The organism is Psychrobacillus sp., assembly GCF_032154225.1.
Taxonomy (GTDB): domain Bacteria; phylum Bacillota; class Bacilli; order Bacillales_A; family Planococcaceae; genus Psychrobacillus.
Genome location: NZ_JALDYF010000021.1, coordinates 1 through 46,080, shown reverse-complemented (window position 1 = coordinate 46,080; position 46,080 = coordinate 1). Strand labels below are relative to the sequence as shown.

Sequence of the window (46,080 nt, the reverse complement as noted above, 5' to 3'; positions counted from 1 at the left end):
GAGGCATAGTGACTATTTTTTAAGACACACTTTATGTAGAAAACGAACGAAAATACAAAATTGAATAAAATGGTTAATCAACAGGCGTGAAATAGGATTACAAATTTTTAGAGTAGGAGAATGATGAAGTTGAATGCAATAATTCTTGGTGGTTTTCTATTTTTCAGTGTTAGTATAGGTGGTGGAGTTGCTTGGTTAGTATCTAAAATATTTCATAAAACAAATGAAGGTTTGGCATTATTATGTGGTGGATTTTTAGTAGGCCTACTAGCACTTGATATTATTCCATCTGCTTTAGCTATGTACAAATTTCCTGGAATTATTCTTGGTGTACTCATTGGATGCCTCTTCCTCCTATTATTGGACAATTTTCTCCATGTCTCCACTCCGTATAAACCATCTGTGTACTTGCTTACCATTGCCCTGTTCATACATACAATTCCTTTAAGTTTGACTATCGGCAATATGCTTGGTAATTCTACTTTTGGTGTTTCCATTACGACCTCAACGATTCTTCATCATTTACCAGAAGGATTCGCGCTTACTTCAGCGTTTCTCTCGAAAGGAGAGAAGTTATGGGGGTTACTTCTGTGTTTTATTGGTTTATCCGTCTGCTTTAGTATATTTGTTTGGATTGGACACCATACGATTCTTTCTACTAGGGCACAAGGTGTTTTATTAGGCATATCCATTGGGCTGATTGCCATTACAAGTATAAATGAATTCATCCTGCATCATATCCGTGCTGTATCCATACGGTCATTTCTTACATTTATCTTCCTCGGTTACCTCTTAAGTGTAGTATTTCATCACTGATATCCCTGTGTTCAATGAAAAGTCATAACATATTCAATCAAATGGAAATACTTGAATAGTCTCCCAAACTAATATAGACTAGTATTTACAAAAGAGCTTGGGAGTGAAGTATAAATGGAAATCTCGATTACAAGGGCTTTACGGGAACTTAAGACATTGGATGCCCGTATTGTAAAAAAAGTTAATGAAACCACTTTCGCAGCTTCAAAAAAGCCAAAAGAAAATATACCCGGCTTCAAAACAGTTGATGAGTTCGAGAAGAAAGCAAAAGAAAGTCTTCAGTCCATCAAAGATTTAATCGAACGTAGAAAACAAATCAAAAAAGCAATTGTAGAGTCTAACGCCAAAACAACTGTAGAAGTTTCTGGGATAAAAATGACGGTTGCCGACGCTATTGAGCGTAAAAACTTTATCGAGATTGAAAAAACACTCCTTCGCAAAATGAACAGTGATTATGGTCAATCTCAAGTCAGAGTTGAGCAAAATAATGAACTCGCTCAAGATAGACTAGATACTCAACTAAATAATATGATTTCAAAAGATGGTAAAACGGACTTAACTGCTGTAGAAGGATACAAAAAACTGTTTTGGGAATCGGAAGAGACGAAACTAATAGATCCTATACAGGTAAAAGAAATTGCAACAAGAATGGCAGAAGATATTGAGTCTTTCGAAGACGATGTGGATGTAGCTTTAAGTGAAATAAATGCAAATACAATGATAACGATTGATTAACCAATAAAATAACAGCTTGCTGTTCTAGTGAAAAAGAAGAAAGTTTCCCCGAGCAGGGTATGGGTTAAAACCCTGCACTCAAATGGCAATTAACGAAAATGAAAAAGCTAAAAGGTTAAACCTTAGCTCTAAAAGGTTAGCATTCAACATTCTTAAATTGTAACGTATAACGGTCAACAATTAATATTCTATAAAATCTCGGATGAAAGGTGCTATAGGATTTGAAACTTCCTTTCTTCCCCTCCGAGCTGCTACGACAGCACAAAAAGAGTGATCCAAATGGGTCACTCTTTTTTGTTCAAACTAATAATCATGCTTATACTATTATCGAGGATATGAAGATAAACGTAAAAATAAATACAATGATTCCAATGATTAATGAAGGAATAATAAGTGTTGCGAACCCTCTCCAACTTGAAAATTGATGCACTTCTCCAAATATCTTACTTTGAATAACAATCATCCAAATACCGAAGAATATCATAAATAGGCTACTGAGTAACGACCAAACAATAGCGCCTAGAGTAAACGTCGTAGTCATGTTGTAAGTCATGACAGCTGTTAATATCCAATATGGAGTCAACCAAATACTAGGAATCATAATAATTCCTATCGCTTGGGCAACCTCTTTATAAACACCTACGCCACCAAACCATTTCCCTACCCAAGTATAAATAACTGTTCCAATACCTAAACCAATTAAAGCAAATATAGGAGCTAATACAACAGCAGCTAGCAATATCCACCAAAATGATATGTCGAGATTAAAACTATATATGGAACTTATTGCAGAAGGTATCCCTGCAAAACCCCCTATTATAGAAAGTATTAGTGAATATTTTAACTCCTTATGATCCAACACATAACGCACCGTTTCCTTAGGTGATAACCATATTGAAAAAAACGGATTTACTTTCTTAACTTCTTTATATTCCATTTCACTTGTCATATGACCCCTCCTGTTACTAGTTTATTTTTACATTTGCAATAATATGTATCTATAATTGCTCTCCAATAAGTATAATTAAAAATGACACCAAAATATATACGGAGTCTAACAAGTCATAGTAGTAAGTTTTCTCCTGTCGGAAAAACAACCATTCCTCTATTCCACGATTTACACTTAGTAAGAATAACATACCGAACATCGGCATTAACCTTTCACTAAAGGAAAAATTTTCTATACCATGATCGATAAACAAATTCATAGTACTTAGGAAGAATAAGCAAAAAATGATAATTTCAATTACCATTGAATACTTCTTCTTATCTTTAGCTAGTGTTCCATTCCACTTTCTTTTGATTTTAAGCCGTTTTTTCAAATAAAAATGAATGATAGATAAATTAATTGCTAATGCGATTATTAATCCTACTATTGTTAGTGTATTCAACTCACCCCTCCTACATAATCGTTATCTATAATACGATTTCATTAACAAAAAGTTTCAATTTTCTCTATTTTTGATATACCGGTAGCAACAGTAATCAAAAAAGACAAATAAAAGCAATGCTATCTTTTTTAGAAAAAAATAATACCTCTAATGAAGATTCATTTATAGGTGGTCACCGGTTCATTGGGTTTACCAATTTAATTTGGTTATAAATAATTCATTAAGTTTCAGATAGTTTTTTAAAGCAGTAGTTTAATCGCACCGGTCAGATGGTTATACAATCGAGAAATAGGATTAGCTGCTTAGCCAGAAATAATCTCGAATTACAAGAGTGTTCTTTAAAATGGTTGTGTAGAAAAATCGAAAAAGCCGTTCCCATTTGTGAGTCGGCCCTTTCAATTTATATACCTATTCATTTTATAGAGTAGTGAGGCATTCATTCGGAAACTTTTTTGATAATGCGAAAGTGCAATTAGGGAAAAAATATAGCGATAACTATGATAATGAATATACAAACTATCAACCATTCCCTGTCCTTTTCGATACGATGTGGTCCAGTCATCTTTTTTATTATTTTCTAAAATATATTGGATACCTGATTTAATTTTTGGAGTGACTTCATCCTCAGTAGCAATCAACGCATCCAATGCCCATGCTGTTTTAGTTAACCTACTGGATCCTAACGGAACATTCGTTCCATTTCATCTGAAAGGGTCACCATTCACAAAATTTGTCCTTCCTATTACATAAATTCAATTCAACTATACATATTCTGTTTGTTTTTAAAAAATGCAAAGAACTAACCATTTTGCATAAGAACTTCTATCACTGTGCACATTAAACTCTAGGAGGTGAAGATAACATGGCAAAGAAAAATAAACCGAACTTTAAGAAGAAAGAACCTAATTCAAAAAACAATCGTGAAGAATTTGCAGAAGATCTAGATTTAAATCAAACTAAACGTAAAAACACACAACAAAATAACGAACAGAATCGATAATACAACAATAGTATAATTTAAATACTTAGTTAATCAGGCATTAAAAAAAGCAAGTATAGAATTATTATCTATACTTGCTGCATTATTATTGTTTCTAAATCTAGCTCAGTACTAACTTCTCCGGCGCAGCGTTTCGTAAAAATGGGCTCGGTTCTCCTGCACTGTAAAGATGCAGTTCATGCATTGCCCGTGTGCACGCTGTGTAAAACAATCTACGTAAGCTTTCATCGGCGTATACTTGAGCCGATGCATCATATATAATAACAGCGTCAAATTCAATTCCTTTTGCCAAATATGCAGGTATTACAACGACACCTTGCTCATATTCACCAGAACCGCTCTTCACTAGTTTAATTTCTTCGACATCACTTAGGGCGTCGTATGCAATGACGCTTTCCTCTGCGGATTTGCATATAATCGCAATCGTATTAAACTTCTGTTTACGTAAATCTGACACTTTCGAAGCGATGTCGCGATGCAATTCTTTTCGATTGGTCAATTGCGTCAGAATAGGCTTTTTTCCTTCGCGTTCAAATGCGTTAATCTGTTCTCCATTAGGTATAAGTCCACGTGTAAATTCGACAATTGGTTTTGTAGATCTATAACTACGAGTCAGGTTTATCGCATTCGTTTCATTCGGTCCATATAAGCTCGTAAGCATATCGAAATCTACCGTTTCGCTAGCATGGGCGAATATAGCTTGATTAAAGTCTCCAAGCACTGTCATTTTTGCTGCTGGAAATAAACGCTTCAAAAATTCGAATTGAAACGGTGAATAATCTTGTGCTTCATCTATAAGCACATGTTTGATCGAGCTGTTCGTCTGGAAGCCTTGAATCAACTCTTTCAAAAGCAAGAATGGCGTAGCGTCTTCGTAAAATAGTTTTCCTTCATCTAACATTTTCAAAGTCGAGAAGCAAATATCTTCCCATTCTTCGGAAATTCCCCCATCCATCCACGTTGAATCAGTGAAAAGTTGCTTGTATATTCCTTTAATATTAATGAAACGAAGCTCCCGAATTTGTTTACGTAACTTTTTTAACTTTTGGTGAACAATCAATTGAGCGAGTTCTTCTCGTTCTAATTCATACTCATCAGAGGATGCCCCTTTAAAGCCTTTCTTTTTCCGCAAATGATTATAAGCTTTTTGATAATCATCTTCACTAAGTAACTCGATTTCTTCCTGTATCCACTCCTCTGTCTGTTCGTGCTTCTCCACTTCATCCACTAGCTCGTTTAGCCAATTCGTTAACTTCTCCAGCCTGTTATGAAAACGGAGTGATGTGTCGCTGTTATAAAACCTTTCCGTAATTTGCTTCGCTGTGACAATTTGTTTTCCTCTGAATTTAATACCTTTAAATAGCATACCGGATAATTCCAGCGATTGTCTGTATGTTTTAATTGCCTCAAAAAAACGAACCGATGCTTTGAATCGAATGCTCTCAGACCTAGTTTGGTATGAAGGTTCATCCATTTCGGTCAACACATATTCCAATTGTTCATATGGACCCTCAACCTGAAACTCGTCACTTAGGCGATGAACTAAGTATTCTTGGAAAGTGACCTGCTGCATATTCTCCTCACCAAGTTCAGGCAACACATTGGACACGTAACTGTTAAACATTGAATTAGGTGAGAATAAAATGATTTGATCCGCTTTCAATCTGTCTCGGTATTTATAAAGTAGGTAAGCAATCCTCTGTAGAGCAGCCGACGTCTTGCCGCTACCAGCTGCTCCTTGAACGATGAGTAGTCGGCCATGATCATGTCGAATAATTTGGTTTTGTTCCATTTGAATGGTAGATACGATGCTTTGTAAGTGTTTATCTGTACTTTTTCCAAGCACTTGTTGTAAAATTTCGTCCCCTATCGTGAGACTAGTTTCAAACATCGATTCAACAACGCCGCCACGGATAATATATTGCCATTTTTCCTCCAGCACACCACCGATAACTCCTCCAGGTGTCGTGTATTCAGCAGGACCCGATGAATAATTGTAATAAACGCTTGAGATTGGTGCTCGCCAGTCATAAATTAAAAAGTTTTCTCCACTAGAATCCATTAGTGTGGATATACCTATATAAATTCTTTCCGTATCGGAAGTTCCTTCTTCCATAAAATCGATTCGACCGAAATAAGGAATTTCCTGCATTCGTTGAAGTGCGGACAATTTATTGAAAGCTTGCTTATGTGTGCTTTGGCTTACAGAAAGATTTTGAGCCTGTTGCCTTAAGCTCATAATCGTCTCAAGATAATCGTCAAACGTATCTGTATTTACCTTGACGTCATCCCAAAAGTGTTTCCGGAAATGAACTACCTCTTGACGACGCCAATCTGTTTCGCGTTTTAGCTTGCCAATTTGGTCTGTAATAGTATCCATTACACTTTCCAATCGTTCTTGCTCCTGCAGAAGTTCTGTATTCATCTCAAGCACTCCTTCATAAAAATAAAGTTGACAAAAATTTATTTATAATGTAAAATAAATATAAGGGTAATTATATGCACACAAAATTAAAAAGTGTTTCTATATTAATTTACCATAATTTTTCACTTTAATCAATTGATTTTACATAATATAAGAAGCCAAATTCTAATGACTTTTAGAATTTGGCTTCTTTTTTATTTAATACTCCGTTTCATAAATAGGTTGATTACTCTAGTTGAACATGGTTTAGATTTCAATTTATAGAATATAGGTGACGACCTGCGGATAAATCAAAGATCATTACCTGCAAAGATTCCAACTAAGGGTTTAATGCCAAGCCACTTCATTAATTAAACATAGCTTACACTATGTATCAAGATCGGAAGTAAAAGTCGAATGCATAGACACTCACAGGTTCCTACTTTTAGATCCCGTTTTGATGACCAAATGTTCCCCAGTTTCCCAAGATAAATAGGAGTTGTAGAAACCCAAAAATAAGTCACCTAGCACTGATTAAATATCAATGCTAGGTGGCTTATTTATCTCTTTGGTTGTTTCTATTTTTTGCGCAAGTCCATCTTTCTTTGACTTTTTGAACACTATTCTATTTACATTCGAGACTAAATAAATTGAACAATTTCATCTAAAGGTAAACGTGATGAACCGAATGCTGGTGCAGCTGCTTTTCCAATTGCAATTAGAGCAATAGGGAAAATATGTTCAGGTAGTTCGAATCTTTCCGTAAATTTCTCTTTATCGAATCCGCCCATTGTTACTGTATCGAATCCTCTTTCTTTTGCAATTAACAACAATTGCATTGTAATAAGACCAGCGTCAAAAGTTGCAATATTTTTTCTAGCCTCTAATGGAGCATAAGGATATGTTTGATGTGTATTTTTAATAGTTCGATCTTTTATATCCTCACCCATGTGGCCTTCTTCTACATTTTGAGTATATATTTGTTCCACTTTTTTATACATTTCGGCATTTCCTAATACCGCAATAACTGCAGAGGAAGTTTCAATTTGCTCTTGGTTGTTCGCAATTGCTCGAAGCTCTACTTTTGTTTTTTCATCTTGAATGACAAGGAATCTCCATGCTTGAAGATTACTAGAAGAAGGTGCTGATGTTGCTTCTTTGATAATTTCCTCTATCTCTTGTTGCGAAATTTTAAAACTTGGATCGTACACTCTCACAGATTTTCTTGCGTTCATAATCGTATATAGATTTGAATCTTTTTCTTTTGTCATTTTGTTTCCTCCTATAACTTACTTATGGTAAGTTTATTTACAAAAAGTATCTTACCATTAGTAAGTTTATTCGTCAAACAAATGACTCATCTATGGTACAATAAAGAAATAGAATCGATAAATGGAGGTTTTATCATTGCTTAAATCGACTGATACCAATACATGTAGTAATTATTGTAGTAACTACCATGAAGCAATTGAGTTTATCGGCAAGCGTTGGATGGGAATGATTATTTACACTTTATTACCTGGTCCAAAACGCTATAACGAGCTTATTGCTAATATCCCTGGGATTTCTGATCGATTACTTACTGAAAGACTGAATGATTTAGTTAATGCTAAATTAGTCAATAAAAGACTTATCGATTCCTCAACAAAAAAAGTAGAATATGAGCTAACTGCGAGCGGCATTGCTTTCAAAGAAGTAATTACTTCCTTGCAAAAATGGATTGATATTTGTGAATTTGAAAAGCAATCTTAAGCAATAAAAAATATGTGGTAATTTTCAATTTTTACTTATGCATACAAAAAACACCTCCTTTGATTAATACCTTTATCGTATCGGGAGGTGTTGCAAGTTTATATGTGTTATTTTCATTCCTATTATTTATCTGTTTGTTTTTGCTTTTTTTCCAAATACTCCGCTCGTATTTTTTCAATTTGCTGCTTTTTATCAAATTTGGCAGGCTTGTGTTTTTCTTGATACTTCGCCACAGCTACCTTACTTTTGGTATCCAATTGATATTTTCCCATTGTGTTCACCTACTTTTCTTGTCTTTAAAGAGAATCTATTCAACAAATATAATATACCTTATTTTACTGAAGTAAACCTTTTTACTTTATTAGTGTACTATCAAATCTTTCATATATCAGTAAAAACTTAGTAAAATAATTCAGACTTCCCTAAATTGCTGATTACTTCTCGCCTAATTTCATCTCCGTAGTTCGAACATATTCCTCTAACTGATCAGCAGGATTAAACACTGTATTTCCATGGCATACTTCTAATCGTTTTGGATTTAACTCGCTTACAATAGCACTACTTTTTAATGCTTCTGTCATATTAGGTGTAAACATGGGAGGTTGGAGCTTCCCATTTTTCGATTTAAATAGATCCCCCGCTAACAGCACTTGATCTTTTTCATGATAGTGGACGACATGACCTGGGGAATGCCGAGGTGTAAAAAATGGTCTTAATTCACCTACAGATTTCAAATTTCCATGCTCTTTTTCAATTAGGGGTTGAGTTAGTTGTTTTGGCAAGTTGTTTTCCAATTTCTTTCGTTTTGGGTAAAGCACCTCCCCTTCCAAATATGGAATTTCTATTCGATGTGCGTACACAGGTACATCATATTCAGCCAATATTGCCTTTACTGCTCCAACATGATCAGAATGTCCATGCGTAAGAAGAATTCGTTTTAGTGGACCAGCGTTTAGCTCCTTCATGAATTACATAATTCCTTTCGCCATCATTGGCATTCCAGCATCTATTAAAGTGATTCCGTCTTCTTCCACAACAACCCATACATGAATAGGAATAATCATCCACGTTTTCAAGCTCCAAATATGGTCAGAAATCTGTTTTGCTTTCATCTTTATTCCCCCTTATTTAGTTTTTCTTTAAAGCCTAATAAAAGGATTTCGATTGAGAGATCAAATGTAGGAGTTAATCTCTCCATTAAAACGCCAAGCGGCTCATGCATATATGAATACGTACTTAATATCCCATTCAAATTGAAATAATAAATACGGGAATAAGCCAATAATTGTTCATTACTTGGAATAGAAAGACATTCCTGAAAGATTAACTTCATCATGTCAAAAATTTCAATTCGAAGTTTATTGATCTCTAATTCTTGCTCTACTTCATCCACCCTAGAAGATTTAGCATTGAAAAAAATATCGTAAATATTTTGATGCTTTAAGCAAAAGTGGATATATGCACGACTAATTTTTTTTAGTCTGTTTTCTGCTGATAATGTATGCTGAATTGAAATTTGAAGCAATTGATGATGTAGTTCTTGCAAGGACGGCATAGAAAGCTGATGAAGTAAGGATTCCTTATCTTTAAAGTAAAGATAAATCGTTGTATGTGAACAACCCGCATCCTTTGCAATTTCTCGTATTGTGACGGAATCATATCCTTTATTTGCAAATAAGTTTACCGCAGATGTTAAAATCATCTTTTTAGTTTCTTCCGAACGTTGCACAAATTGAATACACTCATTTCTTTTTATACACCCACTAACCAACGGTTATAATATAACCATTGGTTAGTGGACGTGTCAAAAAAATATCCATTGAAAGGATATTTTTGTTTACGAAAACTGACGTTACAGGTATTCAGGCTCTATTCCCATTCCATAAGAGTTTAAGTCAGAAATACTATAATAGATATAACAAATAGAACCACTACTAAAAGAAAAGGGACAAATGCCCTTCTTATTTCTTCTTCTCCCTCTGCTTTCTTAAGCTTTTTTCTAAATTCAATCCAACTAATAATCAATACAATCGAGATTATTATTACGTATGGAAGTTCTCCCAAGTGAATACCTCCTTATCCTAATAACTCAACATAAAAGAACACATATTTCATTAACCCTTTATATCTTTTTAGAGGCTTTTATTATAAATGTTGCTGGAACTAATTGCGCTTTGTGGGTTGAATACCATTTCGAAGGATTTTCCGAAGGGATTTCAGGTAAAATAACATCATCTATTACCTTCTCAATAATAAAATTAGAATCAATTAGAGTATTTATATATGTACTTAGTTTCCTATGATACATAACCACATTACTATGCCATGCATCGTTATATTCTGGTCCTTCTATATTGTATGATTTTTTAAAAGTGAACGATGATTCCTCATAAGGCAAACGGTCATGAATAGGGTGTTCCCAACTAAAGATAAAAGTACCTCCTGGTTTTTAGATAGTTATGGATGTTTGCTAATGTACGGCGCAAATCAGCTGTCCAATCTAATGCATAAATAGAATATATAATATCGTAGTAATCGCTTGGTAGACCTGGATTATTTTCCATAGGAGATTCAAATAATGATACTTTAACTTTTTGCTTACTTAACAATTTACTAGCTGTTTCAATTTGCTTTGTCGAAAGGTCTAATCCCCATAATTCCTCTGCTCCTCTTTCTCCCATATATTGTAATGAGTGTCCACTGCCACACCCAATATCTAATACTTTTTTATCTGTAATATTACCAAATAAATTAAGCTGGTCTTATTCCAGAGAAAACGGACCATATTCTGGGAGAGCAGTTCTTCCAAAAAATCGTTCTGCTGAACTCTCCCAGCCTTGTTTATTTATACGTAAAATTTCTGTTACATCCATGTATTCATCTTCCATTCTTATCATCTGTTCACTTTTTCTAAACAACTAATCAATGTATTTCCAAATGACCTAACTTCAGATAGGTAATCCATTTAATAATTTACTAATTCTATATACTTGTTTTAATGTTTTGCTATTTTTTGCATTCAAATGAATAGCTACTTGTAATATTATTGTGAATTTCTAATATGACTTTTCCGCCAGCTTCATAGCAACCAGTACTCAATGAATTTATTTCTGCTGTATTGAAATAACTAAATGCAATTGTTAAAATAGCGGCTCCAAATAGTGCAGTAACTAAAACCCATAGAACCCCTATAAAATGCTTATTTTTAAATATCGTCATTTTCAGAACACTCCTTTTTCGATCTGCACTCTAGAAATACCTGCCAATTACCCTTTTTTATTAATCGTAAAGTCATTTATACTATCCATTATTTCACCCAAACTTATAATAGAGACAGTAGTATTGTATGGTTCAATATCTAAAGAGTGATTTGCATTATTGATTTCTTTCATTTTTAAGTTTCGTTTCTCTTTAAGCTTCGTTATTTTATTTTGCACATAGTGCACATCGTTCTTCCCGATCACCAAAAAGGTTTCGTTGATACTTCCCAAAATCCCCTCAAAAAACGCGTCCATTTTTAATAACGGTGTTAATAATATGACCTTTGAATCAGAATAATTAGCATCCAATCCATACTTAGCGATTATTGGGATAGTTCCAAGTGATTTTCCTAAAAATATCGTCTCCGTATAACCGCCTTTTTCTAAAACGTCTCTAACTACTGAATCCACATCATCCACCATCAATTTGCTAAATTCATTTATCGGTAAATTGCGTTCATTTTCATCGTACGAATAATGAACATGTACAACATCAATATTATTTTTAAGCATCACCATTGTTGCATAATAAAATAAAGGCTTATCGTATGTATATCCTGTTCCAGAAAACATAAAACAAATAACTTTTGACCCTTTTTCCATATGCGTATATTGAATTTCTTTGTTTGATGCCGTTATTGAAATCTTTTTTTCATCCTTCATTTTCTTCCACTCCTAAAAGGACAAATTATATTGTCTATCCCCAGTTTTTTATCTGGATTAACACTAATTCGACGTTCTTTCCTTTTATCCTTTAATAATAAAATTATGATTAATTTTTAACACAAAATCATTTACACGATTTCCATATCATATACCATAATAAAGCTCAAATAAAAAATGTTGTCTAATGAGAGGAGCCTATGAATGGAAAATCCGGAACAAACTCGAGAGGTGTATGAAAATATACCACAGCCCCTCCGAAATGACGGTGCCGGAGGATATGATACAGGTCCCCGCGATATTATGCGGGATTTTGAAAACCCTGACATGCTAGTTCCACCAAAAACAGATGCCGGCTTGGTCCCTAACTTGAAATTTTCTTTCTCAGACACCTCTATGAAACTAAATCACGGCGGGTGGTCACGGGAAATAACTGTCAGAGAATTACCCATTGCAACCACCCTTGCAGGTGTAAATATGAGCTTGACCCCAGGTGGTGTTCGGGAATTACATTGGCATCAGCAAGCAGAATGGTCCTATATGATTTTAGGCAGTGCACGAATTACGTCAGTTGACGCAAAGGGGAGGAATTTCATTGCCGATGTAGGACCAGGTGACCTTTGGTATTTCCCCCCTGGAATCCCACATTCAATCCAAGGATTGGAGCACTGCGAATTCCTACTCGTATTCGATGATGGGGCATTTTCTGACCTTAACACTTTATCCATCTCCGATTGGTTTGCACATACCCCAAAAGATGTACTCTCTGCAAATTTCGGCGTACCAGTTGACGCCTTTGACCACATCCCTTCAGGCCAAGTTTATATCTATCAAGACAAAGTTCCTGGACCGTTGGAAAGTCAAAAGGTCCAATCTCCTAACGGCACCATTCCTCAAAACTTCAAGCATCAGTTACTAGCGCAAACACCAATTAAAACACCTGGCGGAAGCGTACGAATTGTAGACTCTTCTAATTTCCCTATATCAAAAAATATCGCAGCTGCACTTGTGGAGGTTGAACCGGGCGCAATGAGAGAATTACATTGGCATCCGAATAACGATGAGTGGCAGTATTACCTTACTGGACAGGGACGCATGACGGTTTTCTCTGGAAATGGTGTAGCTCGTACATTTGATTATAGAGCTGGTGATGTCGGCTATGTACCATTTGCTACTGGGCACTATATTCAAAATACAGGCAATGAAACTTTATGGTTTTTGGAAATGTTCAAGAGCGATCGATTTGTTGACGTGTCACTAAACCAATGGATGGCACTTACCCCTAGCGAACTAGTAAAAACCAATTTGCATGTTGGTCCGGAATTATTGCATGCGCTACGGAAAGAGAAATGGCCGGTCGTCAAATATCCTGGGTATTCTTACTTCCCTAAATAATGATAGAAAAAATCGACCAGCTCACTTAAGAGTAGGTCGATTTTTTTAAAAGTTCGTCAAACACAACGTCTACTTCAGTTTGGAAATATTTCTGACAAACATTTTGCAATGCTTTTTTGGAGTGGAATCAAATCATCAACTTCACTTACTTTTACATAAAAGCTTTTTAAGAATTTTTTACAATTTGCAACTAACATCCAATACTGCTCTTCCTCCAACTGCTGCTTTTGCATTCCTAGCTCTGACGGGATATTTTGTATCAAATACTCTATCTCTTTGAGTTCCAATCCGTTATGAAGCATTTCTAGTATTGGGGTTAAAATTCTTTCGTCTTCATCGTGTATGTAAACACTTTCTGAAACAAAAACCTTATTCCACAGTGGTGTTAGAATTTCAAAATATAGCTCTTGATTGACATTTGGATTTTTAATCAGTTCATCAAACACATCCGATACATGAGCTACGCTATGAGCCCATCCTTTTCCAGAAACATATCCCCTTAAATCTTTTTCAGCGTTCATATAATCGATTAGTTCATCTTTTACTTTGTACACCGTACTTTGGGATAAAAAACTATTTTTGTTATCTCTACCTAAAATAAGCCCTATTAGTAGTGAGGTGAAAGACCTTGTAAACACTGTATCAGTGCCATTTTCACCAAGTCCTTTCATTAATAAATCATTTAAACACATATCCAGCAGCTCGATTAACAACTCATCATTCAGATAATTTTTCTCTAAGATAAATTGATAAAAAGAGCTATAAATCAATTGGTCTCTAAGTTCGCTATCTGTTGTACCTATATGCTCCATCATTGATTTTACAATAATAACTGCATTCTCTTCTTCCCAAATTTTTGATCCATTTTTAATGTCCTCTAAAGCTACTTTTAGTGCATTTTCTTCTAATGGAACTACATCTGTTAATAAATTCATTTGTTTACTCCCTTGAATAAATTTTCCACAATTTCTTATTTCAACTATAATCATACTATATATTCAAAATACTCTCTATATAATAAAAAGCCGATTCCCCGTTAACTGAGAATCGACTTTTTATATTGGTACCTATTTATATCAAATAAAAACATTTTGTTTACCATATTCCAATAACGCTTCATAAGGATCACCTTCTAAACCAAACAATGTGCAAAAGGCAGGCTCGATTTTAACACCTTGCTCTTTTAGTATAATTACTTCTTCTTTGAAACTTGGATTATTCTTCAGAATTGAAATTTCAACAATCATATGCAAATAGGCATATTGTTCTTTTACTCGCTTTGCATGATACCCAAGTTTTTAATAGCCGAATAGGCAAGTTGCTGATTTTTATTTCCAAATTGTAAGTAATCAATTGTATCAAACATTAAGTTCCCCCCAATCGAGCAAAACTATAAACTTTTCAATTTATCGGTTGGATCGAAAAGTACTTTAAGAAATTCTTTTCAATACTTTCTTTACACACGAAAAATCCAGTATAATTGGAATTCGCTGTCTTCTAACAAACTCATCTTCACTACTAAAATGTTCACGCTTTGGGCTACCTTCATGTAAATCTAAAACTGTAAACCGGCTTGTTTAAGTGCTGTAAAATAATGTTCGATTGTACGATGATACTGAACTACTTTTTGGTCAATCCAAAGTTCTTTTCTTTCTCCCTCTTGAAAATAGTCATTGACAATCCAATTGCCTCGTCTGTCCCCAGATTACTTACTAGCAAATGACGAAGTTGTAAGTGGATGCTGGATACTAAAAGTAAATCTTTCGGTTTCTTTAAGAGTTTTATGAACATTTTGAAATAGGCGGTTAATGTCTGAAACATAATGGATGGCAAATCGAGATGTCACAAGATCAAATGCCTCTTTTGGATATTTATAATATTTCATTGTTTAAAAATGTATTGTCCCGTTTTGTTCAAGTAGGTTAGTGCGTGCCACTTCCACCATTTGTTCCGAGCCTTGTACTCCTGTGTAGTTTTTCGCTCCTACATGTAAGAGTTCTTTTCCAAACGATGCATCACCGCACCCTAGATCTAAAACGCTACTATCTTCAATGCTCCCTATTAATTCAAAGATAATCGGTTCTTCAATAGCATTATTTGGACTATCTTTTCTGTTGATTCTAGTCTTCCAATTATTAAAAAAATCCGTTTGATTGTAAACGCTAGATCCTTTAATTTCCCTTCGAAACGTCTCCCCCTCTTACATTTGAGATATCGGGCAATTAATCGCCGTATATACAAATTAATGTATATTATCATAAGTTTCTTAGAAAATACAAAAATGAGGAGAAAATTTATCGATATATTAAAGACTCCTCTTGGTGAAATAATATTAACTGAATTAACCACTTAGTAAACGAAGCTGATAGTTTTCTCAGTAGCTTAAGCATCCGGGTCATAAAAAAAGCATAATTCTATAATAGAATCATGCTTTTACTAAACCGTTCATTATTTCTTTTTCAAGTTTTTTACTTGTTTCAATGCAGAAGAAACTAAACTTTTCGCCATTTCTCTGTTTTTTTCATCCTTCAGCATATCACTCGCTGCCGACATAATCTTTTTTGAATTGTTTTTAATGTCCAAGATTACGCACCTCCTCTTTTAAAAATTATTAAAATGGTTTCTATTATAATACTAATTTAAGTCGTTTGAATATCCAGATATTCTTCACTAATTTCACCAACAATTTCTTCTAAAATATCTTCCATTGTCACCAATCCCACAGTACCACCTTCTTTATCTGTGACGATTGCCATATGAACTCTGTTTTGTTGCATGTTAGACAGTACTTTCTGAATAGAAGTTGTTTCAGGAAAACGCGGCATTTCGTGAATAAACGATTCTGGTTTCTCTGTTCTTCCAGCTGCCATACTAGTCAATAACTCTTTTGTATTAATAAAACCGATTAGCTTGTCTTTGTTTCCATCTTCTGTCACTGGATAACGCGTGTATTCATGGTCATCTAATACCTCAAAAAATTTGGATTTCGACAGGCTTTTGTCCACAGTTACGATTTCTGATCGCCGTATCATTATGTTCTTCACAATCCTGTCGTCAAACGCAAAAATATTTTTAAGATAGGTCAATTCGGTTTGATTGATCTCGCCGCTTTGGAAGCTTTCAGTCACTATTAACTTCAACTCTTCTTCTGAATGAGCCTCTTCATGTCCAGCTGGCTCTACTCCGAATAGTCGTAAAAAAACTCGTGCAGCACCGTTTAGTAACCAGATGAACGGATTCATTATTTTTCCAAACCAATACAGTGGAGGAGCAAGTAGCAAGGTCATTCTTTCTGAGTATTGAATAGCCAATGTCTTTGGTGCCAATTCTCCAATCACCACATGTAGGAACGTAACTATTGCCAGAGCAATCGCATAGGAAAGTGCCGTCGCCAATGCTTCTGGAACAGCAAAATACTCAAATAATGGATGCAGCATTCTTTCAACAGTCGGTTCACCCAATGCACCAAGACCTAACGCCGTTACCGTAATTCCTAGTTGGCAGGCAGACAGGTAATAGTCCAACTCGTTCGTAACTTTCTTTGCAAGTGAGGCCTTCTTATTTCCTTCTGATATCAATTGATCGATTCTTGACATACGCACCTTTAAGATGGCAAATTCAGCCCCAACGAAAAAAGCAGTCAATAGTATGAGCAAAGCTATTAATAACAAGTTTATTATGGTTTGTCCTTCCAAATTTTCTCCCTCAAGAGAGGGATTCACCTCCAGTAATATTTAACTCAGTTGTTTAAATTTTCGTTTTTATTAAATCTCTTGATGAAATATAACCCGCTTTATTTGTTGATTATCCATTTCAGTAACCGTCCATTGATAGTTGTCTTTGGAGATTATATCACCAGTATGAACTTCTCCTTCGTTTTGGGAATGAATCCAGCCCCCAATGGTATCGACATCTTCGCTTTCATCAAAAACTAAACCAAAGCGGTCTTGAAGATCTTTTAAAAGTACACGACCATTAATGAGGTATTGATTTTTATCAAGCTTGCTAATATCCGGTACTTCGTCAGCATCGAATTCATCGCGGATTTCTCCTACAATTTCCTCTAGAATGTCTTCCATCGTAATCATGCCGGCAGTACCGCCATATTCATCAGCTACTAATGCGATATGCACATGGGTGTTCTGCATTCTAAGCAAAGCATCCTGTAGTCCAGTAGTTTCAAAAACAATTGGGAGTTTCCGTACGAATTCTTCGAGTTTTCGTTCCCGTCCAGCTACAATATGGGGAAGCATCTTTTTAGCACTAACAAAACCGAGGATAAGGTCTTTGTCCCCGTTTTCTGTTACCGGATAACGCGTGTAGTTGTTTTCATCCAAAGTTTTAATGATTTCATCCAATGGCATGTCTTTATCAAGGGTAACCAGTTCCGTTCGGGGAACCATGATGTCCTTGACGTTCCTTTCATCAAACGTGAAGACATTCTCCATATAGGATAGTTCGGTTTGATTGAGCGTACCACCCTCGTAACTTTGGGCCATAATGATTTTCAGCTCCTCTTCCGAATAAGCCTGTTCATGTCCAGCAGGTTTAATGCCAAATGATTTTAACAGAACGGCTGCTGAACCGTTCAAAGTCCAAATAAATGGCTTCATGATTTTTCCAAACCAGAAAAGCGGTGGTGCGAGAATCAAGGTCATTTTTTCAGCATATTGAATGGCCAATGTTTTTGGGGCCATCTCCCCAATAACGACGTGTAGAAAAGTTACTAGTAAAAAGGCAATGGCATATGAAGCCGCAGATGCTATAGTTTCGGAAACAGCAAAAAATTCAAATATCGGGTACATCAGACGTTCAATAGTTGGTTTCCCCAGTGCCCCTAATCCTAGTGCGGTAACTGTAATACCTAGTTGGCAGGCTGATAAGTAATAATCTAAATTAACAGCCACTTTTTTCGCAAGTACAGCCTTTTTGTTCCCTTCAGCTATCAATTGATCAAGCTGAGACATCCTAATCTTTACTACTGCAAATTCCGATCCGACGAAAAATGCCGTCAAGCCAATCAAAATCACTAATAAAACTAAATTTAATATAGTAATTATATCCACTTATATTCCCTTTAAAGGGATCCACCTCCAAATTAATTACATCAAAGTCAATAACGAAGCTATCGACATCAACCGTGTTTCTAGCGTTTTATGAATATTTACTTTTAAGTGAGTAGGAGCATCTTTCAGTTGTTCTTCCAACCGTGCTAATTTTTTTTGTAAACAATCAAATTCTTCATTAACTTCCTTCATTAAGAGTTCAGTTTCTAGATTTTCATCTGAGACTAGAACTTGTTTGATTTCAGCAAGAGACATGCGTTGTTTTTTCAATAGCTGAATCCGTCCAAGTGTTTGAAGGACAGTGGAAGAATATAGCCTGTAGTTGGCTTTTGAACGCTCAACAGGAAATAATCCGCATTTTGTGTAGTAATCAACTGTCCGAGTTGATAATCCGCTAAGCTTTGCAACCTCTCCAATATGCATTAATTCCTTCCCAATGCAAACACCCCCTTTTATTCGTTATGAAAATAATAGCACAAACAACTAAATAGCATACAGTAGAACGTCATGCTTTGAAAAAAGTCACTCGTTTTCAGAAAATAAATACATATTTTTGACATAATGTTTCGTTAATTGAGAATTAATAGGAAGCAGTATTTACATGTTGGATATAGCATCCGGATTCACTTAAAGAAAATGGTAGTACAAAAAAGAGGGCTGCTCAACGGCATACCCTCCATTTGAAATAATAATAAAATGATTTACTCTGGCTTCCTTATTCCATTGGAGATTGAGAACGTTTTATGAAAAGCGCAACAAAGACTGCAAGAATTATTGACCTGGTTTCATTATGTTCAGGTCTTTTTTTCGTTCATTTTTTAGTCGAACTTAGATTCATCTCCCCCGCTTTTGCTTCTCCGTTTTTTCAAAATAATCAATTTGTACTTAAATACATAAATCTATGCTAAAATAAGTGCTTGTGCTTTTCAAAGAAATAGGACCTATTACCCACACTACTACTAACTTCACTTTTAAGCCGTTTTTCCTCTCCATTTGGGATTACATAATTAACATTATTCTTTCAAATAAAATTTGTATTCTTTTCGTCAAATGAACTAAGTTCATTTTATTGACACTTTCTAATTGTCGAGTTATCATGGTTACAAAAAGTAACCAAGGAATTAAAAGTCGATAAACAATTCAATCAAATCGTATATATTTAGTAAAAATTTAAGCTAATTTGTCTAAACAAATGAGCAATCAAATATGTGAATCGGGGAAAATATCATGAATAAGCCAAAGAAAAAAATCCACTATGCTTGGCGGGTATTATTAGGGTTGGTTATAATGGTCGGAGCTGCTAAAGGTGGCATCATGACTACTGGTGGATTATTTTTAACTCCAGTTACAGAAGATTTAGGTATTGGTATGGGAAGTCTGACTTTGTACTTTAGTATATCCTCTATTGTCACAATGATTTCTCTGCCGATAGCTGGTCAGCTGATGGCAAAATATAATATTAGAACACTTTTAGTAGTAGCAGTTATATTGGAGGCAGGCTCTTTTGCAATGTTTGGCTTAATGAACTCCGTATGGGGTTGGTACCTGTTTGCTATACCAATGGCAATGGGATCTGTCATTGTCACACAATTAGCGGGACCTGTACTTATTAATAATTGGTTTAAAAAGCACAAAGGCTTGGCTATAGGAATTATGGTGGCTGCTGGTGGTCTAATAGGTGCACTCCTTCAACCGGTAGCAGGTAACTTAATTGCTAGTGAAGGTTGGAGAAATACGTATATTATTTTAGGGGTAGGCGTAATGGCGGTCGTTATTCCAATCGTCTTATTAACAATTAGAATGTCCCCACAATTAAAAGGTTTACAGCCATATGGTGCGGATGAAGTGAAGCAAAATGAAGCGATTAAAGTTGAAAAAGCAAATAGCGGAGTTTCAGTTGCCATAGCTAAAAAATCAAGTGCATTTTATTTTTTACTACTATTCTTCTTTTTTGATACATCAATAGCAGCTTTTAATCAGCATGTTGCACCATTTGCGATGGGTTTGGGCTATGATATCAAATTTGCGGGTAATGCAATGGGCGCATGGTCGGTAGGTGTTGTCATTGGAGCGTTATTTTTCGGCTTCCTCAGTGATAAAATCGGCGTGAAGAGTACAGCAATTTCCGCTATGCTTTTAGGGTTAGTTCCAGTAGGGATTCTTATAACAGTTCCTGAAAATCCAGTAATGTTTACAATAGCTACTGGCCTATATGGCTTTGTTGTTGCATCTCTCGGAACATTAGGACCACTATTAACAACTTCTCTATTTGGTAATAAAGAGTTCAGTCGCATTTATGGACTCGCAATAACGGGATTAGCAGTTGCAGGTATTGTTGCGTTACCTGCATATGGCTTTATCTTTGAATTTACAGGTAGTTACGCTTATGTGTTATGTGCTATTTTTATCATGCTAATTTTGAATGTGGGGTCTATTATCTTTGCATTCAAAGGCAAAAAGAAACTAGAAAAAGCAGGTTTTTGGAATTAAAAACTTCGCTGCATCTATTACCATACACATACCATAGACATACATGAAATCCGCTCTCTTAAACGAGAGCGAATTTCATTTTTTTATCAAATTAGCTTCTTCCTCCGTCTTACAGACCTATTTTAATTCCGTCAACTTTTTGTTTTCAAAAATTAACCACGCTAATGTAGTCACTGTAGCAACCATGACCATTAAGAAGCCATACAAGGGTGTATATTCTAATGATTGATAACGCACAATTAATCCTCCCACATAAGATCCTATAAAAATCCCAACATTGAATGCAGAAATATTTAACGCAGAAGCCATTGATGTAGCAGAAGGTACATATTTTTCCGAAAGCTGAACTGCATACAATTGTAAGCCAGGTACGCTCATAAACATGAATAGACCCATAATAAATATCATCACTAATCCAATAATATGGGAATCAAATGAGAAATTAATGCCGAGTAGCGCAAACGAAAGTCCAATGAAGATGAAAAATAAAGCTCGAAGTGGATTTCTGTTCGCAAAATGTCCACCTAATGTATTCCCTATTGCCACAAAAATACCATATACAACTAAAATAATGACGATCGCTTGAGGAGAGTATCCCATATGTTTTTCTAAAATAGGAGATACATATGTGTACACTACAAATACGCCACCATAGCCAACTGCTGTAATGAAAAGAATTAATAACATACGGAAGTTACTTAAAACTTTCCCCATATCACGTAACGAAATGGAATTCCCCTTTGATAGATTATTTGGCACAAGTAATGCATTGCTAATAAAACCAATTACGCCGATTACTACAATGAAAATGAATGACATGCGCCAGTCTGATACTTGTCCGATGTAAGTCCCTAATGGAACCCCAGTCACAGTTGCCAATGTTAAACCTGTAAACATAAATGCAATAGCACTTGCACGTTTATCTGGAGACACTACTTCAGCCGCAATTACAGACGCAATCGACATAAATACACCATGTGCTAATGCGGAAATAATACGACCTAGAAGTAATAACGAGAACGTAGGTGCAATAGCAGCCCATAAGTTACCAACTATAAAAACTGCCATTACGAGCAAGAGAACCTTCTTTCGTTCTAACCTGGACGTTAAAACCGTTAAAAGTGGAGCTCCAATCGTTACACCTAGTGCATAGATGGATACGGTTAAACCAGCAGTGCTTATAGATATACCGAAGTCGTTTGTTATTAGTGGAAGTAGCCCCACGCTTATAAATTCTGTTGAACCAATACCAAAGGCACTTATTGCTAGTGCAAGTAGTGTTAGTTTGGCATTTGGTGCTGTTGATTTTTTCATAATATTGATAACTCCTTTGATTTATAAAAAAAGATGTAGTATTATTCATATACACTAAAGAAGCATGTAGAGTACTATTAGTTACTTTTGAATAATACAGGGGGTTCACGATGAAAAAAGTTTATAATATTGGCGTTGAAGCCACACTCGAAGTAATTGGTGGTAAATGGAAACCTATTATTCTATGTCACCTCAATCACCATGGTAAAATACGTACAAATGAGTTTCGTCGATTAATTCCTGGAATTTCACAAAAAATGTTGACGACTCAATTACGAGAATTAGAACATTCTGGATTAATCAATCGGAAAGTTTTCAATCAAGTGCCTCCAAAGGTGGAATATTCTTTAACAGCCTATGGACACGAAATGGATCCCGTGCTTAACTTACTTTGCACTTGGGGTGAAAATCATATCGAAAAGTTAATAGATAATGGTGAGGATGTTCTTCTCATGCAGCGTGATGAAGATATTGCTGTTGATCTACTATCTCAATAAAAATAGAGAAAGCCTTAGGGATAATCCCTTTAGGCTTTTTGTCTCTTAATTCATGAAATTCGATTACATGACGAAATCAAACTCTGCTGGATCTGGCCCAACACGAGTTTCTAGGTTCATGTCATTAATCACTTGTAGTTCTTCATCCGTAAGGCTGAAATCAAAGATGTCTGCATTTTGAACCATACGCTCTTTACGTACTGATTTAGGAATTGTTACAACACCATTTTGAACATCCCAACGCAAAATAACTTGTGCGTTTGATTTACTATATTTTTCTGCGATTTTAGCAATTGTTGGATCTTCCAAAAGTCCCCCTTGCATTAAAGGAGCCCAAGCTTCTAATTGAATATTATGCTTTTTACAGAATGCTCGTAACGCCACTTGTTGTAAACGTGGGTGGAATTCTACTTGGTTAATTACTGGAGTTACACGAGCTATTTTCAATAAATCTTGTAAATGCGATATGTTGAAGTTACATACACCAATTGCTTTGATTTTGCCCGCTGTGTATAGATCTTCAAGCGCTCTCCAAGATTCTGCATATTTATTTATACCCGGCCAGTGAATTAAGTATAAATCCAAGTAATCTAGTCCCATTTTTTGTAGACTCTCTTCATATGCTGCAATTGTTTCCTCATAGCTTAAGCCAGCATTCCATACTTTAGATGTAATGAATAAATCCTCACGTTTTAAACCGGTAGATGCTAGCGCTTGTCTAATCCCCTCACCAACACCAGCTTCGTTACCGTAAATAGCCGCTGTATCAATGCTACGGTAGCCAACCTCAATCGCATTTTTTACGATATCTGCTGTTGCATCGTTTTCCACTTGGAATACACCAAGGCCAAAGCCAGGCATTTCAATCCCATTATTTAATTTGATTGTATCTTGTAAGCTATTAATCATTATTTAGTCCTCCATTTGTGTTGGTATTTCATTGCTTTTCTATTATGTAGCCTTTCATGTATTAAAAAAAGTACGCACTTTTTTGTGTCATAGAAACGCCGAGGTTCCTATTGTGTGTTATCAGCCGTTTGCGGATAAAAAAACTTGAAAAGATAAACAAAAATACCCGAAGCTCTTATGGATAAAAGAGTTTCGGGTATTTTATATAAGATTGGCTCCGTTTCTTTAATCACAATATCAAATGAACCCATTTTGTTTTCCATATTCCAATAGCGCTTCATAAGGATCACCTTCCAAACCTAAAAGTGCGCAAAAAGCAGGCTCGGTTTTAATCCCTTGTTCTTTTAGTTTAATTACTTCTTCTTTAAAATTAGGATGATGCTTCAATATGGAATCCTCCACAATCATATGTAAGTATGCATATTGTTCTTTTACTCGCTGTGCTTGACCAAACAATTCAAATTCAAATCCTTCAAATATAAAATTCGCCTTTACGACTGGAGTATTACGGATGGAAGTTTTTTTAAAAGTGAAATTTTGTTCATTTCCAAACAAAGCTTTTACTTTATGTTCGAATAAAGAAAACTCTTCCACATGCATAATGATATCTAAATCAGAATGTACTATATCAATTCCGATAGGTAAAGTACCACAAAGAGTAGGATAATATTCAGACAAACTCCGCATGATTCCTAAGTTTTTAATAGCCGAATAAGCACGTTGCTGATTTTCATTTCCAAATTGTAAATAATCGATCGTTTCAAACATAAAATCCCTCCAAGTCTTTCTGTATCTTTTGTTAATACCAACGTTTCCACCAGCCTCCTATTTCTATTATATATTTCATTAAAAAAATAGGTGTTTCTCCATCTAAAAACAGTCCGATTAAAATCAGACTGTTCGTATTCTAGCTATTACATAATTATTTATATACAAAGGAATAAACCTCACTTACTTATGACATGGTTAAACTGTGTTATTTTTTCTCGACCAACTATCTCTATTGTTAAATGATAAAACAAGTACTGTATTCAACTTACCCGCTGCGTTAAAACCTTACTTCTTCTTGAAGTAATGCACTCTTGAGTTGAAGAAAAAAGCCATTTACTACTCTATCTCCAACAGAAAAGATTTTTCATTTAGGAAAGCCCTACAATAATTTTGAGTAACATAGGGCATTCTCCGTTGTATCCATTCGTGCGCTTCTTGGTTATTGACCATAAAACCAAAAGCCCCAAAAATACCTAACATAAAACCTGCATTTATTAGAAAATCGTCTTCTTCATTAAGATTTCTTAATGTTTTATATCCTTCTAACACTTTTTTTCTATGATTAATATTAAAAGAAGCAAGCGTAACGCCAATATCGAATAGATAATAACCATAACCCGAGAAACCAAAGTCAATAGGGATAACAGTGTCATTACTTACAATTATGTTTCCACCTTGAAGGTCAGCGTGAATAATTCCCCAATTGTTATTCGTTATTGGTGTTCTATCAAAAATAATTTTTATATATTTCATTGTATCTAAGATCACATCATATTGTTCAGATGTAAATAAACCAATTTCTACACCATACTGTAATCTATCCGTCAAATTCCTATACTTCTCAATATCGTAATTTGGTCGTATAAATGGTAGTGGAATAATCCAGTTATTTGAGAAATTATGTAATTTAGCTAATACAACTCCTACTTCATAAGCAATAGTTTTTGAATTTATTTCCTTTCCCGTATAAACATTGCCTACTTTCCAGGTGAGGAGCGTTGCCAATTGAATAATATTATTATCCACATCAACTATAGTAGAAACCAAGTTTCCTTTTTTATTATTAATAGGTTGCTGCAAAGGTAAAGAAGTTTGTTCGTTTAAACTATTTAGTAATTCCATCTCTGCGTTTATTCCTTCAAACGTATGCTGTACACCTTGTAGACCGGAAGTAATAGGGGAATGAATCCGCAAAACATAAGAATTGCAATCTTCATGATTATCTATTTTTATTGTAATATTGTCGTTATGTCTAATAAAAGTTGATGAAAAATCAGTAATCCCATAATGTCCTAAAGCAATTTCAATGAGTTTATCGTAATTAATCGTTTTTTTCATTTAAGTTTTCTCCTTATTTTTCTAAAATAAGATATTACTTGTTCAGCCTCCCACGATGTAAGTATTAATTCTCCAAATAAATTTCAATTCTTTCTTTCCCTTTTCCAATATTATTGCGTTTTAATCTTATTTTCCCTACTTCACCCGTTTTCTTTAGATGGGTACCTCCACATGGAACTTGTGAAAAACCTTTGACCTCCCAATATCTCCGACCTTCTTCTTCGTTGCTAAAAGCACTAGTGATGTCGAGGTTTGCTTCAATGATTTCATCGAATTCTTGCTCGATAAGAAGGAAAGATTTTGATATGTTCTCGTGCCATAAAAAATCTATTCGTGATTTATCTTCCGCGATATGTGCACCTATTTTTTCAATTCCTTCTAAATGTTTATAGGATAGTTCTAAAATAATTTCTGCTGCAAAATGTAGTCTCATCAGTCGATAACGGCGATTCCAATCAATATTCATCGTCACTACATCACCTACATGTAAACGATGCCCTTCCTCAACTGTATAAATGATTTCATGAACATCTTTCTTTGCTTGAAGTACGGAATATCCGCCTATAGACCCTTTATCACTTTCTTGTCCACCAGAAAAAGCGTAAAAGATTGTTTGTTCCACTGTCAGGTTATTACCGTTTACAGTGGATATACAAGTATTTAGTTCTGTTAAGTATGGATCGCTCCAAAATAACTTTTCAACCATAGCAGCACTTCCTCATTTCATCATGAATTACATGTTTTTTATGATTCTGGATAATGCATATTAACTTGAATAATATGGTAGTGGAATTCCTGCAATCAAGCATAATCATTTAGGAAGGTTTTCTAACTTCTTTCTTCTTGTTCCTCCGGTAAAAAAAGCGCCACGTATAGAAGATAGACCAAAATGCTATTAGCAAGGACAGTGGTGCATAGGGATATTTTTGTTGATCAAAAAATAATATAATGATGCTACCTACAATAAACGTTGGTACTGCCAAATATAACCACATTCTTACTTCTTTATTTTTAAAACTTAAATCAAATCGATCACTCATAAATACCACCCCATCAAATGAAATTAATTGTTTAGCTGTTGTTTATAGAATTAAATTAATATTCTTTAAATTATACCATCTGTTTAAAGTAGATGTATATATTATACAAAACTACAGAAAAACTCTTAGATTATATCCGAAAACAGATACATAATCTAGGAGTTATTTAAACTATTTTTTATCGAAAATGAAGATTGCTTATGATTGTTTGGCTAACCAAGTCTGGACAACATTCGGTAAGCCTTGTTTGTAATCAGGATATTTCAATTGAAAGCCCGTATCCAGTAGTTTTTTATTAGAAAAGTTCGTATTGGCTGTTGCATATTCTGTTAATACAGGACCTAGTGCTAGCTGACATAAAAAACGCGGTACGAGACGAATTTTAGCATCTTGGACATCCATCAACCGCTCAATCTCCTGCCGAAATTCACTCGATGGTAGCTGCAGGTTATCGGATAAAATATAATTTCCGCCGACTTTTCCATGTTCAATCAAATGTAAACAAGCACGACTACAATCCTCAATATGTATTGGGCTGAAATACGCGTCATAGCCTTTTAACCCTGTAACTGGCTTCTTCTCATAAAGCGGTCGTAGATAGAGCTGTTCCATCCACGATGTTGGCCCGTAAATTTGTGTCGGATACACAATTGTAACCGGATATCCTTGCTCTCCGTATTGCTTTGCCAAGTCAATCGAACCTGCAATATACGGTCCCCATCCTTTTGGTTCACTACGGTAATGTTCATCTTGCGAAACACCATTGCCCGCATCACCAAAATAGCTTGTCCCTCCTACATAAATCACTTTCTTTAAAGTTTATGGATCTATTGCCTCGAATAATCTTTTCGTCATCTCCACATGTCCGGCTGCATATTTCTGCGCGACTTTCTTCGTTACCTTCTTACCCCAAGTTGGCGGTGCTGCTAAATGAATGACTGCATCAACTTCATTGATAAATTGCTGCCACTTTCCATCCACAAGTAAATCTCCAACTATTGTTTGCATTCCCTCATTCTGCAATTGGCGAGCCTTCTCTTCTGAGCGGGTCAAAACTGTCACATCATACCCTAAATCTTTTGCTACATTTACTTAAACGGTCCCGATATATCCCGTTCCACCTGTTATAAAAACTTTCATTTTATTCCCCTTTTCATCTTTTGGATGAGGTTTATTTACACACGCTCTATAATAATAAACTAGATTTAATAATCGCAATATTGAGGAATGTTAATAGTGATTAAATATATTTGCGTTTTATACAAGTAGTTTCACCAATTCATTTTATTCTCCCTTTGTGTTCAACAAACTTAGAATTTAAAGAAATAATATCAATTAATTCTTCAATAGTTCCAATACATTTTTCAACTTCAGGTAGATGATAAAAAGTGCTCGTTGTTTCAAAGTTGTTAACTTCTTCAATTAGCGAATAAAGATATATCTTTTTACCTTGACCTAATGCAATTCCAAATTCAATATGACTTCCTTTTCCAGCTGGTAATAAAACTACTATAAAGTCTGCCTCGATTATCGCATCTTTCTCTTTTTGACCTACTTCTTTTAGTTCGTTAATGGTTGAAATTCTTTCATTTTGAGTCCAATCATATGTATGGATGAATCCCTTACTTTTTAGTTTTTCACTAATAAATCTAACATTTTCAATATTATTAAGACTAGATGCAACATAAAACTTCATTCTATTTCTCCTCCTTTTGTTATTCATTTTATCAACTTCTTGTACTAGTCTGCCCTTAATCTCAGTTCAACAAAAGTTAGTTAGAGAAAGTATCAGCTACTATGTTACTAAATTCTCTTAAATAATAGAGATAGTCATTTCCATCGATTTCTTCATAGTTATATCTCTTGTTATACATCTTTGAAACAACAATATTATATTCAGGAATTACTAATAAAGTTGCACCTGTTACGCCAATTATTTGAAAAGATCCTTTGGGCACTCTTTCGCCAATCTCACTTCTTAATGATGGAGTTCCTTGAACATACCAAAATGCACCGTTTAACGGAAAATCTTTATTATCATACTTAGGACTTAGAACTTGTGTTGCAATTTCAATTACTTCTTTTGGAACAATTTGTTTCCCATTTATATTTCCATTTCTAAGATGAAGATTGCCCCAATATGCAAATTCTCTTGCAGAAACGTGAAGGTTCGATTCGCTCCCATCGTTTGACCTACCTAGATTAAATGATGCCTCTTCGTTAGGATCTATAATTACTTTTACTAATTTGTCATTCTCTTCTGTTTGCCATGCCGTTTCCTTATAACCAAGTGGTAAAAAAATTCTTTCACGTAACAATTCAGCGACACTTTGGTTGTATAATCGTTTGACTAGTTGCGTCATCATTGTCACATTAATCCCTCTGTATGCCCATCCTTGACCTGGTTGAAATTCTCTATAAACCGTTCCATTGTCATCCTCATTTAAACCATGAGAATGCGTAATTAAATTTCTAATGGTCGTTTTATCGAGTAATTTTTTATCGAATTCTTCAAAATAGTTTACTGCATAATCATCAAGACTCCTGATTTTACCCTCATGAATTGCATATGCAACAGCTAATCCTAAATAACTTTTTCTCGCTGATGCAACATTAAATTGTGAGGATTGACCAATAGGCAATGAATTTTCGGTATTAGAATGGCTACCACTGTAATGCTCTAACACTAATTCATCATTCTGTAGTATAAGTAATGCCGATGCGGAGCAGTGATTTCGTTCCTTTATATCTTCAACCCATGAAATCAATTTTTGATATTTATTATCCATATTTTTGTTCTCCTTTATTTCAAGTTCTTTTATTAAATTCGACAAAAAGAAAATTAGCCCTTTCTGTGTTCTTTCTACTTTTCCAATCGGCAGGTTATTGCAATTAAAAAGACATGTATACATTGGGTATTAGATCAAATAATACAAACGATAAAAAATAAAGGTTGTGGAATTCTTGGTTCAAAAAAGTCTATTTATATTTTTAATTGTCTCTTTTTTCTTTCCGTCCTTATCAGCTTTTGCAGAGACAAATGAAAACACAGTATCTGCAATATTAACAGCTAAAGTAACAACAGTTTTTGATGAAAATGATACACCAATTAGTAACGCACGAATTATAGTAATAAATTCAGTTGGTGCGATCATCGGAACAGAATTAACAAATTCTAAAGGAGAAGCAAAAATACCTGTTACAGTTCCCAAAGACCCTAAATTTCCAAAGTTAAATATGGGGGAAGTTACTGTCATAACAGTCGCAAATGGGTATAACGAGAATATCAACTTCAATGTTCCTATAAATGAATTTAACGATAATACAGCAAGAGTTACTGTACCTCTTTGGAATATAGACCCAAATAGACGAAATGAACCACAATTTTTCAACGGAAACTTTCATCGTTTTACAGTTTTTGGAATGTTGGATTATTACGCTGAGAAAATAGGTTTAAAAAGCCAAGAGTTGAACGTAGATATTGGAAAAGAGACACCTTGGAGTTCTGAGCTGAAAGGTAACTAAAGCTATTCATTTAGCTTATGTTAATGTCGTGCATTTTTTACTATTTTTTGCGTTTTCACCAATACGATTACCAAATAAATCACAATTGTATATACAAATACACTGCAAATAGAAGTAATCGCTTTTTGATTTGTACTTATTGGAGGATAACCGCTATGAGAATTAATATGATATTCCGCCTGAGCATATCCTCCCCAAATACTAAATAACGCAAAACTTAGTAAGATAAAAGCAAATATTGCTTTCTTATGAAAGATCGTTTGAATGAAACTATCCTTTAAAACTGTTGAGTAAGCTATTTGACTTTGTTGCTGATTTCTTGAGTTCACCTTTTTTGGAAAAGGGACTAAAAAAAATGTAATGAGTCCACCATAAACTAAAAGCGTAACTGCTATCTCAGAAAACCCCATAAAAACCTCCTAATTTTCACCCGCAAGCTATCTTACGGTTCATTGAATCCAAAACTCATTATGAATGGTATAAGGAAATATATCATCATCACCACAATTATCACAACAAAGATTTTCCTAATATTCCCTTTAACACCTAGAATAGCTGCCAATAAACCTAAGCCACCTAAAATAAATGGGGTAGCAATACTGATATCATAAAGATAATCTACTACTTTAGATCCCCACTTTGATGTATTAAAGCTGACCATTAAATATGTAAAAAAATAAAAGCAACGGCAAGAATCGAGAACAATTTTCTTCGCAAATTTACCTCTCCTTAAATTTGAAAGTTCTTAATCCATTTACAATGTTTTTCTGAATGAGTAACACCATTTATCATATTCTAATTTCTCTTCATAAAATCGATGTGCTTCTGTTCTTTGTACACCAGACTCTAAAGCAACATACTCTGCACCATTATCCTTAGCCCAGTCATGTATATGTTTTAACAACTTTTCTCCATACCCAAACGAACGATGAGACTCATCAGTTACTAAATCATAAATAAAGATATGACGTTTGTTATAAAAATTTACCCTCCAACTTAAACCAGCTAATGCTACTATTTCATCTTCAACATACATTGCGTATAACTTGTATCCCTCTTTACTCATATCTCGAAGTAATTCTAAATAGGTTTCTTCCGTTAAATCAGTTCGTAATTGCTTCATAATAGGAAAAGCTTCTAACCACTGTGCACTATCTGTTAACTCCATTATATTTTCTAGTGTAGAATTCACCATCATTCATTTCCTCCAATATTATTGTTTGTTCTCTCCATTTAGCTCAGTATGAAAACGATAAGGCCTTAATCAGCGAAGTTTTACACTATAATGCCATTCTGATTTAGGTATTCCTTTAAGTTCAAGTACCCCACTGTATATTAAATGCCGCACCCGAAACTCTAAAAAATAGTAATTTAAATACGAGTTCATTTTTGTAAATACTTCACCAATCACACTTCCAGCCTTGATAAAATCTTTCATTCCTTGCTCATGATGCATTTTTTCAAGCGTTTCGATAATGAGTAAATCATAGTGGTTTTCTGGTAAACCTCTTAGTTCGTCATCTATCCATAAACGTAGTACTTCTTTCGTTTCGGACAACTTTTCCCATTCCCTTTGAAATTGAATACGCTTCTCATCAGTTAATAGTTCATACTCTTTGTTATTCGCAAAAAACTGTCTTACCATTTCTGAATCCATTTGACTTGTATGAAAAATAGATTGCTTTTCTTCGGTAGCACTAGATTTCTCATATAGTTCAGTAGAGTTAATAAGAAAAATATCATTTGTCTTATCTCGCATTATGTAGAGAAAGTAACGTAGACCTACTTGCTCATCCGCATTATTACCGTACCAAATATAAATTGGTACATGGTCCCCAATATCCTCCATTTCACGCAATGTATTTATACATTTATCTCCATATTCATCTTGCTTATCATTAATATTTTCAAATAGCCATTCTTTGCGGAAGCTTTGTCCAGTTTTTTCATGTAAGATCCACAACGGTCCAATTGAGAAAGAGTCTGGATATGCTATTACATTTCTTGGTCTTTCAACTCCCGCATTTAGCAAACCTGCGGCGGATTCTGAAGTAACGATATGAACTGGGCCAAATTCATTTCTCCTGGATTGTTCATGCAAGATTTTTTGAATCTGTTTATTTATTTCCTCCACTATCTTGTTCATACCATCCTCGTTGAGAAAGAATGTTCTCCCCTCAACTGACTGTCTTTCCTTGTACTCGAACGTTTCAAAATCGTCTGGATGATTGATTTCGAATGCCTCGCACTTGTTACCATCATTAAAGTCCGATACCGTTACATATTTTAGTGTTTCAACGCGATAAACAAGCACAACATTAGGTTCCAATAAAAAATAGATAAATGGATAATTGACTTTAGTTTTCATAAAGATCAACCCCTTCCCTACTATGATGGACATGTTTCATTTAACATGATGACTTCATACATTATCCAAAAGAGGTGAAATTAATTTGAATAACCCATCCTCTGATGCAAAACTAATTACAGATCTTACTAAGGCTATAAATGGCGAATACAAAGCGATTTATTGTTATGAGCAATTAGCAAACCAAGCTCCAAACGAACAAATAAAAAGTCGGATTTTAGAAATAAGAAACGATGAAATTAGACACTATGAAGCTTTTGCTCATTTATATTTGTCATTAACAAGGCTACAACCAACTCCTCAGATGACAAACGATTGCCCTGAAGACTATATACTAGGTATACTTGCTGCTTTCCACGATGAACAAGAAACAGTAGATTTCTATCACGAAATAGCAAGAAGTACACATAATCCTTTTATTAAAGATGCATTTACACAAGCATCAGCTGACGAACAAAATCATGCAGTATGGTTTTTATATTTCATGAATCATCGCTAATTTTGGCCGGCAATCACGTCGGCTTTTTTGATTACATTAGCCTCCGTTAAAATGCAATATAAAATGGATGCATTTTGTCATTTAAGCAATACTCAATTCTTTCCCTAAAATTTTTCCAAGTAATCATTTCTAATGCTGTTTCAATAGGAAAATAACCTACTTCCAGACTCTCAGCACTAGTTGTCGGCTCTCCTCCAATCGGCGTAGCCAAAAATAATGTATTACAAATTGAATCATTCACATTTTGAAATACGCCACAAAATTTTGTTATTTCGATATCTATTCCCGATTCTTCTTTTGTTTCCCTAATTGCAGCATCCTTGAGTGATTCTCCTTCTTCCACTTGCCCTCCAGGCATTTCCCATCCTCTTCGTGGTCCTTTAATCAATAAAATTTCATTTTGATCATTAAGTACAATAGTTGCAGCTGAAAGTATATGTTTTGGTGGTGTCATTTTCTTAATCTCCATTTCAGTTATTAAATATCTAATCCTATCCATGTTCTAAACCTTTTTGCAGCATCTCCATCTGCATTAATTCCACTTTCGGAACTTGTTGTGAAAGGTAACCATTGCCAATCCTCGCACCCTACAAAAGCCACTCTTGACCAATTCTCAAGTAACTCTATAAAGTTATTTGCAATCTTATATCCATGCCCTTCTCCATCATCATGGCTAAGATAGACTATAGAAGCATCGTTACCAGTATTCATATCAAATGCTAAATAATCACCATTAGGCACTTCACAAAAAGCTAATGTATTATGCCATACAACATCGTATTCATCCTTATCGTTTGGAAAAACATTGTCAATCCACTCCATCTTCCCTTGTTCAAGCTGTGGAAACCGCTCTAGGTTCCAATGTGGTGTACCGCAGAAAATCCCGCTAAATTCATTTGGTTGCTCCATATCATCTGGTAAAAACCATCGTAGGCTGAAGTCCCCAGAAAACTCCAGGAGAACCTTTCTAAAACTTTCAGGAAGTTTGAGCCCAAGTTGTTCCTCAGTTTGAATTATTTTTTCGAGTAAAGCTGGTTCACCTATGACAACCTCTTGCACTTCTCCACCTATTTCTTGAATTCTAGCAGCAATCATTGCTACTCTATCTTTCAGTAACTCGTAATCCATCTAATCCCTCCATTTATCTAATGCTGCTCCAATCATAATTCCTACAGAATATCGGACTAAATCGATAGGAAGGAAACCTTTGCCTAGAATCAAAGATCCAAGCAACGTCCCACGAATCTGATTTATCCAATCCTCTTGGTATAACTGACTTATTTCAATACTAAAGCTAAACAAAAAGCTAAACAAAACAGCCGTTAGCATGCTCTTTCGCACAAATAAAAAACGGAATCCAAAATAGACCATCATTGCCCATAGCACATCACCAGCATGTTGCTCTACAAATAACGGCAAAAAAGGCAGTTTCCTAGAGGCTAAACCTAGAACGATAGTGATTATAATAGCTATTAAATATACCATTCTGCTGTTTATATGAACTTTCATTAGAATCACTCTTTACGTTTTGATTGATAAAATGATGGAACAATTCGATCCCAAAAAGGCTTAATTTTTTGTGGATTTATGGCCTTAGTGAAAACCCACTCTGCTTCCTTTTGTAGCAATTTACTTATAAGCCCGGCAGCATACTTATGATTTGAAGGTGTTATATGCTCCAAGATATACGTAATGTCTTGGACGATTTCTTTTGGAATAGATGACTCTATTGTCTTCAATCCCAATTGTGCTCGATTTGGGCTATATCGGTGCAGGAGTACTTTTGCTAGATGGCTCATTACTTGATGGAGCATACTAACTGACCATATATCATTGCCTCGAGCCGATGATTTTTTATATTGGAATAAAAACCACACAATATCATCTACTGCATCCTGAAACTCTTCTTCGGATAATTGTAAGTTTTGCGTATGCAAATACTTCTTTAATTTGTCCATCGGGTCATAAAGGACTTTCAAAAAATCCTTTTCGACATATGTATGTTCCGTTACTGTAAACAAATCCACATGTACTAAATTCTCATACACAGCGAGAATTTGTGGAGCGACGATGAAAATATCATCATAAAAAAGTAAGTTGTTATAAGCCTTTAAATGTTGAAGCCTGCATTGCAGAAAATCCTCTTTATCTTCTTCATTCACTAAGCAATACAGATCGATATCCGAATGTTCATCTTGTTCGCCTCTCCCCATGGACCCTTTCAAAAAAATCGCCTGTACTTTTTTGTCCTGTTTAAGACTATATACGATTGCCTCAACAGCATCCTCTAAAATCATCGTAATTCACCCCTATATAACTACCGATTTAACTTTTCTAAGTTGTCTTTTATTTTAATCAATAAATTAATGATGACTGTTAATAAAATGATGAAAATAATTCCAAGTAAAAGGAAAGCACCTTCATAACCTACAGCAGCAACAATTCCTCCAAAAATAATTAATCCAATGGCGCTAAAAGCAATAGCGGTAACTATATTTAAAATACTTTTCAAGAGTCTCTCTCCTTTTTACGATAGACTTGCATATCATATTGATTCCATTTATCTTTTATTTCATCCCAATGAGTAACTTTCCACGGATTAAAAAAAGTTTGTCCATTTTTATTAAAGAAAAGATTATCCCCTATATGATAGGAAGCATGTTGAATTACTTCGTTTGTATCTATCCAAACAATAACATCGCCTTCCATTATTTCATCATTTATGAAAAAATAATTCGCCCTTTCTAGTCCACTTTTAAACGTCTTTGGATGTACCCATTCAGAAATTATCCAATCTTGTACTGTTACTGCAAATAATGTTGCAGACAAACAGTTACTACCTGACACTATAGAAAATTGATTCGCATATTTCCTTATATGTAAAGGCGTTTGTTCTGGTACTTTACAACATGTCCAATTATCCCAAAGAGCTGCATATGCTTTCATAACATTTTCTTTTATTGTGTATGGAAGGTTGTTCCACATATTATATTGAATAACAACAAACTCTTCTTCGTTTTCTACTACAATGTATTCTTTTGGAATTCCAATAGCAGAAGAAAATAATGAGCTTGAAAAAATCAAACCTCTACCTACCTTTACTTGAATAGTTAAAAGCTCTTTCCTCTTTTCCACAGGTAAATTTGTTAGCCAACTAGCGGGTGCCACAATAATATAGTTTGCTTTACTCGATATATTCCAATATTCATAACTATTTACAAGTTGGATTTGATTATAGGATGAATGATTAAAAAATTCTTCTGTAGGCATGACTAAAACTTCTTTTAAATAATCTTCAAAACCCATCAATTGTGTTTCTTCTATAAAAAACAAGTCTTTATCAGGAACGAATGCATTTATCCAAGTATTAACCTGTTCTTTTGTTGGTACAATTTCAATAGTCATTTACTTTTCCACTTCTCCAATCTCAATTGACGCCCTACTTCTAAGAATATACGGAACCATATTTCCGCTCTTGATCAAACCTTCAAATCCACTTGCAATATGTACGTGTTTCTCTGCTTGCACCAAATCCATCCAGGTAACTTCCTCAATTTCTTCTGGTAATGAAATATTTATCTCTCCACCGATTATTTTCCCTACAAATGTAAAGAAAATTGCATGGTGTCCTCTTTCTTCAAAAAATGCTTCACCTACTGAAAAAATGCCATCTACTTGCACATCTAATCCTGTTTCCTCCTTCACTTCCCGAATAGCAGCTTCTTCAAGTGTTTCGTCATTTTCCACTGCTCCACCTGGAAGTGTATAGTAAGATAGCCCTGTACCTTTATTTTTCACCATTAATACATTTTGTCCAAGCTCATCTATGAGCAGGACATACACTACATTTACTCTTTTCATTTATTTGATTCTCCTTCTATGTACTAAAAAAGAGCTGAATAGACAGCTCACATTTTTTTCAAAAATCATCTGATAACTTAAGCACTTTGTCCTCTACAAAATTTTAATACCGATTCCACTTGCTCATCGTCTTTTAGCAACCCAAGTAGTTTACACGTCTCTACTGTGAATTCTGGAAAAGCAGTACCTTTTGCGGTAATAAATCCTTGCTCCACTTCAACATCATTTCCCGTATACGTACATTCACTAAAAAACTGACTATTTCTCTCAAATGTACCTGCATTACACGTAATCTTTTTATTATTAACAATTCCTGCTTTTGCCAATAAAACGGCTGATCCACAAATCGAAGCTATTGGAATTTGTAAGCTAATAGCACGATTTAATATAGTAGATATGATATCCTCTTCTACTAATTCGTCAATTCCATCCCCACCTGGTATTAGTAGCAAATCATACGCCTCTAAATTTACATCATGCAAAGAAACTTCTACTTTTGTCGTTAATCCACCAACGCTTTCAACTGATTTTCCATTAACGGATACCGTCGTTACTTTTGCTTGCCCTAATTTCTTCAAAAAAAATAAAGTATGTGCTATTTCAAAATCGGCATATTGAGGATGTGCGAAAAACAAAACGTTAACCATATTCCAACTCCCTTTTAATCCAAATACTTACTTTAACAATTTCGACATCCTACTAAAGAATCCCTTCTCATTTGAACTTTCTTTTTATTTTCAAATCAAAAAAGAGCTACCGAAGTAGCTCTTTAATATTCAAATAAATGACTACTTGCTTAATGAATCAACGATGCCCTTAAACTGTTCACACCATTTTCCAAATAGGCTTTTAAGCAAGTTAATACATATACCCATCCTTCTTTTTGTCCTATCATTTTGTTAACTATTTCAGGGTCATCTTCTTTTAAACCAGATTCATTTACTTCAATCAAGGTGCTTACATGATCTAATTCATTTATTGTAATTGTAACAACCGTTTCTTCGTCATCTTCTCCCCATGAAAAAACGAGTCTTTGATTTTCTATGACTTTCAATACACGAATTTCTACTTCTGCGTTGTATTCATCATATCTCCAAGTAATTCTCTTATCTTGTTCCATTCTTCCCGATCCAGAAGAAAACCAATAATTAGCCATCTTTTCCGGGTCTACTATTGCTTCAAATACTTCATTGGATGGCTTGAGTATTTTAAGTTTCGTCGTTATTTGCGTATCCATTTGAAATCAACTCACCTTCGATATATTCAAAACCGCACGATTTGTTCACTAAAATGTCTTTAAGGAGCAACAAGAACATCAGTTTATTAGAGCAGCAGATAATACAATTGATAATACTAAAAAGAATGTAAGAATTGCACCAAACAGCTTTAGATTATGGTTATGATAATTTTTATTATCCCTTATTTTTTCAATTAACTTAATAAGATTCAAAACCACAATACTCCAAGGATTGGTGGAAGTAATAGTAAATATATCAAGATGAATAACTCCTTTCTATTTTTCTTCAAACTTATCACCAAAAAAGTAGTATTCGTCTTATAAGTCAAATTCTTTCTTTATTATATAAGCTTCTTCCAATATATCTCGATTACTTTACATATGATTCGCCATACTACTAAAAAACACCTTTTAATTTTAACAATCTTTCTATTTTCAAATAAAAAAAGAGCCGTCTAAGCGACTCTAGGATCTATGAAGACAATTAAAGCTCTAAATAAAGCTCCACATCATTTAATATTCTTTGCATTGATTGCTGCCAGAATTCTGGGCTAGTCAGGTCAATATTAAAATATTGTTTGGTAAGTTGCTCAATTGGGGTAATACCAGTCTGACTCAAAAAACTTTTAAACTTTTGTGAGAAATGCTCACTCTCTTTTTCTGATGAATCTAAAAGACCATTACTAAATAGAAAGCCAAATGAGTATGGGTAATTATAAAAAGGATTATCTGTTAGATAAAATTGGACATACTTAATCCAAATAAAAGAATCGTAATTACTAAGACTATTTCCATATGCCTCTTGTTGTGATTGCAATGAAATTTCTTCTAATTCATCTGCTGTTAAAGGACCAGTTAGTCTTTTTTCATAAACTTGTTTCTCAAATAAATAAGCTCCCCTTATTCCCATCAAGTAATTTAGACTACGTTCAATTTTCCAGCCAATTATGGATTTTTTTAACGTAGAGTCTTTTGTCTCTTGAATAATATTATTTATAAACGCTGTTTCAAAGAAAATCGAAGCAGTTTCAGCTGTTGTCATTTCGAATCGATCTTCTAAAAATTGGAGTGTTGAAACAACCTTGATCTGTTTGTAATGCCAAGCGTGTCCTAATTCATGCGCAAGAATCCTCGCACTATCTATACAATTATCATAATTTAATGATATACGTGACTCTCCTTCACGAATAAATGGCACACAAAACCCACCAGAATCTTTAGAACTCCGTTGCTCAGCGTCTACCCATCCAGTTGTGACAGCATTTATTACAAAATCAGCCATGCTTTTATCCAATTTTTCAAGTGTCTTTACTAAACCATTTATAGCTGTAGGGAAATTAATAAAGTAAGGTACATCCTGTGAGGAAGACATTAACTCATGCCATGAAATCTCTCCTTTATTACTATCTTTTGCTTTAGCCTCTAAAAATTTTGTCAGCTTTGGAAGATTATCATCCACGACATCCCACATAGTTTGAAGTGTCTCATCTGATATACCATTCATCGTTAAAGATTCTTCCAAATAGTCTTTTTTATTTTCCTCTTTATAAAGGTTCAATCTTACTCCGATAATTTGATTATAAATAGAACTAAAAATATTTGACTGCTTTTTTAAAGAATTATTTAAAGCTTCAAAAGCCTTCTTTCTCGTCACTACGTCCTCATGTTTCATCGCAATAGTAATTGCTTCACCTAAAGTTACTTCAGTTTCCTCACCCTGAAAGCTAACTTTAATTCTAATGTTTTGTCTAACCTGCGTGTATATGTCCTCATAACCTTTTAATGTTTCCCTAGCAAAGCTTGATACTCTAGTTTTATCACTTTCACCAGAAAAGTTGTCTTTTTGGTCCAATTTTGCAACAATAATACGAATTCTCGATTTCAAAGAAGTAATGGTTAAACCAAGTGTGGCTAGACTTGAAGAATTTATTTCTTCCGAGGTTAAGCAATAATAAAATGACTCTGCTGTTTCAATATCTTTAATTACTTCAGAAAGTGCAGATAGTTCTATTTTTTCTTCTAAAAGTACGTCAATTGACTCCAATTCGTGAAGAGTTTTTTTTATAGTATCCAATTGGTTTTCTATTGATTTCTTTTCGTTATATATATTGTTCAAATTCCAGCGTATAGGTGCTTCTATTGATTTCACATTATTCCCCTTATTTCTTATTAAAAGTAGGTGAAAAATTTCTTCTTATCTAAGCCCAAAGCTTTTCATAAAAAACACTGCATTATTTGTAGGTTCTTTATCAAACTGATTTTTGTACTCTACTAATCCCTCTTCTAAACTGGAGCATTTATTAGCAATAACAAAACCAATATTTACTTGCTCCCAAAAATCCACTATTTCATCCTTACTGCAAACAGGCTCATGCGAACACACATAATATTCGGACTCATACTCTTCCAATATTTGAATCATCGGAAACATTAATTTATCATCAAAATGGTTATATCCATCAATTCTTTGTCCATAGACGCAATCGCCTAGAAATAAAGTTTTTTCTTCAGGTATATATAAAATCGTTGAATCATCTGTATGAGGACTTACAATTTGGCGTAGCTCACACGTTATTCCTCCCAAGTCAATTTTCAGTTGTCCCTCAAAAGAGATATCAACATTTTTAGGAGAAAATTTCTCTCTGTCTGGAATTTCATCTTTAATACTACCAACTAAAAAGTCATTCAGGATGCCCATTTCTTTTGCTAATTCTAATGAATGATTATCGTATTTAATATCTCGATACACATTTATATAATCACTTGTTTTCTGATTTGCAATTGAAACTACATCCCATTCGTTCAAACCAAAAGTATGATCACAGTGGTGATGGGTTAAAACCAAGTATTTCACTGGTGGCAAATTCATTTTTTCTATTTCCAGTTTGAATTCATTTGCATGCTTCGGTGAATTTCCCGAATCAACAACTAAACAATAGTTATCACCTATCACAAGACCTATCAATGGTCTGCCTGTTTCATTACTAGGCAACATATAATAAATTCTATCTGTTATTTTTTCTAACATTTACATCACCACTCCTATATTCTTTATAACGCTAAACTACCAGTGTATGTTAAATCTTCTACAGAGCATTGATCATTTTTGCCATCTAAAATGGACTCGACATCTATTAATGTTTGGGACATCGATACGGATTTTCCTTCTTTTCCGGAATAAGCTTCTGCTACAAATAAAGGTTGTGTGAAATATGCCTCTAATCTTTCTCCTCGTTCATATGTTTCCAACTCAACAGCTGGAATTTTATTGACTCCGTGAACAGCCACTAAAGATCGTAATTCTCTATAGCGACGAAGTAGTTTTTGCGCCCGCTGTCTCAACTTAAAGTGATGTTGGTCTAAATCAACTCCTTCGACGATCGATGATGTTGAATAGATTGGATGAAGTGCTGGAAATAGGTGGCGTATTGCTAAATCTGCATCCAGTTGCCAAACTGTTTCTAAAGGTCCATAAGGCATATCTTCATCTACTACCTCACCCGACAGGTCTAATAAGATAGTAGTAATGTTATTGACCCCTTCAGCTACTAATTTCTCCTGTAAATCCCAAAGTTCTCCCGATACCACATAGCTCTTATCTGTAATAAAAATAACTTCCTCTTGTAACGCCGAAAGTTTCGCAAGCGTTTCATCAATCGATGTCGTGACATAGTCTGCTAATTCCGTTGTTCCTTCTAACTCATTATGTTCAGTCGTAGGTAATAAGAAAACTGTTGTGAAATCGCTTTCCTTAAAACGATGCATTAGCTCAGCAACAATTACAAGCTGCCCCATACCCGGTCGTGCTACTATTCCAGTTGTACCACCTTTTACTAATGGTGCAAAAAAGTCTAACGTTTTGATTTGCGTCTCAATCATTTTCTGTTGCTCCCCTCGTATGATTAATTCATCCACTGTACAATTTGCGAGCGCCGCAAGACCCACAAGTGTCCTGACCTCTGCTTTTCCTAAATCGATTTTTCCAGTACATAAATTAGATACAGTTGCTGGTCGAATCCCAATATTCTTTGCGGCAGTCGTTAAATTTGGAACTTTTTTTCTTAATAAAGTTACGTTCAATCTAATATTATCCATAACCATCCTCCCTAGTTACTTTTAACAGTAATTTATTTTACGTTTAAACGCAATATTTAATTACTTTTAAAAATAATAATATTTACTCTTTAAATTTTATGATGGTGTATGGAAGACAAATATAAAAAAGCTAGGGTCAATTATAGCAAGAACCTAGCCAATTTAATGAAGTTATAGATTTCTAAAAAAATTATATTTGCATTAACATCGAAAATTCACTTTAAATTTCTCTAACAGTCTTCCAAATATCTTCACTTAAACTAATGGCAGAAATAACTGCAACACCATCAGCCCCTGCTTCACGTACGATGCTACTATTTGATGGTGAAATACCACCAATAGCTACAATGGGGACGTTCGGATAATTAGTTCTCGCTTTCCTTAAAAATGCAACCCCTGCTGGTGGTTTTGCATCTTTTTTTGATGATGTTTCAAAAATGGGTCCAACCCCAACATAATTTGCACCATTTAAAATTGCCTTCTCCAGTTCCTCCATTGTATGCACCGAAACACCGATTATTTTATTTGCTGCACGCTTACGAAACATTTCAATATTTAAATCATCCTGACCAACATGAATCCCATCAGCATCAAGCTTTAAAGCAAGCTCTACATCGTCATTTATTAGAAATGGCACTTTGTAATCGTGACATAATTTTTGGCATTTACGTGCAAATTGTACATAGGCATCCCCAGTAAGTGCATTTTCACCCTTTTCTCTTAATTGAAATATCGTAATACCGGCTTGTAGTGCCGCTTCTAGGACAACTAATGGATCACGCTGACAATTAATCGTACCCATAATAAAATATTTATCGAGACTCAGCGACATACACATCACACTTCCTTCCAAACTGACGATAGGCAAAATGATTCGTTGGACCAAAGCCATGCCCAATATTTAATGGGTTGCTAATCGCTAGCTGGACAAATTTTTTCGCTTCCAAAACGGCTTCTTGCAAGGATTTTCCTTTTGCTATTTCTGCTGTTAATGCTGCAGAAAATGTACAGCCTGTTCCGTGCGTGTGTTTTGTTTCAAATCGATTCGTCTCTAAGACAAAAGGAATCTCCCCTTTTATAAACACAACATCAACCGCCTTGTCACCAGCTAAATGACCACCTTTCATAACCACACATTGTACACCGAGAGAGAGAATATCCTGCGCAGCTAGAAATAATTCTTGTTCCGTATGAATAGCTCGACCACTTATGACCTCGGCTTCTGGTATATTCGGTGTGCAAACAGTTGCAATCGGTAGCAGTTTATTTTTAAGAGCTTGTATCGCCTCTTGTTGAAGCAAGCTCGCACCGCCCTTCGCAATCATCACTGGGTCAACGATAAGAGGTAAGCCTATATTTTTAAGTGTAACAGCGACACACTCAATAATCTCTGCATTAAATAACATGCCTGTTTTAATAGCTTTCACATCAAAATCTTCAAGGACCGCCTTCAATTGTGCTTCTACAAATTGTACAGTTGTTGGAAAAATGCCATGTACACCTAATGTGTTCTGGGCTGTTAAAGCAGTAATAACACTTGTACCAAATACACCAAGCTCTTGAAACGTTTTTATATCCGCCTGAATGCCTGCTCCGCCTCCACTATCTGAACCTGCTATCGTTAATGTAATCATTGATGTCCCTCCGCTAAATATTCAAGTTGATTTAGAAAATTTACATGGAATGTCCCAATTGTTGAATACGCATTTAAGCTTACTTGCTTATAATCACGAAGTAGATTCGTAAGATCTTCAAATGCGTTTTCACAGCTTGCGAGTTCAGCTGCACAAAGGGCACTTAGTAGACAGCCACTTCCTGTCATTTTCGTTACCTTTTCATGGCCACCAACGATCCATTCTAATCTGTTACCATCTGTAATCACATCTTGCACACCTGTCACAATCACAAGACAGTTATATTTGTTTGCAACTTGCATGGCCGTTTCAGCCACGTCAAGTTCACCAACGCCACTATCGACGCCTTTCGCTAACCAAGAAACACCTGCGATGGCCGCAAGTTCTCCTACATTACAACGAATTAAATTAATTTTAAGTTGTTGTAATAAATCCATTGTTGCTTGTAATCGAAAATTCGTAGCCCCTGCACCAACTGGATCCAACACGACAGCAATGTTCTTTTCGTTAGCTATTCGTCCTGCAAGCTTCATCGCTTCAACAGTTCGCGTATTTAATGTCCCGATATTGAGTAAAAGTGCATTCGATTTAGAAGCCATTTCGGCTGCTTCCTCCACTGCATCGGCCATCACAGGTGAAGCACCAATTGCGAGTAAACCATTTGCTGTAAAATTGGCTACAACATAGTTGGTAATACAATGCACTAAAGGTTTTTGTAGATTAATTTTTTGTAGGCTCATTCATATACACCCCTTGTGTCCAAGTTTGCATCGTCCATGGCATTTCCCAAAACATCCACTCGTAATAACAGCTTTTTTCAAAATGTGCCTTTAGAACCTTTTGTTTCTTTGGCTGTTCCCTTGCAAAACGATTTAACATCGACTTTTGCTTTTCGATTGATTGAAGCATTTCGTCAGATGCATATAATGCAATCCATTGCTCATACAGCTGTACATTCGGACGAGCATACTTAAGCTTTTGGCCAATTTCTTGATAGAGCCACGGGCAAGGTAACATGGCTGCAAATGCTTCTGCTACATCACCATTATGTACAGCATTGTACATATGACTCACATAATTATAAGCAGCTGGTGCGACCTCAAAATTTTCCATTTCTTCGGCTGTTACACCTAATTCTTGAAAAGTTGTACGGTGAAGCTCAAGCTCTGCTTCATGAATAAATCTCGCCGTGTTTAAAAAGTACTGAATGTCCTCGTCATTTGTTGCCTTTGCAGCTGCTAAAGCTAGTACTTTTGTGTAATGCTTCAAATAATACGCATCCTGTAACATATAAAACTTGAACTTTTCAAACGGTAAACTGCCATCTGCAATACCTTGCACAAATGGATGGTTAAAACTAGCCTCCCAATAAAATAACGTTTCCTGTCTAACTTTTTCACAAAATTCCATTCTTTGTCCTCCTTAATTGGTGGACGTAAGCGCAAAAAAAAGCGTCTCCAATAGTAGAGACGCCAAAAAGTGTAGACTACACCCATGATTGCTCCCTACGCCAGTGTTAACTGTCAGGTTCTAAGGGTCAGGTTTTAACCTTCTCAACACAATGTGTCCCCCCGCAATTAAAGTATTTGCAAAAGAAAGGCCCCACGTAAAAAATACGCGGAGCCGAATAAGTACATATTGATGATAGTGTACTTTGCTCCCTACGTCCATATTAATGGTCAGGTTCTAAGGGTCAGGCTTAACCTTCTCAACACAAACGTGTCCCCCTGCAAATTCATTTAATTACTCTAAGCTTAACTTAAAGCACCAAGGCAAACAAGATAAATATTGCAAGACATTTAAATTCAAATAGTCTTTTAAAAAATTTTCCCTATAAGATTCTTACAATCTTAAGAGTAAGATGAATAATGAAGAACGAGCACTGATCTTTATTCCAGAAAAACTTATAATTCACTAGGATGGATAACTATAAATAACTCTCCTTTTTATTACTGTAAATCTCATAAGCAAAATATCCAAATAATAAACCTATTCCAGCTCCTAAACTAAGTGTAGGTAA

The 46,080-nt window shown here is 34.9% G+C and carries 53 protein-coding genes, 3 pseudogenes and 2 riboswitches; of the genes and pseudogenes, 9 read left to right on the top strand and 47 right to left on the bottom strand.

Annotated features, from left to right (window positions below; translation table 11 throughout):
• The first annotated feature begins 123 nt into the window (after positions 1 to 123).
• Together RUH95_RS18940 and RUH95_RS18935 are read left to right on the top strand one after the other, a co-directional pair.
• Positions 124 to 816: a ZIP family metal transporter gene (locus RUH95_RS18940; RefSeq protein ID WP_313894466.1), complete on the top strand. Its 693-nt coding sequence runs from the start codon at positions 124 to 126 to the stop codon at positions 814 to 816.
• Positions 817 to 930: 114 nt separating this feature from the next.
• Positions 931 to 1,551 carry a hypothetical protein gene (locus RUH95_RS18935; protein WP_313894462.1) on the top strand — a complete coding sequence of 207 codons (621 nt, stop codon included), beginning with the start codon at positions 931 to 933 and terminating at the stop codon, positions 1,549 to 1,551.
• Between the two features lie 316 nt (positions 1,552 to 1,867).
• Here the strand turns inward: RUH95_RS18935 and RUH95_RS18930 are convergent, their stop codons facing one another.
• The 3 genes from RUH95_RS18930 to RUH95_RS18920 all read right to left on the bottom strand — a co-directional run bounded on the left by RUH95_RS18930 (position 1,868) and on the right by RUH95_RS18920 (position 3,580).
• The gene (locus RUH95_RS18930) at positions 1,868 to 2,500 is read right to left on the bottom strand and encodes a YIP1 family protein (RefSeq protein ID WP_313894461.1); all 633 of its coding nucleotides are present in this window, start codon (positions 2,498 to 2,500) and stop codon (positions 1,868 to 1,870) included.
• Between the two features lie 49 nt (positions 2,501 to 2,549).
• A complete protein-coding gene (locus RUH95_RS18925) occupies positions 2,550 to 2,942 on the bottom strand; it encodes a DUF4181 domain-containing protein (protein WP_313894460.1) in 393 nt (130 codons plus the stop codon).
• A 395-nt stretch (positions 2,943 to 3,337) separates the two neighbouring features.
• Positions 3,338 to 3,580 carry a hypothetical protein gene (locus RUH95_RS18920; protein WP_313894465.1) on the bottom strand — a complete coding sequence of 81 codons (243 nt, stop codon included), beginning with the start codon at positions 3,578 to 3,580 and terminating at the stop codon, positions 3,338 to 3,340.
• 224 nt (positions 3,581 to 3,804) lie between these two features.
• On the opposite strand from RUH95_RS18920, the gene RUH95_RS18915 reads away from it, so the two are divergent.
• Complete coding sequence (locus RUH95_RS18915; RefSeq protein WP_313894459.1) at positions 3,805 to 3,942, top strand: hypothetical protein; 138 nt, start codon at positions 3,805 to 3,807, stop codon at positions 3,940 to 3,942.
• Between the two features lie 100 nt (positions 3,943 to 4,042).
• On the opposite strand, the gene helD is transcribed toward RUH95_RS18915, so the two are convergent.
• On the bottom strand, positions 4,043 to 6,367 hold the full coding sequence (gene helD, locus RUH95_RS18910; protein WP_313894458.1) for an RNA polymerase recycling motor HelD: 2,325 nt from the start codon (positions 6,365 to 6,367) through the stop codon (positions 4,043 to 4,045).
• A gap of 620 nt (positions 6,368 to 6,987) precedes the next feature.
• Entirely contained in the window at positions 6,988 to 7,617 is a 630-nt protein-coding gene (locus RUH95_RS18905) for a nitroreductase family protein (protein ID WP_313894457.1), read from the bottom strand.
• A gap of 136 nt (positions 7,618 to 7,753) precedes the next feature.
• Between RUH95_RS18905 and RUH95_RS18900 the strand changes: the two genes are divergently transcribed.
• Positions 7,754 to 8,098: a winged helix-turn-helix transcriptional regulator gene (locus RUH95_RS18900; protein ID WP_313894456.1), complete on the top strand. Its 345-nt coding sequence runs from the start codon at positions 7,754 to 7,756 to the stop codon at positions 8,096 to 8,098.
• Between the two features lie 122 nt (positions 8,099 to 8,220).
• On the opposite strand, the gene RUH95_RS18895 is transcribed toward RUH95_RS18900, so the two are convergent.
• The 7 genes and pseudogenes from RUH95_RS18895 to RUH95_RS18865 form a co-directional block, all read right to left on the bottom strand.
• Positions 8,221 to 8,370 (bottom strand): hypothetical protein, encoded by a 150-nt coding sequence (locus RUH95_RS18895; protein ID WP_313894455.1) that lies wholly within the window; start codon positions 8,368 to 8,370, stop codon positions 8,221 to 8,223.
• A gap of 162 nt (positions 8,371 to 8,532) precedes the next feature.
• A pseudogene (locus tag RUH95_RS18890) lies at positions 8,533 to 9,210 on the bottom strand (MBL fold metallo-hydrolase).
• 2 nt (positions 9,211 to 9,212) lie between these two features.
• The gene (locus RUH95_RS18885; RefSeq protein WP_313894454.1) at positions 9,213 to 9,827 is read right to left on the bottom strand and encodes a TetR/AcrR family transcriptional regulator; all 615 of its coding nucleotides are present in this window, start codon (positions 9,825 to 9,827) and stop codon (positions 9,213 to 9,215) included.
• A gap of 161 nt (positions 9,828 to 9,988) precedes the next feature.
• The gene (locus tag RUH95_RS18880) at positions 9,989 to 10,162 is read right to left on the bottom strand and encodes a hypothetical protein (RefSeq protein WP_313894453.1); all 174 of its coding nucleotides are present in this window, start codon (positions 10,160 to 10,162) and stop codon (positions 9,989 to 9,991) included.
• A gap of 359 nt (positions 10,163 to 10,521) precedes the next feature.
• On the bottom strand, positions 10,522 to 10,779 hold the full coding sequence (locus RUH95_RS18875; RefSeq protein ID WP_397469527.1) for a class I SAM-dependent methyltransferase: 258 nt from the start codon (positions 10,777 to 10,779) through the stop codon (positions 10,522 to 10,524).
• 325 nt (positions 10,780 to 11,104) lie between these two features.
• Positions 11,105 to 11,317, bottom strand: a complete 213-nt coding sequence (locus RUH95_RS18870) for a hypothetical protein (protein ID WP_313894452.1) — start codon at positions 11,315 to 11,317, stop codon at positions 11,105 to 11,107.
• Positions 11,318 to 11,364: 47 nt separating this feature from the next.
• Positions 11,365 to 12,021, bottom strand: a complete 657-nt coding sequence (locus RUH95_RS18865) for an alpha/beta hydrolase (protein ID WP_313894451.1) — start codon at positions 12,019 to 12,021, stop codon at positions 11,365 to 11,367.
• 204 nt (positions 12,022 to 12,225) lie between these two features.
• Here RUH95_RS18865 and RUH95_RS18860 point away from each other — a divergent pair, with 204 nt between their 5' ends.
• Positions 12,226 to 13,416, top strand: coding sequence for an oxalate decarboxylase family bicupin (locus RUH95_RS18860; RefSeq protein WP_313894450.1), 1,191 nt, complete (start codon positions 12,226 to 12,228; stop codon positions 13,414 to 13,416).
• Positions 13,417 to 13,490: 74 nt separating this feature from the next.
• Here the strand turns inward: RUH95_RS18860 and RUH95_RS18855 are convergent, their stop codons facing one another.
• The 7 genes and pseudogenes from RUH95_RS18855 to RUH95_RS18825 form a co-directional block, all read right to left on the bottom strand.
• On the bottom strand, positions 13,491 to 14,351 hold the full coding sequence (locus RUH95_RS18855; protein ID WP_313894449.1) for a DUF2785 domain-containing protein: 861 nt from the start codon (positions 14,349 to 14,351) through the stop codon (positions 13,491 to 13,493).
• 141 nt (positions 14,352 to 14,492) lie between these two features.
• Positions 14,493 to 14,663: a DUF4269 domain-containing protein gene (locus tag RUH95_RS18850; protein ID WP_313894448.1), complete on the bottom strand. Its 171-nt coding sequence runs from the start codon at positions 14,661 to 14,663 to the stop codon at positions 14,493 to 14,495.
• 183 nt (positions 14,664 to 14,846) lie between these two features.
• A pseudogene (locus RUH95_RS18845) lies at positions 14,847 to 15,592 on the bottom strand (class I SAM-dependent methyltransferase).
• A 272-nt stretch (positions 15,593 to 15,864) separates the two neighbouring features.
• Positions 15,865 to 15,999, bottom strand: a complete 135-nt coding sequence (locus RUH95_RS18840) for a hypothetical protein (RefSeq protein ID WP_313894447.1) — start codon at positions 15,997 to 15,999, stop codon at positions 15,865 to 15,867.
• Positions 16,000 to 16,055: 56 nt separating this feature from the next.
• Positions 16,056 to 17,111 carry a hemolysin family protein gene (locus RUH95_RS18835; RefSeq protein ID WP_313894446.1) on the bottom strand — a complete coding sequence of 352 codons (1,056 nt, stop codon included), beginning with the start codon at positions 17,109 to 17,111 and terminating at the stop codon, positions 16,056 to 16,058.
• A gap of 69 nt (positions 17,112 to 17,180) precedes the next feature.
• Positions 17,181 to 18,482: a hemolysin family protein gene (locus RUH95_RS18830; RefSeq protein ID WP_313894445.1), complete on the bottom strand. Its 1,302-nt coding sequence runs from the start codon at positions 18,480 to 18,482 to the stop codon at positions 17,181 to 17,183.
• 36 nt (positions 18,483 to 18,518) lie between these two features.
• Entirely contained in the window at positions 18,519 to 18,905 is a 387-nt protein-coding gene (locus tag RUH95_RS18825; RefSeq protein WP_313894444.1) for a MerR family transcriptional regulator, read from the bottom strand.
• An 804-nt stretch (positions 18,906 to 19,709) separates the two neighbouring features.
• Between RUH95_RS18825 and RUH95_RS18820 the strand changes: the two genes are divergently transcribed.
• Positions 19,710 to 20,972 (top strand): MFS transporter, encoded by a 1,263-nt coding sequence (locus tag RUH95_RS18820; protein ID WP_313894443.1) that lies wholly within the window; start codon positions 19,710 to 19,712, stop codon positions 20,970 to 20,972.
• A gap of 117 nt (positions 20,973 to 21,089) precedes the next feature.
• On the opposite strand, the gene RUH95_RS18815 is transcribed toward RUH95_RS18820, so the two are convergent.
• Complete coding sequence (locus tag RUH95_RS18815; protein WP_313894442.1) at positions 21,090 to 22,286, bottom strand: MFS transporter; 1,197 nt, start codon at positions 22,284 to 22,286, stop codon at positions 21,090 to 21,092.
• 110 nt (positions 22,287 to 22,396) lie between these two features.
• Here RUH95_RS18815 and RUH95_RS18810 point away from each other — a divergent pair, with 110 nt between their 5' ends.
• Complete coding sequence (locus tag RUH95_RS18810) at positions 22,397 to 22,783, top strand: winged helix-turn-helix transcriptional regulator (protein WP_313894441.1); 387 nt, start codon at positions 22,397 to 22,399, stop codon at positions 22,781 to 22,783.
• A gap of 63 nt (positions 22,784 to 22,846) precedes the next feature.
• Here the strand turns inward: RUH95_RS18810 and RUH95_RS18805 are convergent, their stop codons facing one another.
• The 8 genes and pseudogenes from RUH95_RS18805 to RUH95_RS18765 form a co-directional block, all read right to left on the bottom strand.
• Positions 22,847 to 23,692 (bottom strand): aldo/keto reductase, encoded by an 846-nt coding sequence (locus RUH95_RS18805; RefSeq protein ID WP_313894440.1) that lies wholly within the window; start codon positions 23,690 to 23,692, stop codon positions 22,847 to 22,849.
• Positions 23,693 to 23,929: 237 nt separating this feature from the next.
• The gene (locus RUH95_RS18800; protein WP_313894439.1) at positions 23,930 to 24,460 is read right to left on the bottom strand and encodes a DUF4269 domain-containing protein; all 531 of its coding nucleotides are present in this window, start codon (positions 24,458 to 24,460) and stop codon (positions 23,930 to 23,932) included.
• Between the two features lie 339 nt (positions 24,461 to 24,799).
• Entirely contained in the window at positions 24,800 to 25,801 is a 1,002-nt protein-coding gene (locus RUH95_RS18795; protein WP_313894438.1) for a phosphotransferase, read from the bottom strand.
• A 64-nt stretch (positions 25,802 to 25,865) separates the two neighbouring features.
• Entirely contained in the window at positions 25,866 to 26,507 is a 642-nt protein-coding gene (locus tag RUH95_RS18790) for an alanyl-tRNA editing protein (RefSeq protein ID WP_313894437.1), read from the bottom strand.
• A gap of 109 nt (positions 26,508 to 26,616) precedes the next feature.
• Positions 26,617 to 26,841 carry a hypothetical protein gene (locus RUH95_RS18785; protein ID WP_313894436.1) on the bottom strand — a complete coding sequence of 75 codons (225 nt, stop codon included), beginning with the start codon at positions 26,839 to 26,841 and terminating at the stop codon, positions 26,617 to 26,619.
• A gap of 198 nt (positions 26,842 to 27,039) precedes the next feature.
• Positions 27,040 to 27,915: pseudogene (locus tag RUH95_RS18780) on the bottom strand (NAD-dependent epimerase/dehydratase family protein); the annotation flags it as partial.
• A gap of 205 nt (positions 27,916 to 28,120) precedes the next feature.
• Positions 28,121 to 28,537, bottom strand: coding sequence for a group-specific protein (locus RUH95_RS18770; RefSeq protein ID WP_313894434.1), 417 nt, complete (start codon positions 28,535 to 28,537; stop codon positions 28,121 to 28,123).
• A 76-nt stretch (positions 28,538 to 28,613) separates the two neighbouring features.
• The gene (locus RUH95_RS18765; RefSeq protein WP_313894433.1) at positions 28,614 to 29,630 is read right to left on the bottom strand and encodes a serine hydrolase domain-containing protein; all 1,017 of its coding nucleotides are present in this window, start codon (positions 29,628 to 29,630) and stop codon (positions 28,614 to 28,616) included.
• 175 nt (positions 29,631 to 29,805) lie between these two features.
• Here RUH95_RS18765 and RUH95_RS18760 point away from each other — a divergent pair, with 175 nt between their 5' ends.
• A complete protein-coding gene (locus RUH95_RS18760) occupies positions 29,806 to 30,366 on the top strand; it encodes a carboxypeptidase-like regulatory domain-containing protein (protein ID WP_313894432.1) in 561 nt (186 codons plus the stop codon).
• A 20-nt stretch (positions 30,367 to 30,386) separates the two neighbouring features.
• On the opposite strand, the gene RUH95_RS18755 is transcribed toward RUH95_RS18760, so the two are convergent.
• The 3 genes from RUH95_RS18755 to RUH95_RS18745 form a co-directional block, all read right to left on the bottom strand.
• Positions 30,387 to 30,776 (bottom strand): hypothetical protein, encoded by a 390-nt coding sequence (locus RUH95_RS18755; RefSeq protein ID WP_313894431.1) that lies wholly within the window; start codon positions 30,774 to 30,776, stop codon positions 30,387 to 30,389.
• Positions 30,777 to 31,120: 344 nt separating this feature from the next.
• Positions 31,121 to 31,564: a GNAT family N-acetyltransferase gene (locus tag RUH95_RS18750; protein ID WP_313894430.1), complete on the bottom strand. Its 444-nt coding sequence runs from the start codon at positions 31,562 to 31,564 to the stop codon at positions 31,121 to 31,123.
• Between the two features lie 66 nt (positions 31,565 to 31,630).
• Positions 31,631 to 32,734 (bottom strand): DUF1835 domain-containing protein, encoded by a 1,104-nt coding sequence (locus RUH95_RS18745; RefSeq protein ID WP_313894429.1) that lies wholly within the window; start codon positions 32,732 to 32,734, stop codon positions 31,631 to 31,633.
• An 85-nt stretch (positions 32,735 to 32,819) separates the two neighbouring features.
• Between RUH95_RS18745 and RUH95_RS18740 the strand changes: the two genes are divergently transcribed.
• Positions 32,820 to 33,233 (top strand): ferritin family protein, encoded by a 414-nt coding sequence (locus RUH95_RS18740; RefSeq protein ID WP_397469526.1) that lies wholly within the window; start codon positions 32,820 to 32,822, stop codon positions 33,231 to 33,233.
• Between the two features lie 46 nt (positions 33,234 to 33,279).
• Here RUH95_RS18740 and RUH95_RS18735 read toward each other — a convergent pair whose 3' ends face one another.
• The 16 genes from RUH95_RS18735 to tenA form a co-directional block, all read right to left on the bottom strand.
• Positions 33,280 to 33,687 (bottom strand): NUDIX hydrolase, encoded by a 408-nt coding sequence (locus tag RUH95_RS18735; protein WP_313894428.1) that lies wholly within the window; start codon positions 33,685 to 33,687, stop codon positions 33,280 to 33,282.
• Between the two features lie 23 nt (positions 33,688 to 33,710).
• Complete coding sequence (locus tag RUH95_RS18730; RefSeq protein ID WP_313894427.1) at positions 33,711 to 34,361, bottom strand: SMI1/KNR4 family protein; 651 nt, start codon at positions 34,359 to 34,361, stop codon at positions 33,711 to 33,713.
• On the bottom strand, positions 34,362 to 34,742 hold the full coding sequence (locus tag RUH95_RS18725) for a ribosomal maturation YjgA family protein (protein WP_313894426.1): 381 nt from the start codon (positions 34,740 to 34,742) through the stop codon (positions 34,362 to 34,364). It lies immediately after the preceding gene.
• Positions 34,743 to 34,747: 5 nt separating this feature from the next.
• Positions 34,748 to 35,530, bottom strand: coding sequence for a nucleotidyltransferase domain-containing protein (locus RUH95_RS18720; protein ID WP_313894425.1), 783 nt, complete (start codon positions 35,528 to 35,530; stop codon positions 34,748 to 34,750).
• 20 nt (positions 35,531 to 35,550) lie between these two features.
• On the bottom strand, positions 35,551 to 35,745 hold the full coding sequence (locus RUH95_RS18715; protein WP_313894424.1) for a hypothetical protein: 195 nt from the start codon (positions 35,743 to 35,745) through the stop codon (positions 35,551 to 35,553).
• The gene (locus RUH95_RS18710; RefSeq protein WP_313894423.1) at positions 35,742 to 36,638 is read right to left on the bottom strand and encodes a hypothetical protein; all 897 of its coding nucleotides are present in this window, start codon (positions 36,636 to 36,638) and stop codon (positions 35,742 to 35,744) included. The genes RUH95_RS18715 and RUH95_RS18710 overlap by 4 nt, the downstream gene beginning before the upstream one ends.
• Positions 36,639 to 37,094: an NUDIX hydrolase gene (locus RUH95_RS18705; RefSeq protein WP_313894422.1), complete on the bottom strand. Its 456-nt coding sequence runs from the start codon at positions 37,092 to 37,094 to the stop codon at positions 36,639 to 36,641.
• 77 nt (positions 37,095 to 37,171) lie between these two features.
• Positions 37,172 to 37,741 (bottom strand): DJ-1/PfpI family protein, encoded by a 570-nt coding sequence (locus RUH95_RS18700; protein WP_313894421.1) that lies wholly within the window; start codon positions 37,739 to 37,741, stop codon positions 37,172 to 37,174.
• A 149-nt stretch (positions 37,742 to 37,890) separates the two neighbouring features.
• Entirely contained in the window at positions 37,891 to 38,331 is a 441-nt protein-coding gene (locus RUH95_RS18695; RefSeq protein ID WP_313894420.1) for an SRPBCC family protein, read from the bottom strand.
• Positions 38,332 to 38,815: 484 nt separating this feature from the next.
• Positions 38,816 to 40,480, bottom strand: coding sequence for a M3 family metallopeptidase (locus RUH95_RS18690; protein WP_313894419.1), 1,665 nt, complete (start codon positions 40,478 to 40,480; stop codon positions 38,816 to 38,818).
• A 45-nt stretch (positions 40,481 to 40,525) separates the two neighbouring features.
• Positions 40,526 to 41,359 carry an MBL fold metallo-hydrolase gene (locus RUH95_RS18685; protein ID WP_313894418.1) on the bottom strand — a complete coding sequence of 278 codons (834 nt, stop codon included), beginning with the start codon at positions 41,357 to 41,359 and terminating at the stop codon, positions 40,526 to 40,528.
• Between the two features lie 23 nt (positions 41,360 to 41,382).
• Complete coding sequence (locus RUH95_RS18680; RefSeq protein ID WP_313894417.1) at positions 41,383 to 42,426, bottom strand: hypothetical protein; 1,044 nt, start codon at positions 42,424 to 42,426, stop codon at positions 41,383 to 41,385.
• Between the two features lie 220 nt (positions 42,427 to 42,646).
• Positions 42,647 to 43,264, bottom strand: coding sequence for a thiamine phosphate synthase (thiE, locus tag RUH95_RS18675; RefSeq protein WP_313894416.1), 618 nt, complete (start codon positions 43,262 to 43,264; stop codon positions 42,647 to 42,649).
• Positions 43,239 to 44,060 (bottom strand): bifunctional hydroxymethylpyrimidine kinase/phosphomethylpyrimidine kinase, encoded by an 822-nt coding sequence (thiD, locus tag RUH95_RS18670; RefSeq protein ID WP_313894415.1) that lies wholly within the window; start codon positions 44,058 to 44,060, stop codon positions 43,239 to 43,241. The genes thiE and thiD overlap by 26 nt, the downstream gene beginning before the upstream one ends.
• On the bottom strand, positions 44,057 to 44,800 hold the full coding sequence (gene thiM, locus RUH95_RS18665) for a hydroxyethylthiazole kinase (RefSeq protein ID WP_313894414.1): 744 nt from the start codon (positions 44,798 to 44,800) through the stop codon (positions 44,057 to 44,059). Before thiM ends, thiD begins: the two co-directional genes overlap by 4 nt.
• The gene (tenA, locus tag RUH95_RS18660) at positions 44,781 to 45,470 is read right to left on the bottom strand and encodes a thiaminase II (protein ID WP_313894413.1); all 690 of its coding nucleotides are present in this window, start codon (positions 45,468 to 45,470) and stop codon (positions 44,781 to 44,783) included. Before tenA ends, thiM begins: the two co-directional genes overlap by 20 nt.
• Positions 45,471 to 45,545: 75 nt before the next feature.
• A riboswitch (TPP riboswitch) is annotated at positions 45,546 to 45,643 on the bottom strand.
• 58 nt (positions 45,644 to 45,701) lie between these two features.
• A riboswitch (TPP riboswitch) is annotated at positions 45,702 to 45,799 on the bottom strand.
• Between the last annotated feature and the right edge of the window lie 281 nt (positions 45,800 to 46,080).

Coding starts and splice junctions, on each gene's coding strand:
- RUH95_RS18940 (WP_313894466.1), top strand. CDS start 124: ATGAAGTTGAATGCAATAATTCTTGGTGGTTTTCTATTTTTCAGTGTT.
- RUH95_RS18935 (WP_313894462.1), top strand. CDS start 931: ATGGAAATCTCGATTACAAGGGCTTTACGGGAACTTAAGACATTGGAT.
- RUH95_RS18930 (WP_313894461.1), bottom strand. CDS start 2,500: ATGACAAGTGAAATGGAATATAAAGAAGTTAAGAAAGTAAATCCGTTT.
- RUH95_RS18915 (WP_313894459.1), top strand. CDS start 3,805: ATGGCAAAGAAAAATAAACCGAACTTTAAGAAGAAAGAACCTAATTCA.
- helD (WP_313894458.1), bottom strand. CDS start 6,367: ATGAATACAGAACTTCTGCAGGAGCAAGAACGATTGGAAAGTGTAATG.
- RUH95_RS18905 (WP_313894457.1), bottom strand. CDS start 7,617: ATGACAAAAGAAAAAGATTCAAATCTATATACGATTATGAACGCAAGA.
- RUH95_RS18895 (WP_313894455.1), bottom strand. CDS start 8,370: ATGGGAAAATATCAATTGGATACCAAAAGTAAGGTAGCTGTGGCGAAG.
- RUH95_RS18875 (WP_397469527.1), bottom strand. CDS start 10,779: ATGGGAGAAAGAGGAGCAGAGGAATTATGGGGATTAGACCTTTCGACA.
- RUH95_RS18870 (WP_313894452.1), bottom strand. CDS start 11,317: ATGACGATATTTAAAAATAAGCATTTTATAGGGGTTCTATGGGTTTTA.
- RUH95_RS18865 (WP_313894451.1), bottom strand. CDS start 12,021: ATGAAGGATGAAAAAAAGATTTCAATAACGGCATCAAACAAAGAAATT.
- RUH95_RS18860 (WP_313894450.1), top strand. CDS start 12,226: ATGGAAAATCCGGAACAAACTCGAGAGGTGTATGAAAATATACCACAG.
- RUH95_RS18855 (WP_313894449.1), bottom strand. CDS start 14,351: ATGAATTTATTAACAGATGTAGTTCCATTAGAAGAAAATGCACTAAAA.
- RUH95_RS18850 (WP_313894448.1), bottom strand. CDS start 14,663: ATGATTGTTGAAATTTCAATTCTGAAGAATAATCCAAGTTTCAAAGAA.
- RUH95_RS18825 (WP_313894444.1), bottom strand. CDS start 18,905: ATGCATATTGGAGAGGTTGCAAAGCTTAGCGGATTATCAACTCGGACA.
- RUH95_RS18820 (WP_313894443.1), top strand. CDS start 19,710: ATGAATAAGCCAAAGAAAAAAATCCACTATGCTTGGCGGGTATTATTA.
- RUH95_RS18815 (WP_313894442.1), bottom strand. CDS start 22,286: ATGAAAAAATCAACAGCACCAAATGCCAAACTAACACTACTTGCACTA.
- RUH95_RS18810 (WP_313894441.1), top strand. CDS start 22,397: ATGAAAAAAGTTTATAATATTGGCGTTGAAGCCACACTCGAAGTAATT.
- RUH95_RS18805 (WP_313894440.1), bottom strand. CDS start 23,692: ATGATTAATAGCTTACAAGATACAATCAAATTAAATAATGGGATTGAA.
- RUH95_RS18800 (WP_313894439.1), bottom strand. CDS start 24,460: ATGTTTGAAACGATCGATTATTTACAATTTGGAAATGAAAATCAGCAA.
- RUH95_RS18795 (WP_313894438.1), bottom strand. CDS start 25,801: ATGAAAAAAACGATTAATTACGATAAACTCATTGAAATTGCTTTAGGA.
- RUH95_RS18790 (WP_313894437.1), bottom strand. CDS start 26,507: ATGGTTGAAAAGTTATTTTGGAGCGATCCATACTTAACAGAACTAAAT.
- RUH95_RS18785 (WP_313894436.1), bottom strand. CDS start 26,841: ATGAGTGATCGATTTGATTTAAGTTTTAAAAATAAAGAAGTAAGAATG.
- RUH95_RS18770 (WP_313894434.1), bottom strand. CDS start 28,537: ATGAAGTTTTATGTTGCATCTAGTCTTAATAATATTGAAAATGTTAGA.
- RUH95_RS18765 (WP_313894433.1), bottom strand. CDS start 29,630: ATGGATAATAAATATCAAAAATTGATTTCATGGGTTGAAGATATAAAG.
- RUH95_RS18755 (WP_313894431.1), bottom strand. CDS start 30,776: ATGGGGTTTTCTGAGATAGCAGTTACGCTTTTAGTTTATGGTGGACTC.
- RUH95_RS18750 (WP_313894430.1), bottom strand. CDS start 31,564: ATGATGGTGAATTCTACACTAGAAAATATAATGGAGTTAACAGATAGT.
- RUH95_RS18745 (WP_313894429.1), bottom strand. CDS start 32,734: ATGAAAACTAAAGTCAATTATCCATTTATCTATTTTTTATTGGAACCT.
- RUH95_RS18735 (WP_313894428.1), bottom strand. CDS start 33,687: ATGACACCACCAAAACATATACTTTCAGCTGCAACTATTGTACTTAAT.
- RUH95_RS18730 (WP_313894427.1), bottom strand. CDS start 34,361: ATGGATTACGAGTTACTGAAAGATAGAGTAGCAATGATTGCTGCTAGA.
- RUH95_RS18725 (WP_313894426.1), bottom strand. CDS start 34,742: ATGAAAGTTCATATAAACAGCAGAATGGTATATTTAATAGCTATTATA.
- RUH95_RS18720 (WP_313894425.1), bottom strand. CDS start 35,530: ATGATTTTAGAGGATGCTGTTGAGGCAATCGTATATAGTCTTAAACAG.
- RUH95_RS18710 (WP_313894423.1), bottom strand. CDS start 36,638: ATGACTATTGAAATTGTACCAACAAAAGAACAGGTTAATACTTGGATA.
- RUH95_RS18705 (WP_313894422.1), bottom strand. CDS start 37,094: ATGAAAAGAGTAAATGTAGTGTATGTCCTGCTCATAGATGAGCTTGGA.
- RUH95_RS18700 (WP_313894421.1), bottom strand. CDS start 37,741: ATGGTTAACGTTTTGTTTTTCGCACATCCTCAATATGCCGATTTTGAA.
- RUH95_RS18695 (WP_313894420.1), bottom strand. CDS start 38,331: ATGGATACGCAAATAACGACGAAACTTAAAATACTCAAGCCATCCAAT.
- RUH95_RS18685 (WP_313894418.1), bottom strand. CDS start 41,359: ATGTTAGAAAAAATAACAGATAGAATTTATTATATGTTGCCTAGTAAT.
- RUH95_RS18680 (WP_313894417.1), bottom strand. CDS start 42,426: ATGGATAATATTAGATTGAACGTAACTTTATTAAGAAAAAAAGTTCCA.
- thiE (WP_313894416.1), bottom strand. CDS start 43,264: ATGTGTATGTCGCTGAGTCTCGATAAATATTTTATTATGGGTACGATT.
- thiD (WP_313894415.1), bottom strand. CDS start 44,060: ATGATTACATTAACGATAGCAGGTTCAGATAGTGGAGGCGGAGCAGGC.
- thiM (WP_313894414.1), bottom strand. CDS start 44,800: ATGAGCCTACAAAAAATTAATCTACAAAAACCTTTAGTGCATTGTATT.
- tenA (WP_313894413.1), bottom strand. CDS start 45,470: ATGGAATTTTGTGAAAAAGTTAGACAGGAAACGTTATTTTATTGGGAG.